The sequence below is a fragment of the Bradyrhizobium sp. STM 3561 genome, assembly GCF_045571455.1.
Lineage (GTDB): Bacteria > Pseudomonadota > Alphaproteobacteria > Rhizobiales > Xanthobacteraceae > Bradyrhizobium > Bradyrhizobium vignae.
On the sequence record NZ_CP120696.1, the window covers coordinates 113,523 to 169,338 of the forward strand.

The following is a 55,816-nucleotide window of genomic DNA, read 5'->3' on the forward strand; positions in this document are numbered from 1 at the left end:
GCGTCCACCTCGCGTCCGGCCATGAAGACATTCGAGCAGACGGTCTTCGCCGTACCCGCGGTAACGAGCTGCAAGACGTCTTGGCGGGCGATGACGATCCAGGCGCCTAACCCCACGATCGTCAGCGCCAAAAGGCCGACGACGACACCGAAAATCCTGAGCGCCCGACCCATATCTTCCACCTCAACCACGGCGCTTTCTACTACAACGCGAAGGTGGTTCCAAGGTACTACCCTTGGCGACCAAGCAGAGTCCGCGACGGCAGAATGGGAGCTGAATCTGGCCGGGCCGGCACGCCAGATGGCTCATGCTCGTCGTCGACGCCGCTACAACTGCCCCCATCGAGGGATCGCGCGTGCACCTGCAATCGACCTATCAGGAAAATGAATCGATCACCCTTGTTCGATTCAACAATCCAATTGGACACAGATTCCAGATGACGCGACAATCGCTGCATGCCTCAGCTTCCGCCGGATCCTGTCCATCTTCGTCGTGTCGACGCAGCCCGCAATATGAGGCGGTTCTACCTGCTGTCCTTGCAGCCAACCCTGTTCGGCGGCGTAGCGGTAGTCCGCAACTGGGGCCGCATCGGCACGAGCGGTCAGACGATGATGCAAACCTTCGAAGACAGCGCGAGAGCCGGCGAGGCGTTTGACCGGCTCGAGCGAACAAAGCGACGCCGGGGCTATGCTCCGGCGGTTGAAAACCGCTGATCGGCGGGCGATGCGTCGCCGGACGTGGTTGGCTGGTTGCGTTCCGGATCAGCTTGGCGAGTTGCGCTTCGAGCGTCTTGCGCTCCGCGGGGCTGAACAGGCAGTCGCGCAGCTCGGCGCGCAGTTCCTCGATAACGTCAACTGTCATGAGCTTCTCTCCGTTCGAAGGGAAGAAGGCCCCGCCTCGCGGCGGAGCCCTCCTGGGAGGCTCAGTCCCGGTTCGGACGGGACCAGATCAGTTGGAGGCCTTCCGCACCTTCGACCTCGGTCAGGGTGGCGTAGATCGGAGCGGGGAAGCTCGGATCGTCCAGCTTGACGGAGAGGTAGTCGCGCTCGGTGTCCTTGGCGGTCTTCTGCCAGGCCGCACCCAGCTCGACGTTACCCGAGTAGATGCGGAAGTGCGGTCCCTTGTCGGAAGGATTTTCGACGCGGATCAGCTTGGCCTTGACGTTGAGGTTGAGCGTCTTGATCGCGCCGGAGAAGCCATTGCCCGTGGAGGTGAAGGTGCCGATGGTAGCCATTGTCTCATTCCCTTGGTTTTCTGGGCCGCGCCCATCGCGACCTCGATGGCGGTCGTGAGACCGGAGGCGATCGACCTGCACCTGAAGGGCCGAAACGAAGTGGAGGGCGGCCGGCAGCGACTTTCTTGCCTCGCGAGGAATGGCGCGCAGCGCCAGGGGAAGAAAGTCGAGGACGGCCGTTGCGGGGACAAGATCGAGGGCCCGCGCAGCGGGACCGTCCTTCGGTCAGACCAGCCGTAATCGAGGACGCAGATGGGCTGCCCGTCGTGAAAACTGTTGGAATGAAGACAGCCCTCGGCAACATCACATCGCGCGGTCACGAGCACGGGCGACAAGATCCGATTGCCCTGACGAGGCCGGCTGAAGACCGCATATCCCCGCGCAAAGGGTCCGGGGGAGCAGATGCGAGTCGGAGTCCGCCGCCGCAAGGTCGACAAACACCTGCCGACGAACTTGGTATGGCCGGACATCCTGCGTCTGCTGCATCGATGCTCGGATCTTCGATGAGGCCAACAGGGTCCACGATCCGGCCGGAGCATCGCGGTCGATGGCTCCGGAGGTTTGCGCCGGCGAGGCCAAGCGCGCCTCGAAGCGCCGTGCCGCCGAATGGGGCGATCAAGCCACGCCCGGGGCCAGACGTCACACCGTTTTCGCACTCGTTCGGCCATAGATCGAGCCGGCCACGGTCAGCATCCGTCGAGCGGATCAGCCTCGTCCAGCGGCGCGCAGGAGCGATGCAGAAAGACCTGGCCGCTGACACCGCAGTGCCCTGAGCGAAGCGCACGATCGGCATCGACGGCGTCGGTCCTGGCTTCGGGACGGTGATCGCAGATTTGACGCTGGCGCGCGTTATCGTGAAACGAGCACCTGGACGCCCTCTTCGGCGGGATCGGATAAGGCAACATCGCCTCGCGCAGCGAACGACATCGCTACGCGGCTGGAAGCCAAGCCAGCTGGGTCCACCCATGGCTCACGCCCGTCGCTTTTCGTGGCGCTGGGAGTTGATCTGCGACATCAGGATCGGCCCAAGAGAAAACTCTCCGACCTCCGCTTTCCGCGTCAGCCCGCGCAAGTAGCCGCCGGCTGATCTGATGGTCGTGCCACGCTGCAGGATGCAGGCGACGACGACCGCCGCTTGCGTTTCACCCAGGACGGTTTGCGCCTCCTCCCAGGCGCTCGGGCTGATCCCCAGCATTGATCTCACAACGGCCGCGGTGGCGAGGAAATCGCGCCAGTTCGAAATGCCACCCTTCGCATAGTCGACGATGTCAGGGCATGCACCGAGGACCATTCCCAACGGATACGAACCCTCGGCGACTCGCGACGGTTGAGGTTTAGGCTCAGCTCCCGCCGCCCTGCCTTCTCGGAGGCTAGGTTCAAAATCAATTAAGGGATCGGTATTTGAATTCTGTATGTGGCGCTCAGAATGGGACTCATTGGCGCTCGGATTCTTGGATTTGATGTGCGCTTCCAGAAGATTGAGCACGTCGTCAGCAAGTTGCGACAGCTCGTCGGCGATCGGCTCGAGCTCCTGGCGCGTCGCGGTGCGCGGAATCTGAGCGACCATTGCGCGGAAGGCGGCATGCACCTCCTGCCAATCCGCAGGCCCCTGCCCTGCCCTTCGCGTCGGGACACCTTCCTCGATGCCCGTTGCGATCATCTTCGCAATGTCGCGCCGGCACAGCGTGATCCGCTCACGCACGAGCTTGAGTGCGCGGGCTTCTGCATCGATAGCGGCAGCCAGGCTCTCGAACTCTTCCGCGCGGACAACGAGCGGTGACAGATCGAAGCCGAAGGCGAGCTCGATTTCGCCGGCATCGTCCTTCCGCGCATAGCGCTTGCCATTTGGGCTGTCGCGCCGAACGATCAGTCCCGCGTCGACCAGGACAGCAAGATGACGCCGCAGCGTCGACGCCGGCATGCCATGCGCCCGCCGACTGAGCTGATGGTTCGACGGGAAGACGATCAGATCATCCTCTCCTGTCAGCGCAGTCTCAGGATGGAAGGTCAGGAGCGCGTTTAACACCGAGAGCGAGCGCTCCGATACGCCAAGGCGCGGCCGGGCCGTGCAGATGGCGTGGAAGATCTTCCATTTGTGGACGATCTTTTCGGGAGGGCGTTCGGTTGCGACCATTTGGCTTGCCACATGGGCAAGCGTCAACGATCGCCGCCCGAAGGGCGTCGTTGGAGAGTGTGACTGCATGTCTTTGCCTCAGCTGGGCAAAGGAAACCTGCTCGCCGAAACGACGATAAAATCGCGTAGAAACTCTTGACTGCGATTCGCGAAAGTGATTCTCTGTCAGTCGCCAAACTTGAAGAGAGGGCTTCCGGAACTCCGTTTCGGGGGCCTTTTTCTTTTGCCTTGTCTGCTCCTGGTTCGTGTTTACGGGACGAGGCCGTCAGGCCTCGGTGTTTTCCTGACCGCTGCTCGTCTTAGAAAAGGCGTCGAACAGCGCCGGGAGTTGGTCGACAAGAAATGCCGCGAATGTCGCCGAGACATTCTTGTCGAGGGTAAGCTTCAATTCGCGCTCGGCGTGACGCACGTGCGCGATCTTGTCGCCGGATGCGGAAAAGACTGGCTTCTCTTCCGATGGCTTCGATGTCCCCGCGGAGGATGCACGGCTCGCCGCTGTATATGCTGCAAGAAACCGGGCGTCGGTTTCTCGTTCTGCAAATTTCGGTTCAGCGATCGCCGCTCTGACACGTTTGAGCGCGGCGGCATCCTTAACCAGGTCGGCGAATGACTGCCAGCGGCCGCGGCCAACTTTCGGAGCCTTTCCGATTGCTTGAATAACCTCGGTGGGAACTGACCGGGCCACGGCAAGAAGCTTCGAGGCCTCCGCTCGATCAATCGACAACGCATCCTGCACGACTGATCGGCTATGCCCGGCATCTTCGATATGCATCGCGAAGGTGGCGCGCTCAATGAAACTCAGATCTTCGCGTGGTGCGTTCTCGAGTCCTTGCGCCACGACGAGCGCTTCATCTGACAGCGCTCGCAGGATCGCTTTGACCGAAATGCCTAGTTCGCGCGTGGCGCGGACGCGGCGATGACCATAGGCACTCTGGTAGCGCCCTTTTGCTTCAGGATGCTCCCGAACGAGAATGGGCACCTCTTGACCACGCTGTGCGATCGACTGCTTAAGTGCCTCGAACGAGCTATCATCCTGATCGCGAAACCGATCGGCTAGCGGAGACGGATCGATAAGCGAGGGGTCGATTTCAAGGATCATTGCCCCGGAGGCAATCCTTTCGCGCAGCTCCTCGTTCTCTTTCTCGACTCCGGAAAAAGTGTCTTTCAGCGAGCGGACTGAGCCTGAGGAGACCCGCGGCAAGGCACCGGGCATGTTGTCAGCTGACAACGCAGGTGACTGCGGGGCCGTGAAAAGGCTCTTGATGGTGTCAGTACGTTTGCTCATCGACCCCACACCTTCTTGAGAAGTTGCGCGATTTCAGCATTGACCGCGTCGACCGATTCCAATGCCCGGTCGTAGGCGCCCCGCCCTACGGCGCCGCGCTCCAGCTCATAAAGTGATTGCTTGGTGAGACCCGCATTGGCAATCGCGGTCGATTTCCACACAGTGGCCTGGAGCACATCCGATCCAAAAAGGGTCCGGAGGAGAGCCACGATTTGCGCTTCGGGCACGTCATTGGGATCGTGACGCGTGATGACGTACCGGATGAAATCGTGATCAAGTCGTCCGCCAGCTTCCTCGATGACGGACATGAGATCCGAGGTCATGAGGAGAAATTGGCTCATGGATGCGACATCGACCATCTGAGGGTGGATGGTCACGAGCATCGCGGTCGCCGCGTTTAGCGCGCCCATGGTCAAGTAACCAAGTTGGGGTGGGCAGTCGATGACAACGACGTCATAGTCGTCGGCGACCTGGTCGATGGCGCTGGCGACGCGGCGAAAGAACAAGTCGTGTCCTCGTTCACGCCGCTCGACCATTGCTCGAGGCGTGGTGTGCTCGAACTCCATAAGTTCGAGATTGCCTGGAACGAGACCTATCCCGTCAAAATAGGTCGGCCGAACGATCTCGCGCATTGGCCGCCGGTGCTCATCATACCTTATGGCGCCGTAGAGGGTTTCGTTCGCCCCGATATCAAACTCGGGCTGGTACCCGAACATTGCTGACAGCGAGGCTTGCGGATCGAGGTCGATCGCGAGGACCCTAAAGCCGGCGAGGGCGAGGTATTGCGAGAGATACAATGCCGTCGTCGTCTTGGCGGAGCCGCCCTTGAAGTTCGCGACGGTGATGATTTGAAGCTTGTCGCCTGGGCGCCGACGCGGGAGAAATTCCAATGCTTCGCGCGGCCGCGCGGTGGCTAAATACCCGCGCAACTCGTGAATCTGCGCCAGGGTATAAGATCGCCGTCCCCCGATTCCCGTCGTTGGGGCAGGTCCAAGTCCGTCGAGAGAAAGTTGTCGAAGGTACCCATCGGACACGCCCGCAATTCGGGCGACCTCCCCTGAGGTAAACGAGCGCAGAGATTTGCTCGCTGAAGGCGGGAAAAGCGTCTTCGCGAGCGAGCGAAGCTGGCCGGAAAGAATGCCGGCATGCCGAGAGATCCGCGCAGACGCAGTCTCGCTCATCGTAACCGAATCTTCCGCTAAGCTACCCATTTTGCTTTCTCAAGACGGTTTCTGCGCGTCAGACGCCTAATCTCCGTCTTGACAGATGGCCACGATTCTATGATTTGAGCAAGAAATAAAGGGTTAACGAGTTCTTAACGCTCGATTGGGTGCCGAACTGCGGGAAGCGGCTTCTTGGGCGCATCGCCTTGCTGTTGTCAGCTGACAACAACGGCTCCAGCCGGTGGACTGAGCCTCTATTATAGATTATAGCCTGAGTCGGCTGGGCTGCGCGGGTCCCCAAGCTTTCATTTTGTACCTCGCCACCTGCTGCACCGATCGTTGTTGGTTATTGTACGCCGACGCCTCCGTCCATGTGGAGCAAAACCCCTCGTTTCTGGGGTCCAAGTCAGCGCGCACCGGCGCTTGACGAGCGGTTGATCTATCCCGGGCGAGCGTCCCTATTCCCCGCTTCCCAGCCAGTCGTCCCCCCCCCCCCCGAGAATCACGTTCTCGCAATGTAAGGTGGATCCGCTCAAGCTACCCAACCCCGATGCCGGGACGGGCGGTCCCACGTAAGGCGCCCTCCCCGCCTCGTTTGAAGCGTCCGGGCTGGATGGCGAGTGGCGGGAAGTTTGTGACGTTGGCTCGCCGGGTCCAGCGGTACGCCGGGCTGTCGCGGTGGGTCGACGCGCCAGTCCGGCATTTCGCTGGGCCGCCGCTCGCCCGGGGCCAGAGCGAGCGGCACGCGACAGCAGAGGTCTCTGCCAGCCGGTCGAATGAACAGGCGTCGAGCAAATCAACCGAGTACATTCCGGGTCATCCACGGTTGCTGTTGCGCTGCTTGGCCACACCGGGCGACCGCCAACCGCAAGGCCGACCAACCCCGGCGCTGCGGAGTGCCCTCCTCATCGGGGCACCTGCGATCCGTTGCGGCGAAGGATGACAATGCGCAGTCGGGCTACCACCTTAACCGGCACGGCCGTGCGGCGGATCGACCTCGCGCCGGGCCGGATCCAATCTCAACGCCTGGCGTCCATCGCGGACGACGCACAGATTGTTGTCAGCTGACAACATCCCCTTAAGTCCGAGCGCGCCCCAACGGGATGGCGGCTTCGCAGTCGGGCAGGCGGAGGCGCCGCCGGACCTTGGGTGATCACGGCAGGCATCGGGGTCGAGCCATGACCGTCGACCGTCGGGAAGAACCAGCCGAAGAGCAGGCTGAGCTCACGCCTCGATCCGGCCTGTCAGGAAGTTGATCCGCAGCATCCAGCGTCGGAACGGCACTCCATCGACATGCAGCAAGGTGGATCTACAATCCAATCTCGCGGAGTTGCGTGACGCCGAATGAGGCCGATCGGGAGCGGAGAGTCGCCTCACGCTGCGGTGCTAGGTAGCAATCGGCCGCTGGAGCGTTGTTGTCAGCTGACAACAAGAGGCTAGCCTACCAAGGAAACGGATGTTGTCAGCTGACAACAAACTGTGCCCTTGAGTCGCCGACGCGCGTCCTTCCAGTCCTCGTCGATCCGCGCCCCGATGAGTTCAGGAGCTGGGACGAGGTTGTCTTCGGCCGGAGTTCCGTCGAGGTGATGGGCGTGTGGTCTTGATAGGAAGCAGCGCCTGGAAGGCCAGAGGGTGGCATTCATAGAACGCTAACCATAGAAATCTACGGCCTCCGTGCGCTTTACGACCTTCTCCATCAGATTTGGCGAGAATCCCCAGTCTTCTCGCGGTGTATCCGGAATGTTATATAAGGATACACGATACGCGCTAGAGGAGCGCCCCATGGCCTTCCATATCAAGAATCCGGAGACCGACGCGCTGGCCCGCAGGGTCGCGGCGCTGAAGAAAATCGGACTGACCGAGGCCGTTCACACGGCACTCGCCCATGAACTCGAGCGCGAGCAGGGCAAGCCGTCCTTAGTCGACCTGGGCGTCCAGTTTTGTCGCGATTTGAAGGCAAAGGGCAATCCGCAGAGCGGCAAGCCTGCCGACAAGGCGTTCCGCGACAGTCTGTACGAGGATTCCTGATGTTCATCGACGCTTCGGCGCTAACCGCGATGTTGACCGACGAAGACGAGGCGCGCGAGTTGCTGGCGCGCGTGCAGCAAAGCACAACCCGGCTGACCTCGCCGCTGGCGGTGTGGGAGGCAGCGATTGCCATCGCCCGCGTGCTTGATCTGCCGATCGCCGCGGCGGCCGAAGCGGTCGAGAGCTATCTCGCGCTGATGGAGATCAAATTGGTGAACGTTGCGCCCGAAACAGCCCGCATCGCGCTCGACGCCTTCGACCGCTTCGGCAAGGGCCGACACCCGGCGCGGCTCAATTTCGGGGACTGTTTCGCCTACGCCTGCGCCCGCCATCTCGGTGAACCGCTGATGTTCAAGGGCGCCGATTTTCTGCAGACCGATATCGAGGTGGCCTGACAAGCGCTACTATCGGAGCAGTACGGAGCGTGGCAGAAGTAATGAACGCTGATTCGCGACGAAGCTACCGAACCGACGCGGGGTAGTCAGGCCGATAGCCGTGACCGCGGCAGTGCGGCCAGCCGACCTGACCGACGAGGACTCTCAGCGCAGGCGGCGCCCGAAGGCGTCCGGAAGAGGGCAGGGGACTGACCAGCGCATCTTGTCGGTGGTTTGGCGCCGGCGGCGCGCCCGCCTTGAAGTTGCCAGAGCTCGCTGGGACGGTCCCGAACCGACATCGCTATGACGGAAGCGAAAGCCGTGTTAGCTTCCGTTTCGCTGGTTCCCATTAAGGTTATCAGGACCTTGCTGCCCACCTACAAAATCCCCGATCCGCTGCCCTGGGCCCAGCTCGCCGGGCCGCTTGCCGCCGCCGAGGATGCCGTGGCCCGCTTCGACGAGCGGCTGGCCAAAAGCCCAATCCGCGACGGCGCAATCAGCCGGACACACTTCACCGATGCCTGCGCCAGTTTGTGGCTGGACGGCGAACTTGTCCACCTGGAAGACCTCGTGCTCCACGACGCCGGCATGGACGTCCGCGCTCCCACCCATGAGCTGACCCGCGCCCATGCCGTGCTGCGCGCCCGTCGGCGCATCGCCGAGGCGAAGCCCGATTGGGCGCTGTCGGCTCCGGGACTCTCCAACCTCCGCGGACGGGGCGAGCGAGAGCAGGAGACGAGCAACCGGAAGGAAGGTGAGGGAGTGTTTGAGATCGACGAGGCCCCCGAGCGGGAGGAGGTGGGTCTCGAATTGCCCCTCGGTGTCCTCGAGACCGATTCCCATCTGGCCGCCGCTTTCGACGCGGTCGACGCAGCGAACGCCAGGGCGGAGCGCAGGCTTGCCGACGAGACTCGGTTTCGGCCGGAGCGGGATTCTCTCATCTACGATCCCGACTGGGATGAGGAAGAACGCCTCGATCACTGGCGCGATGTGGTCGACCAGACTCGCGGCTTGCCGCCAACCCTGGCGGGGGCGATTGCCGCCGACGCCTGGGGTGAGATCGAACCGCTCGAGCACACGCCTTGGCTCGGCCGCCTGCTCGCCGCGGCATTGTTGAGGGACCGCGGCAAAACGCGATCGCATCTGCCGTGCCTGCATGCTGGGCTGAAAAGCATTCCGCGTGAGCGCCGGCGGCCACGCGACGCCGCAGCGCGTTTGGTCGTGCAACTCGAGGCCATGACGGCCGCCGCCGAGTCTGGCCGCAAGGATCACGACCGCTGGCTGATGACCAGAAACCTGCTCGCCCGAAAACTCGCCGGCCGTCGCGCCACTTCAAAACTGCCGGCTCTCCTCGACTACGTGCTGACGAGGCCGATCGTCTCGGCGGGCATGATCGCAGCGGAACTCGGGATCACTCCCCGTGCTGCCCAAAACCTGGTCGCCGAGCTCGGCCTGCGCGAGGCGACCGGGCGGGGACGCTACCGGGCGTGGGGCCTCCTGTAGAGACGAAGGTCCGTGCGGCTGTGAACGCTCGGCAGGAAGACCGTCTCGTCCAGATGAAAAAGGCACCAACACAAGTGCCGCGCGGTTGAAATACAGCGCGGCGGCCGTTGTCAGCGACCGAGGGTGTACGAAAACTCCGGTCACGCTCGAGTCGCTGACCAAGGCTTTTATTCGTCCGGCTGCACGCGAGACGAAGGCTTGAAGATTTAGTTTGATCGTACTTATCGTAGCCAACCTACGATATAGGCAATAAATCGAAACTTGCCCGCCCAGCTGGTCGCACGATACAGAGCTGCCTCAATCGTCGTTGGTAAGTTCGTCGGGCCACATCTGCGCGCCATGGAGCACGCGCAAGATGCGAACGGTATCGCCGTCGACCAGGTACGCCGCGAGATAAGATGTACGCGGAATGACCAACTCGCGCGTCCCAGCGACACGCCCCGGCCGACCGCTATCCGGAAAGTCGAGCAGACGCCGCGCGGCATTGGCAATCTGTTCGTCGACATGAACCGCGGCACGAGGATTCTCGGCCTCGATGTAGCTGAAAATACCGTCGCGATCGGACAACGCGAAGCGCGACCAGACTAGTTTCACCGTTCCTGCTCCGGTGCCTTTCGAAGCGCAGCGGCACGACGTTGAGCGAAATGCGTTTCCACCTCGGAATCATCGATATCGGGCCGGGTGTCGGCCAGCGCCTGGCGCACCTTCTCACGAAACCAGGTATCGTAAGCTTGGCTGTTGCTCACGAGCTCCAGCGGAAGCATTCCTTCATTGGCCGTGCGCGTCAGCAGGATCCGCACGGCGTCGGATACCGTGAGACCCATATTTTCCAGAACGGCAGTGGCCTTTTCCTTCACGTCCGCATCGATGCGGGTTTGGACCAAGGCATTCGAAGCCATAGCGACCTCCATATTCGTAGCTAGATGTAATACATTTGAATGACATGCACCAGAGACTATCACGGCTCCGTGAGCCGAGGCTTTGACAGCGGGCAGGGGCCAGGACGGCCTACAGCTCATCTGCACCTCGGTGGCATAGATCGGAGCCGGCCCCAAACCTCGTCGCCGAGCTCGGCTTGCGCGAGGCGACGGGAGAGGTGACGGTGCCGTGAGGGCTCCGCACTCAACGCGCTGTCGCCCTGCGGGGCTCGCCGGCTTACGCGGCCGCGGCGAGTCCGAGGCGGGGAGTGAGGCATCCTTTAGGGCGCAGTCAGTGCGGTTCTCCGCCATGAAGCAGGTGGCGATAGCCGTGCTCGGCCATCCAGCGAGCACGCGCCAGATGGGTTTCCCAGGCGCGGCGCGCCCGGTCAGGCTCACGGTGAGGATCAATGTGCAGCACGATCCGCGATACGTCTTTCCAGTCAGCGCCGTCCGCGGCAGCGTGGAGCAGACGGAGATAAGTGATCAGGTGCTGCTCATCATAGCCGGTCGCGATCGGCGTGGTCGGCGCGTCATCGGCGACATCAGGATCGAGAAGCAGCTTCTGCATCATGTATTCGCCCGAAGGTTTGCCTGCGGAGACTAGGAGCGTTCATGTCGTCGTGAATAGACCCGAATTGCGCACCACGTGGTGCTTGATCGGCGTCACCGATCACAGTGCTGGCCGAACGCGATGGTGCCGACCTCGGTGAATGGGCGCACGACATTGCACGGAGCTCGGAGGGCTAGTCTCGCCCTGATGACGCGCTCACCTCGGCCGTTGTGGGGTGATCCCAGTGAAGTATCGGTCCAACGCTCCCAAGCCTTGGGAGCAAGACGGCAGCAACCACCTGTCGTCGGAATAAGCGGGCTGGCCTGCCGAACCACGAGCCAGTGCGCGGGATGCCCCGTTCCACGTCGCCCCATATCGCCAAGCAGCGCGCTTTTAGCCTCGCAAACAACGCAATTGCCGGAACTCTGCGTCCACGCAGCGGAACCTGGGCCGCGGAATCTGCGGTAAAACTACGGGTGTCACGTTCGATGGTCGTGGAAACCAGATCGCGCTAAACTTCGTGATGGGGGATTTTGTCACGGGTCGAACATGACGACGATGCAACCGAACTTCCGATCACCCAAAGCCCTGATGGCCGGAGCACGAGATGCCTGGCGTCGGCTGTTCGAGCATTCTCCGATCCCGATACTTCTGCTCACGCCGGACCTGAAGATCGTTGATGCCAACGACAGCTATCTTCGAGGCGTCTTCCGCTCACGGAATACGCTTGCCGGTTTGGACATGTTCGAGGCATTTCCCGACAACCCGCATCTCGCACGCGCAGACGGGGTGAGCAACCTGGCTGCCTCGTTCAGGAAGGTGCTTCGCGAAAAACGCGGACAGGTGATGCCCCTGCAGCGGTATGATATCCAGCCTGACGGACGACCTTGGCAGGTGCGTTATTGGCATCCCAAAAACTGGCCAGTCCTTGATGACGCCGGGTCAATCGTTGCGGTGGCCCATCATGTGACCGACGCGACCGCGTCTGTTCTGGCAAGGAAGGCTGTAAGAGCCGGCCCGGCTCCTTGTCCGTCGGACGCTCTGTTGCAATCCGCAGACCAGGCAATTTTCGAAGCGCGGGAGGCGGTCAGGGAAACGCGAGAGGCAATTTTGACGTCCCGCGCCCTGATCGAGGACAGTTTGCCTTTCTGCGCATCACAAAACAGTGGCGGTCGCAGTAGCGGCAGCACCGAGTAGCAGGCGATGCTAGCGTACTCCAAGGAAAGTGCCGAAGCTCGAAGCGTACTCAATTTCGCGCTTGCCGAAGCTCTGCGCCTCAGCGAGGCAGAGCTTGGTAACGTTCAACTGATGGATTGGGATGCGGGATGCCTGGAAATCGCATCTCAACACGGTTTCGGCGATGAGTTTTTGACCTTTTTCAAGAAGGTCACAATTGGTGGCGGGTCGGCATGTGCCCGCGCATTACGAGGTCGGGAGCCGATCATCATCGAGGATGTGATGTCGGACTTTGCATTTACGTCTTGCCGGACGATCGCGTGCAGCGCCGGTTTTCGTGCGGTTCAATCCACGCCGATGGTTTCGAGCAGCGGGGCCTTCATCGGAATCCTGTCGACCCACTTTCCGTCGCCGCACAAGCCGAGTGATGCGACAATGGCAGTCCTGAGAGCGTTGGCAGGGTCAACCGCGAACGCCATTGTCCGCAGCCGGTCTAAGATGAATGACGTCAAGACGACGATTGAGCGAAGTGTTGAGAGACTGGAAGAGTCTTATCGGCTTCTGAGGTTGACGGGTCACTCGACAAGGTAAGGCATCCCACGCCAACTTCGCGGGGCCGTCACTGATTGTCGAGGATGCGCACTAGTTCCAGGTCCAACTATATGCCGGGGATTGCTTTGCGAAGCGGGTGCGAAGCGCCCGTAGCGCTTGGCCTAGACAGTGAGGTCACGACGGGCGTGGAAATTTTTGCGGTGCATCTTAACCTTCGTGAATCCGAGAGCGCGCGGTGCCGGTTATCCTCTGCCTCCACCGACTGAGGGGCAATGTCCGATGTTCGACGCCCAAACTACCGCGCTGCTGCGCGCGGTCCTCGACGATGTCTGTCAAACCGTATCACGCTACGAAACGAGCACCCGGACGCACGTCGCCGCAAAGATCCTCGAAGCGGCCAGGCAGGGTGAAGCGACACCCGATAGTTTGATGCAGGTCGGCCGCAAGGCGCTCAGCGACGCCCCCACGATGTGGCGGTGAGGGGTTTGATCGCCGAGCTTCGCAAGAGAGCCTCCAGCCTGTCGCCATGATGGGGAGAGAGCCGCCGGTTGCTGACGTCAGGAATGGCAAATTCGTCGTGGGCGCACCACCTCGACAATAGGCGTCCAACGGGACGGGGAGGTGTAATGTCGACAATCGCAAAGCTGCTTGCGCGGAAGCAGGCGCTCATGGAGCGGCTGGAGAGCGATCCCGGACCGAACGAGCGCGAGGAAATCGAACGGCTGCTCGCCAAGGTCGAGACCGCGCTCAGCTTGCTTCAACCGGGAGATGCCGCCGCGCCGAGTTAGGGGTGATATCGGCCCTCCGTTCAAAGCGCGCTTAGATCGTCCGGCACCTCGCCGAACTTCCGGATCAGCTTGGCGTCGCTGAAGTCGCCGCTCGACGGGTCTCCCGTCCGAGAAAAAGCGATGGCGCCGACGTGTCCGGGCTTGCGGGCCAGCACTTCGGCCTTCATCACCGCGGAGTTCGGGTTGAAGCATTCCACGGCTTCCCCTGCTGCGAGGCCGTCGTCGGCGAGGACGAACGGCAGCGCGACGTAGTAGGTCACCTCACTCATGTCTCTCATCCTTGCCGATGGCCCGATCGGCGGCGAGATCAAGATCATCCTCGGCGGGTGCTGCAGGTTCGAGGGCTGCGGGCGCGCCACATGTTCTTTGTTTGTTCCTAAGGAGTCAATGGGGTCGTCGGCAGACTCCGTTGGCGCCCGCGGGTCGCGCGTGAAATCTCCGCCCCGGAAGCGTCCGCGTGTCGGAACCCGGTCGCCTCGTTCGTCTTGAATCAGGCCCGCCCCAACGGAGTTCTGCGTACCATGGCCCCGCGCGCCAACTGGAAAGGCTTCCTCAGACTGTCCCTGGTCACCTGTCCGGTGGCGCTCTATCCGGCGACGTCCGAGTCCGAGAAGATCTCCTTCAACCAGCTGAATAGGGCAACCGGCCATCGCATCAAATACCTGAAGGTGGACGCCGACACCGGCGACGAGGTGCCCAACGAGGACATCGTCAAGGGCTACCAGCTCGAAAAGGACCAGTTCATCGAGGTGACGAAGGACGAGCTCGAGGAGATCGCGCTGGAGTCCACGCGCACGATCGAGATCGACGAGTTCGTCGACAGGTCCGACATCGATCCGCGCTACCTGATCCGCCCCTACTACCTGCGTCCGGACGGCAAGGTCGGGCACGACGCCTTCGCGGTGATCCGCGAGACCATCCGGGAGATGGACAAGGTCGCGATCGGCCGAGTCGTGCTGACCAACCGCGAGCACATCATCGCGCTCGAGCCGCTGGACAAGGGCCTCGTCGGCACGCTGCTGCGCTATCCCTACGAAGTGCGCAGCGAGCAGGAGTATTTCGACGAGATCCAGAACGTCAAAGTCACGAAAGACATGCTCGATCTCGCCAAGCATATCGTCAATCAGAAGGCCGGCTCATTCGACCCCGAGAAGTTCGAGGATCACTATGAGACCGCGCTGATCGACCTCATCAACCAGAAGCGCTCCGGCAAGCCCATCGTGCCGAAGGAGCGGCCCGCATCGACCAACGTCGTCGACCTGATGGAGGCGCTGCGCCGATCGGTCGGCAAGGAGGCGGCGCCGGCGAAGGCGAGCAAGCCAGCCAAGAAGCCGCGCAAGGCATCCAGCGGTCAGAAGGAGATGCTGATGCCGCTCGAGGGCAAGAAGCCCAAGGAAGCCGCCGCCAAGAAACCGGCAGCGCGGCAGCACCGGAAGTCCGCGTGATCCAGCGTCCGCCACGCCAGATCTTGCGCTTCAGTAGGTGGCCTCGCGCAGCAGCGCTGTCGGATAGAAGGGCTTCGAGAAGAACGTGACGCCCTCGGGGAGCGCCGATGCGGGAGGTTGGCCGGAAATAACCACGACGCGCATCTGGGAATCGCCCGAACGCGCGACGCGGGCGAGCTCCAGGCCGTCGACCTTGCCGGCCAGGTTGACGTCGGTGACGAGCATAGATGGATGGCGCATCTTGAGGGCCAACAGCGCGGTTTCGGCATCCTCGCATTGGATCACGTCGAAACCGCTTTCCTCGAGAAGCAGAGCGATCATCTCGCGTTGAATTTCGTCGTCTTCGACCACCAGCGCGGTGGCGCGGAAAGGCTGCGACTGACCCATGCTGACCTCCCGGGTTTTAACTTAGGTTAAGTCCGGTGGGGTTGCCGGGTTCGGCCGGGCGCCCGAAAATGTGGAGCGGTTCCGACCCGGAACTCGGATGCAGCCGGAACGCATGCCCAGAAAGCTGAAGACCTACCAAACCTCGCTGGGCTTCTACGATCCCGCGGATCGCGGCGCCCTCAATGAATGCGGCGTTGGAAGCGTGGGGCGCCGGCAACTCCCGAAGGACTGAAGGCACCGGTCCACCATCGACGAGAGTTCTTGAGGCGCTTTGCGCGCTGGATGGGGGACCCCGACGCCCGTCCGGCGGCAAGCGGATGCGGCTCCGGTCGACCGAAGGATGCGCTGCGGCCTGAAAGGAGTACATCGAGGGCACCGCCCACGTCTTGATTTTTCGATCCGGGATCCCTTGTATTTTTCTTACGGACGCTATTGCGCACGGAGTAGCGCCCCATGCCCAACAGAGCACCTCACGATCCCCCGATGTTGCGGATCTACACGGCCACGCAAGAGGATGCCGAAACGCTGGCACGAGCCCGCGAAACCCTGAGGCGATCGATGCAAATCCTTCGCGAAAGTCGAAATACGACGAATCGCTCGGAGTATCGAAGGCAGTCGCCTGCTTTTGACGGGGATCGCGAATCCTGGGAAGCGACCGCGGTTTTAAGTTGAAAGGTCCGATCGATCTGCCGATAGTTCGTTCATCACTGGCCAAGATCCGGCCCTAGGCGCCAGTGGCTGAGAGACGACGCGCGCTCCCGCCTGGTGTAAGGGGACAGCGATGGCTCGGCTCAGCACTCAAACACAGGTACTGCTCGATCGCGTCGACAAGGCAATTGCGGTATCGGAACTTCTTCTGTCGGAAAGAGCGCGTCTGCGATCAGCCAGCCAAAGAATGGCTGCGGTAAGCGATCGCGAGACGATCGGTCTCGGCCCCTCATCGACTACGGCGAGCTGGCGTGATGAGTAGAGCCTGTCGCGTCCTGATCGTCGAGGACGAGTATTTTCTTGCGACTGATCTGGAAGAAGCGCTCCGATCGGAAGGCGCGGAGATCGTCGGTCCGATCTGCGAGTTCTCGCAAGCTCTCGCTCAGGTTAACCAAGACGGTTTCGACGCGGCGGTGATCGACATCAACCTGCGCGGTCAATCGGCTTATCCGATCGCCGACAAGCTCATCGAGCAGCGAATTCCGTTCGTTTTCGCCACAGGCTATAACCGAGAGGTTCTTCCTGATCGGTATTGGGAAGTGAAACGATTTGAAAAGCCCTATGACGCGTCCGCAATCGCAAACCATATCGTGCGATTGTATTGCCAGCGGCAAAGTACATCAGGCAAACAAGCACACCGGTAATCGCGAACCGTCAGCAGCAGCCCGCCGTTGAGCACTTCTGGAGGCGACTCGGTTCGCTGCCCGCGCTCAGACGCTGAGAGCGTCATTTAACCTACGTTGTTGCCGAGAGCCGCGGACACTTGCAGCATTTCGGGCAACCTGGTCAGCCGCCCTGGCCCGGGCCATGCAAGGGCACCAGTTGGGACCTTTGCGCCGCTCAAAACGTGCTCTGGTGAAAAAGAGACGGCGGTTCAAACAGACGACATCACTGCAGACCCGCTTGAACCAGGAAGCCGTTAGGCTGAAGCGGAAGGCGCGCGGCATGCGGCCGGGGAAGGAGCGCAGCATCCTCATTGGCAAGGCGCGGCAGATGGAGGAAGCGGCGCAGATCGCGGACTTCCTTGCTGTGCAGCAGACGAGCGCTGGGGGCTAAGCCCGCTCCGGAGCGCACTCCGGGCAGGTGTCGCCGATCGAATTTAGGACATCGTCCATCTCGGCGGCGGCTTCGCCCGGAGAGATGCCCGGCGGCGGGTCTCGGCGGGCGATGTCGAACGCTCGCTCGCGCGCGTGCGGGTCGGCGCGGTCCTGCATCCAGCCGTGCGCCTCGCATTCTCGGATGGCGCCGGTCTCTTGCAGCACGTCAATCGCCCAGCCGCGCAGCGTGCGGACCCGCGGTCTTTCCTTCGTCATCAGCATCGAGATCGCTCCCGTCGGCGGGCGAATCTTTCAGCCGCCCGCGTCGTTCCAAGCGGTTAGCACAAGGCAGGGATTCGCAATCGGCAGGACTCGCGCTTGTCCACCTGTTCCGTCCTGCCGTTGACCCGACGCGAACGCGCCTAGCCGTCCGCTTCGCGCGGTGCCGGGGGCGCGCGCGGCGCCTGCGGGGGCGCGAGCTCTTCGGCGCGCTCGATGATCTGCTGCCGTAGCCGCGGGTCGTCGATCCGAAAGAAGGCGCGCAACAGCCTCAATGCCTGGACATCCAAGAAGCCGGCCGATCTGAATACCCCGTCGTCCACCACTCACCCGCGCGCTTTGCCCCTTCGGCATAGTAATTCGGTCGCAGGCGGAAAAGGCGGCACGGCGATCAATTTGTTCGTGCGCGACATGTCGCGGCTGTCGGTGGATCGCTATCTTGTGCTTTGCCATCGCGCCCGAATGGGTCGCTACTGGGCGTACCGCATGTGGATCAGCCTCCGGGCGCCTACGGGCGAAGGCCCCGCCTCGCGGCGGGGCCAGCTGCGCGGCGTCTCAGTCGCGACTCGGGCGAGACCAGATGAGCGAGAAGCCTTCCTCGCCTTCGACCTCGACCAGCGTCGCGTAGATCGGGGCCGGGAAGCTCGGGTCGTCCAGCTTGACCGAGTGGTACTCGCGGCCCGTGTCCTGGGACTTCTTCTTCCACATGGCGCCGAACTCGATGTTTGCGCCCGCGAAGATGCGGTAGTCCGGGGCCTTGTCCGAAGTGCGTTCGGCCGGAACGATCTTGGTCTTGACGGTGCCCAGGGCGAGGGTCTTGACGGTGCCGACGAAGCCGTTGCCGTTGACGGTGAAGTTGCCGATGGTAGCCATGTTCGCGTCCTCTTTCGTTCTCGGGCCGCGACCATCGCGACCTCGATGGCTGTCGTTGACCGGAGGCGATCGGGCCGCACCCGAAGGGCCGCCACGCAGTAGAGGGCGGCCAGGGCGAGGCTTTCTTATCTCGCGAGGAATGGGCGCGCAGCGACCAGGGGAAGAAAGCCGAGAACGGCCGTTGCGGTCTTTTGATCGAGGCGGAGCGCAGCGACGACGGCCTTCGGTTAGACATGCCAAATCGAGGACGCATTGGGCGCGACAGGCCGAACGATGAGGATACGACTGAGCGACACGCAAGCCACACCGCACGACGACGGGCGCATTGGTGAAAGACACTCGCGCGCGCCGCGTAAGCTTTCGTCCAGTCCGGCGGACGCGGTAACAACCACGGACTGTCGCATCGTGGATGACATCGCCCTTCTGCGGCTTCGGAAAGACGCTGGCCCTGAAGCAGACGAGCATCTCGGAAGCCAGAAGAATCCGCCAGGCGCATCTCGCCTACGTCTCAGGATGGGGGGGAAGCACCGCCTCTCCAGTCACCAGCACACGCATGACGATGCACATAAGAAAGGCCCCGCCGTGAGGCGAGGCCTTCGTCATTTTCTAGAAAGGTGAACGATGAACGCAAGCAGCCGAGGCGCGGATCGTTGCGCCTCATGCCGCTTGGGCAATCTCGGCGGGCTTGGGTTGAAGATCGTGCAGATAGGTGACTGCCCGCTGAGCGTGGGCGGCCGCGGAGAAGATGAAGCGCTTCTCGTTTGACAGCACCTCCAACCACGACGCAAGATAACTTGCGTGATCGGCGCGCGGCTCGAGTTCGGGCACGATACCGAGATCCGCACTGAGGAAACAGGCGCCAAGTTCGGCGACCAACTCTTCTCGGGCGCGCTCGCTCCGATCTTTGGTGTAGCGGCTGAGATCGCGATTGACGCGATGCGCCGGCGCAGTCCAATGCACGCATTCGTGCGCGAGCGTGGCGGCGTAGCTCTCCGCGTCACGGAAGCTCTCGAATGGTGGCATCTGGATCAGATCGAGCGCCGGCGCGAAAAATGCCTTGTCGCCGCCATGTCGGATGGTTGCGCCCGTATTGGCGAAGAATCCGTCCACATGCGCAATGCGCTGCCCCGGCGCGATGCTTGGCGCCGGGCGCCCGTAATAGTGATCCGGCAAGTCGTCGATCTGATCGACGCAAAACACCGTATAGGCGCGCAGGAACGGAACGGTCCGTTCGACGTCGTCGCCATGCTCATCCGTCTCGGTCTTGGTGAACCTGTTGGCATAGACCACCATCGTTCCGCTCTCACCCTTGCGAACGTGACCGCCGAGTTCGAGCGACTGCTTGAAGGTCATCCAGATCGGTGATGTGAAGCCGCGCGCGACGGCCTCCGACCACAGCAGCACGACGTTGATGCCCTGATAGGGCATGCCGTTGTGGCGCAGCGGCCGCGTGATGCGTCCACCGGCGTTGGCCGCATTCCATGGCTTGACCCACGGACGTACGCCGCGCTCCAGGTCCGCGACGATGCGATCGGTGATCCGCGCATAGATGTCGGGGCGGGGTTTCGTTTCCTTACCTGTCATGATTCCAGTCTCCATTGAAGACCGCGCCCGTCGCGGCCCGTCACGGCGGTCCGCTGCGAAGGCCTGCGGGATCGCGCATCCGGTGGCGCTGGTGGTCTGAGTGACGACAGAGACGCCGGACCGGAACGTCAGTGGAGGACGGCAAAGCCGTTGCGCTGCGCGCGGGCCGCAGCATCGACCGAACGCCGCTACGGGCCGCGAGGGGCAGTCCACCCCGGTGATTTCTCTTTGCTCGTTTGCGCCGTCGCGCCCTGCGACATGAAAAAAGGTCGGCCCGCAGGGGCCGGCCGGCATTGAATGGTGAAAGAGAATGGCGGGGCCGAAGCCCCGCCGGCGGCATCAGTCGAACGCCGACATCTGTGCCTTGGCCGCCTTCCGGCCGACGGTGTCGGTCGTGTTGTCGACAGCACGCTCGAAAGGCTTCCAGGTCTCGCCGACGACTTTTTCGTAGGCGGCGACGGCGCCTTCAGCGGCCATGCGAAGCGCGTGAGACTGGACGCCCATGTCGGCGGCGAACTCACGCTTGCGTTGTGCCTGGCTATCGAAGCCGACCGGACCATCGAGGTCCTCATCGCGGCCGTCGTTGGCGAGCTTAGCGGTCGCATCTCGCGCTTCGGTGACAGCGCGGGTGTAGAACTGGCCGGCGCCATGCGCGGAGCCGACATAAGCGCCGACGATCCGTTGAAGGTGAATCTGCATTGCGCGTTCACTCAGGCCGTCTTTGAGCGCGTCGGCGGTTTCGATGATGAGCCGCTCATGCAGATCGCGGATGCCGTCGCTGTCCAGGATCGCAAGCCCGAAGCTTTCGGAGATGCGCTGTGCCTGCGCCGCGTCGGGGCAGGCGAGCCGGACCATTTCGAGAGTGGTGCCCTTGCGAAGCGGGATGACACGGGCGCTGGCGCGAGAGGAACGAGCAGGTTTGGTCATGGTGAATTCCTTGTCTGGTTTCGCCGTCGGTTCGATCCGGCCCCTGCCGGACCTCCCTTCGGGTGCGCTCGCCCAGCGCCGCCGGGATGAGGGCCGCTTCAAGGTCCGGGGACCGCCAGGCGAGCGAGGCCCGGTTGCGGACAAGCGGGGCTCAGCTTGCTGGAGCCCTGCGCCGGACGCGGCCGGGCCTGCCGAGAACGGAGGTCTCCGGTCGCTTGCGACTTGGCCTTGAAGCGGACCGCCGGGGGCGCAGACCGCAGCAAACCCGAGGGGAGAGCCGACAGGGTCCGGGCCGGGTTGGCGAAACCTTGGAAAGGTTCGAGCCAGCAGATCGCCAGTTTCGCGCCGTGCTCGAGATGTTCGCCTGAGCGAGCCGCAAGGTCGGCTTCGGCCCCACTAGGCCGCAGCGTCATGGCGCTTGCCCGGACGACAGTTCGCCGGACTGCGACCTTCATCCATGCGACGTGCACCCTCCGGGTCGTCACGAGCGGGTCGAGACTCCGGCGCGCATCGGGCTCGCAGCGTCTCGATCGCGACGTCCTGCCGGGCGAGCTTGCGCGACAGCGCGTCGATCTCCGGCTGGCGCTCTGCGGTGATCGCCGCAAGATTCGAACGATAGCGTTCGAGGAAAGCGCTCGGATCAGACGGCTTGCCGCGACGGTATCCGGAGCGCTTGCGGCCAAGCTGCGGGATCAGCGTGGTCATGCGGCGGATGATCTGCCGGTCGATCATGTCGAGCTGGCGCTGCGTCTGGCGACGCGCCTCCTCCATGCGCGAAAGCTGGGCAAGGCGTTCTGAGGAAGCCTTCATGGCGACGTCCTTCCCTGCCAACCGATGAAGCTCGATGGTCCGGAATAAACCGGGTGGCGGGTCTCATCGACGACAAAGCCGAAGCGGCCAATCCCGTACTCGTCGGACGGGACGAGAAAACGTCGCTCCTCGGTGCCCGCGCCGCGTCTGCCGCCCGGCGTGGCGACGACTTCGACAAAGCCCGGCTGCTGATCCGACGTGATCGCCGAGACCACGATCCAGTTGTTGGCGTGCTCCTTCTCGAAGGCGCGCCGATCCTTCTCACGGGATTCGCCGGGTCGTAGCACGATCCCGAAAATCGCCTCCCAAGCATCGGGCCAGCTATCCTTGATCGTACGCTCGGCGCAGCGCCGCTCGTAGCCGGTGAACAGATGCGGGAAGGTGATCGCCACGATCGCCCAGGCCTCATCTTCCTCGTACCAGCCGTCCGGCGCGCGCAGTACAGGATTGACCTTGCGGTTGGGCTCGGCCGAGAGATGGAAGCCGCCGTGGCCCGCAGTCGAATGGCAGATGACGCCTTCCGCATAGATGGTTGCACCCTGTGACGGACCCCATGGCGTGTTCGCATTGGAGCCGGTGTCGCGATGGCCGAGCGCACGCTTCTCGCGCTGATGCTCGGCGTTTTCCACGACCTTTGTCCGGAAGGCCGCCTCCTCGGCGAGCCCGCCGGAATGACCGTAGAAGTCAGAGCGCTTCCATTCGGCCATCGGCCGGTTGATACGCCAGCCGGTCGCGAGATAATGTCGGGCGTCGCGTCCCGGCAACATGGCGAAGGCCGTGTCGCCGACGCGAGCGACGAGATGGCCGTCGCCGCTGCGGCCGAACTCGACCTCGGGAAATCCAGAATTCGAGTCCGTCACTGTGGTGAGGGGTGAGGGCGTAGTCATGCGGCCGTCCTCCCCCCCGTGACGTCGGCTGCCGGCGCGCCGGCGGTCACCTCTTCGAGAACCGCATCCGGATAGCCGTGGCTCTGCAGCCAACATTCGGCGTCGGCGCGGCAGCTCGCGAGACAGACGAGTTCGGCGTCCTCGCCGGGTCGGTTGAGCACGCGGACCGCACCGACCCTCGGGCGTTCGGTCACGACGAACCTCAGGTCGCTCTCGACCGAGAAGGTCCGGTGGACGCGAAGCACCACAACACCGCCGCCGCCATAGTCGCCGGCGTGCAGTGTGATGGTGGCGCGGATGAGGGTGTTGCCGACGCGGCGTTCTGCCTGCTTGCGGATCAGCCGGCCGCCGCTGTTGCGGTGTTCCCAGGCGGCGAGCTTCTTGCGGTGCCGTTCCGGTGGCCGCAGCGTGCCGTCGGAAAACCGGATGATCGCGCCGAGCGGAGCGAGGTCGTAAATTAGCTGGGCGGACATGGACGTCCTCCTGTTCATGAGTGGTAGAAACGAAGCCGCCGCCCGCTGGGCCGGCGGCGGGGCGTCATCATTCGAATTATCGATGGCGGGCGGGCTATTCAGCCGCCTCACGGAACGCCTCGTCGGCTAAGGCTTCGCCGCTGTCCGCGTCGCCAGCAGCCGGGTCCTCGACCTGGTCGTCGGCCCCATCGGCGGCGGTGACGGCGTTCTTCGCCAGCCAGGCCAACAAGTTGACCTTATCCGGAGCGAACAGCGCTGCCGGATGGACGAAGCGGCCTTCCTTGAAGTGCTCGACCAAAGCGGCGCGGGTGTCCTTCACCTTTTGGCGCGGGAGAACCGAAGCGTCCTTGCACGAGCCTTCGAGCGCGGTGCGCGACAGGCACGACAGGAAGTCGTCGGTGCCCATGTTCGGCAGGAAGCTGTCCGCGCCGACCACCTCGCCGGCGACGCGCGCAACGATGCCGCTGTCGGTGCAGTTTTCCCGGCACGAGAGAACCTCAATGAGGATCGAGCGCGCCGCAACGCGCAGTGTGTCCATGTCGAGGACGAGCTTGCCATCCTTATCGAATAGCGTCGCGGAATGGCGCGCAATCCGGCGGTTGCCGTAATAGGTGCCGCTGCTACCGGAATCGACCGAGACGTTCTGACCGGCGAAGGCGAGGATCAACAGCGCCATCAGCGCGTCATCCTCGACGGGCGCGCGCGCCAGCGCCTCGTGGAGGGCGTCCGTCCGGAGGTCGCCTATGATCTCGACGCCCTTGCGCGTCACTTCAGGATGCGGCTTCGAGACCGCTGTGCTCTCATCGGCAGCATCCGCGCCGGCCGCCGTGCCCTTGTCCTTCGACTTCTTCGCCGCAGGCATGCGGTAATGCACGCTCGAGACCCGCCCGTCCCGGTCGAGATACATCGCCGTACAATCCGACTTCGACGGCTTGCCGTAGACGCGCTCCGCCTTTGGCGGCAGCTTGACCTCACCCCAGTTCGTCGTCTCGGCGATGATGCCCTTCTTCGGCAAGTTGTTCGTCATCCACTCCTGCTGCGCGCCGAGGAATGCCTCGACATCTGTGGTGTAGCGGCTGTCCTCGTCTGCTGGTGCGAACAGGTCCTCGACCCACTGAATGCCGTAGGCCTGGGCGAGGTCGTCACCGAAGCTGGCGTGACGAGCGTACATGCGGGCCTTGGTCAGGGCCTGCGCGACGCTTCCCCACGACACCTGCGGATCCGCCTTGGAGGGCTTGTGCTTCTTCCAAACCTCCTTCTGCTCATCGAGCGAGGCCGAGGCGATGGTACGAAGCTGACGTTCGTCTGGCATGTCGCCCCTGGCCATGTGATCGAGCATGATCGGCAGCACGTTCGCGAGCAGGCGGAGCTTCCTGATCTGCCGGACGGGCAGGGTCAATGCGACGCCGATTGCCTCTTCGGTCCACCCGAGCGCGACGAGGCGTTCGATCGCGCGCCACTGGTCGACGGGATTGAGCGCCTCGCGCGCGATGTTCTCGATCATCGAGCGCATGGCGCCGTTGTCGTTCGCCGCCTCGTCGACGAGGACGTCGATCTCCTCGAGGCCGGCGGCGATCGCCTGCTTGACGCGGCGATGACCGGCATTGATGACATAGCCGTTGCCGCCGCCGGTCTCGGGCGTGATGACGGGCGGCTGGACGATGCCGACGGCCTTGATTGTCGCAAGCAGCAGGGCGTCGGCCTGCGGCGTCGACTTCGTCTGGCGCATGCGGTCGGGATTTTCGTTCAGCGCACGCGGATCAATCTTGATGAGATGCATGGAATTTCTCCTGTTCGGGTTCGCGGACCCCGCCTTGCGGTCCTTCCTCGTCTTCTTCCCGAAGACACCCCCCGGCCCCGCGGAGCGGTCGGGCCTGCACAACTGCGGCCGAGCATCCCTGCCAGGCCGGACAAGCAGGGCTAACAGCCCTGCGAAGGACGACGGGCTGGGATCGCGCAGGCGGCGGTTGAGCGTCAGCGCTGCCGGCCTGACCGCTCTGCGAACGGGCCTTCCCTTCCTCCCTCATCACGCCGCGATTGCGCTCTCGCCCGCGCCCTCCACATCCGTCGCAAGAGCTTTCTCGACCTCCGCCAACTGTCGGCGCTTCTCGGCGAGATCGGCTGCGAATACGAATTCGCCGTCCTCGCGCGACCGGTACGAGGTGAGCCGGCGACCTGCGTCGGCGAGACGCTGGCGATAGCGCTCCCGCTCACCCTCGAAATCGTCGAGCGCATGCTCAAGGCGGGAGATTGCGCCCAGCGGCGTCATCGTGACGGGCAAATCGATCTCATGCTCTTCCCCAGTGCGGATCAGCATGGTGCCGTAGCGATAGCCGTCGCGGCCGTAACGCTCGCCGGAGTATTCGAGGTCGAACCCGCCGATCGCGGCGATGATGGTCTCGCCTTCCTGTTGGAGTTGCAGCAGGGTGAGGATTTCCTTCATCAGCGCGCGGCCGGCTTCCTTGCGCTCGACATAGCGCTCGCCGGCCACGGTCGCGGCGAAGGCGTCGCCGGCGGTCGGAACAAGGCGCTCGATATCCTTGCCGACCTCCGCGATCCGCCGCGTGCAGAACTCGATGTCGCGTTCCGCGTCCCGAATCTGCCGACGGACGGCGTGCTGGTCGTCGATATGGGCCGCGCGCAAACGCTCGAGCCGGGCGATGTCGGCTTCGAGCCCGGCCTTTAGCATCAGCCGCTGGTCGCCGCTCGCGATCGCCTTGGCCATCGCGAACTGGCTAGCTTGGCCTTCGCCGAGGTCCTCGAGCCGACGGATCGACGTGTCGCCGGAGAGCGCCGCGGCGATGAAGCGAGCCTTGCGCTCGTTGTTCTGCCACATGCTCGCGTCGAGCGAGCCCTCGGTCGCATAGGCGAAGATGTCGATGACGTCGTGCTGGTTGCCCTGTCGCTCGATCCGTCCCTCGCGCTGCGCGATCTGCGACGGCAGCCACGGCACGTCGAGGTGATGGAGGGCCTTTAGGCGAAGCTGCGCATTGACGCCCGTCCCCATTGTATCCGAGGAGCCGATCAGGAAGCGGACCTTGCCGGCGCGTACGTCGCCGAACAGACGCTGCTTGGCTTCTGACTTCCTAAAGTCCTGCATGAAGGCGATCTCGGACGGGGGCACGCCCATACGGACGAGTTCGTCTTTGATCCAGCGATAGGCCGAGAAGCCGCGCGTCTTCTCGACGCTGATCGTTCCAAGGTCGGAGAAGATCATTTGCGCGGCGCCCGACAGCTCGTACGGCTTGCCGTCGGCGCGCAGGTAACTGTTGCCTGACGTCTCATTCCAAATGCGAAAGGCGTTACCGACGAGAAGATTCAGCTTGTTGTTCGGCTCGTTATCGCAGTCCGGATCGACCAGACGCAGGTCAATCGCCGCATGCCGCCCGTCGGTGATGACAGAGAGCAAGATGTCGTCACCCGGCTCCGGCGGCCGGTCGCGCGTCTCGATCGCCTTGATCCGCGCGTCGAGCAGGGCCTGGTAGCGCTTGAACGCCGGCGTCGGCTTTGCCGTCAGGATCTGGCGCTTGCCCGTCGAGATCGCCGGGACCTTCACATACTGCCGCAAATCCTCCGGCATGACGACGTCGGCGAAGGACCGGAACATGGCGATCAGTTCAGGGACGTTTACGAAGGTGGCGAAGCGTGTGACCGGCTTGTACCTGCCCGAGGGCTGGAGCTCGAGCTCCGTCGAGACGTCGCCGAAGGTCGAGGCCCAGGCGTCGAACTCGTGCAGCTTGCGGTCCAGAAGAGCGCCGTGTCCGAGATAGCGTTGCACCGAGAACATCTCACCGAGCGTGTTGGTGATCGGCGTGCCCGAGGCGAGCACCAGCGCCCGCCCAGGGTTCTTGGTCTCGATGAAGCGCGACTTCACATAGAGATCCCAGGCGCGCTGCGAGCCGTTGGGGTCGACGCCCTTCAACGTCGACATATTGGTCGCAAAGGATAGCTTGCGGAACTCCTGCGCCTCGTCGACGATGATCTGATCGACGCCAATCTCCGAGATGGTCAGGAGATCGTCCTTGCGGGTGGCGAGGGATTCGAGCCGTTCCTTCAATCCCTCCTTCAGCCGCTCGAGCCGCTTGCGCGAGACGCGGTCGTCGCTTTCGACCTTGGTCAGGAGCTGCTCGTAGAGTTCGAGCTCGTCCTGGATCATTTGCTGCTCGAAGGCGGACGGCACGCCGATGAAGCGGAAGGCCGAATGGGTGATGATGATCGCATCCCACGTTGCGGTCGCGGCGCGCGACAGGAAGCGATGCCGCTTGTCCTTGGTGAAGTTGGTCTCATCGGCGACGAGGATGCGCGCGCCGGGATAGAGCGCCAGGAACTCGCGCGCCGCCTGCGCCAGGCAATGGCCGGGAACGACAAGCATGGCCTTGGCGATCAGGCCAAGACGCCGCTGTTCCATGATCGCGGCCGCCATCGTCATCGTCTTGCCGGCGCCGACGGCGTGGGCGAGATAGGTCGCTCCCGAGGCGATGATGCGCCAGATGCCGCGCTTCTGATGGTCGTAGAGAACGAAGGCGCCCGAGGCGCCCGGCAATTTCAGATGCGAGCCGTCGAAGGCGCGCGGCACGATGTTGTTGAAGCGGTCATTGTAGACCCGCGCCAGCCGGTCGGTCCGATCCGGATCGGACCAGATCCAATTCTGAAAGGCGGTCTTGATCTTCGAGAGCTTCTCCTTCGCAGCCTCGGTGTCGACGACGTTGAGGACGCGTCGCTCGCTATCGCCATCCTTGATGGTGTCGAAGATCTGCGGCACCGAGGAATTGAGCGCATCGGAGAGAAGCTGGCCGGCGTGCCGCCGTTCCGTGCCCCATTCGGATGTGCCGGCGGCCGTCCAGCCGAGCTGCCGGGCCTCCACGGTCCACGACGCCAGTTCCGGCATGTGGTGAATCCTGATCTCCGCGCCCATCATTTCCTTGACAAAGGCGACGATGTCGGCAGCGGGAATCCACGGCGCGCCAAGGCGCGCGGTGATGTCCGAGGGCCGGAGGTCGGCAGGCTGCACCTCCTGCAGGGCGGTCACGTTGCGGGCATAGGCGGGATCAAGCGCAGCCGCCGCTTCCGCGACCTTCAGCTTGTCGCGCACAGCACCCGACAGATAGGCGTCGGCGGTCTGCCACGAGCCGCCGCTGGGATCGCGGAAGATGGCGCTGCCGAGCTCGGCGATGACGTCGTCCGCGTCGCGGTGCACGAGCTCCGCGATGTGGTCGGGGTCGACATGGCCGCGCTCGTTGAGAACGACGGCCAGCGCGTCGGCGGCGTTAGTGATCACGGGCGGCGCCGGCGGAGCGATCACCCGCTCGGTGAAGATCGGACCTGGCTTGGCCGTATCCGACTCAAGGTCGTAGTCTTCGATCGAGGCCACCAGCCAGCAGTCCGGATCGTCAAGGAATGGCTGGAGATTCGGCCTGCGGTGCGTTTCGCGGACCTCCCCGGTCTCGTCGTCCTCGGCCGTCGACACAACGGTCGTGTTGATCGGGCCGAAGACGCGGACGAAGTTTGACCAGGCGATGCGCAGCCTGACCTGCGCGTCCTTCCACGGCCGGTCGAGCTCCTGGCACTTCAGCACCTCGCGGACCGCGTCGCGGATCGGGATCAGCTTCTGGATGATCCGAGCGTGCTTCTCCGGAACACCATCGGCACTGCGGCCCTTGCGCACTGTGACGGCAACTGGCCGGGCGTCAAGGATCTGCATCAAGCCATGCCGGTGATCGAGCAGATAGCTGCCCTCGCGCGACGTGAGGCTCGCCGAGCTCTCCGACTTCGCCGGCACGGCCTCGCACTCGCCGTCAGGGTCGATCGCCTCGGGTTCGCCGTCATAGATCGCGACCGGAAGGAAGATGATCGCATCGTCCAGCGCGGTCGCGAGGTCCTCGCCGTCGCTCGGCAGGCAGGTGTAGGTCTCGCCGAACGGGCCGGAGGTCAGCGCATGCGCGCCGAGCACAAGGTGGCGATGGCGCGCGAACCAGCGATTGACGCGAATGGCGCCCTCGTCCTCGGTCGCCGGGCGCACCTCGTCGAGCTCGAGCCAAGAGAGGTCGCCATCGGGCTCGCCGTGCTTGCGCCGCCGGAAGAACAGGATGTCGACCACAACGTCGGTGCCGGCATCGGCGCGGAAGCTACCCTCCGGCAGGCGGATGGCACTGAGGAGATCGGCGTGCTTCGCGATCAGCTCGCGCGCCGAGCCATCCGCTTTGTCCATCGTGCCGTGCGATGTAACAAAGGCGGCGAGCCCGCCCGGCTTCAGCAGCTTGATCGCCTTGATGATGAAATAATCGTGGAGCCGCAGACCGAGGGAGCGCAGCGAACGATCCGAGCGCACGGTGCGATCGGAGAAGGGCGGGTTGCCGATCACGAGGTCGAACCGCGCCGGCAGCTCGGTGCGCGCGAAATCGCCGGTGACGATCCGCGCCCGCGGCTGCAACAGCCGCGCGATGCGCGCCGTGACGGGATCGAGCTCGACGCCGGTGACCTGGGAGACCTCGCGCAGATCCTGCGGCATCAGCGCCGGAAACAGGCCGGTGCCGATGCCGGGCTCGAGCACGCGGCCGCCGCGCCAGCCGAGGCGCAGCAAACCCGCCCACATCGCTTGGACGATGAACTCCGGCGTGAAATGGGCATACTGCGTACAGCGTGCCAGCGAAGCGTAGTCAGCCTCATCGACCGCATCCTGCAGATCGGCCCCGATCTCGTCCCAACCCTTCGCGAATTTGGTTTCGCCCGGTCGGCGGAAGACGCCATTGGCGAGCTCTGAGGCGCCGAAGCCGGTAAAGCGGATCAGTTGCCGCTGCTCCTCGGCCGTCGCGGGGCGCTCCTGGGTCTCGATCTGTGCGGCGAGCCGAACTGCGGCGATGCTGTCGCGGGCGCGCTGCTTCCAGCCCTTTGCGAGGCCGCGCGCGCCGGAAAGATAGAGATTGTCGCCACGCTTGGGGGGACCGTCATAGGAGCGCCGCGCCAATTCGATTGCCGGCCTTACCGAGGCCGGCGTCGACGGCGGTGGATCATGCTCATGGTCGTAGTCACCGCCGAAATCGGCAGCGAAGGCCGTGACGCCGAGGCCGAGGCTGGATGAAAGGGCGGTATTGCCGAAGAGGTCGAGGGTGAAAGGATCGTCATGCGACATCGGAAATGTCCTCCAGTTGGGCGCGCGCCGCCGTCCGCCGGCGCGGGCTGCGACGGACGGCACGGCGTTGCGGGAGTTGATGAGGGGGCCGGCACCGGGCCGGGTGCTGAAATGCGGGCGCCCGGCGCGAGGCCGGGCTGCCGAGGGGCGGGGAGGGAGGTCGGGCTAGGCCGCGACCGTCTCCGGCAGATGGCGGAACTGCACCGGCAGCTTGGCCGCGATCTCTGCCTCGGTGAGGTCGTCGAGCAGCTTCAGGACCGTGCCGCCCTGGCCGGCATAGACGAGTACGGTGCGGCGACCGCGCATGGCCTGCGGCCAGCGCTCGCCAGCATAGCCGCGATAATCGTCATGCGTGCTCGACCAGATGTGCTCAAGCCGCTCCTCGCGGGTCATCGCGCGCACGGGCCGTGACTCGCGCTCGATGATCGCCGTCTTCATCCGATCAGGCGACAGCCGATCGGAAAGATCGCAATAGCCATGGAACCAGCGCCGCCTTCCGTCGATGGCAAGCGCGAAGAAGATGCTGGTGACGCTGCCCGTCATGAATTCGCGCATCGCGAACATGTCGGCGCGCATGAACAGCGGTGGCAGGATCTCGAGCATGTAGTCGTGCTCCCGCTCGTTGACCTCGAACCATTCTCCGGCGAAGAGAGGCTGGCCTTCACCTTCGGCCATCGCGGGGTCACCACGATGGCGGTTGAATAAGCGGTGCATGTCGTGGCGCGTCGCAACGCCCTCGAAGACTTTGCGGATGCTGGGGGAGGTGTGCATGGGCGGCTCCTCTTGGCCTGGCCGGACTGACAGCGCGAGCGATCCGCCTGATCTATTCGTCACTTCAGTCCTTCATCACACCTCCTCGCCGGCCGCATCGAAGGTCCGGCGGGTCAAGGGCCGCGGAACGCGGGCGAAGCTTCACCCTTGACGCGCCGGTCGCGCATGCGGCAGCGCTCCTCCCCACTTCATTTCCTCTACCTGATTGTTCGATCTCCTTTTTCCTTTCCTCAATACCAAGGCGTCAGAGACCCACTCATGCGGAGGCCTTGGCGCGGCGCCGCCACGCAGCCTGCGCGTCGCTCTCACGCGCTACATCAAGAGTTAGCCGTCAGGCCCCTAAATCCTCATTCCAGTCGCCCGCGCACGGCCGCAATCGGTCATACCGCGCACTTGCATCCGCCGCGATGACGCGAACACGGTCGGCGTAGATGTCACCTTGCCGATTGTTGTCGGTTGCTGCCACGAGCCAAGCGTTGGGGCGCTTGGCCAAGCCGCGGATCGCCCCGTCGGTCGCGGGCGACCAACCGCCGCCGGTGCTGACATAAAGGGTGTCAGAGCGCGTGATCTCGATCGCGGCGAGGCTCATCGCATCGATCGCCGCCTCGGTGATGCAGATCCTCTCGGCGTCCTCCGATCCGAACCGAAATAGCTCCTTGCTGCCGTCCGTGGCGAAGCCCCGCCATTCCGGCCCACGCTCCTCCCAGCCTGTGAGCTCTCCAGCAGAATCGCTGTGCGCCGCCCACATGCTGCCTTGAGGGCCCTCTCGCAACAGATCGCTAACAGCCGCCTGCTTCACGACGTCCACCGGCAGTCGTCGCTCGCAGGTCAGATAGCGCCAGGCTGGCGAGCCAGGGCGCGGCCTCACGCGATGTCTCCACCGCTCTACAATGGACGCAAGGGCCTTGGGCCTTGCCGGGTGCTGCCACGTAGGTGCGCTGGGAACGAAGCCAACCACGTCAGCAACACGGCCACACGCTTCAACAAAACCGTTGGCGCCGAGGTGTTCGGCAAGCGAAAACACGTCTCCTTTTGCCGGCGACAACGGATCGAACCAGCCGCGACCCTGGTGAATGACGATGATGATGTTGCTGTCGCGCCGAAATTTGATCGCGCGCCGCGTGCTTTCCTTGAGGTCGACCTTCCAGCCGTCTTTCTCCAAAAGGGCCGCGCAGCCAACCTTTTCGCGCAGCTCTTCGATTGCTCTCTTGTTCATTGTTTGCACCGGCGTTGCGCAGGCGACGTCCGGCCCTTTCTTCTGTTGGTCTCGCTTGTTCCTGGCCTTGCGGCACATCTCCGACCGGCCGCGAAGCCTGCCGGGCGCAAGGGCGCGCAGGCAAGCTGTCGAATTTGTCAGATGGCTGGGCGCGGCGAAGCTTCCCTTGCAGCCGGCATGGCGCCAGCGGCAGCCGGTCACCCGGCTCAATGAGCCGGGCACCAAGGGTCGCATTCATGGACGATGGCGTCCTGGTCGCCGTCGTATTCGCTGGAGACCATCACACCGAACTCGTTTTCAGCCTGGAAAAGTATCACCGGCACCATCAGCGTGCGGGCCAGATCGAAAGCGTGGTTCTGAGCGAGGGTGAGATTGTGCGACATGAAAGGCTCCCGTCTTGCGGCGGGGACCATCCCCGCTCGACAGGCGCCGACGTGTTCAGGGGCGGCTGCGGTCACCTCGAAGGCGAAGCCGGAGAGGTCGCACGCTTGCGTAGCGAACCCCTTGCGGGTTGATCGTGGAAGGCCGCACCAGAACCAAGGAAAGCCCCATTCGAGAGCGGGTTGGTCCTCTACCGGAAGCACGTGAGCCGAAACGCACATGGTTCGTTCCGTGGATGCAGTGCCGGTCTGATTGACCGCGAGAACTGCCGCCGTCCTTTTTGTCGAGCGAAAGTCGATTTGCCCACCTGGCGGTTGCTCGGCGCAATTTCCGCGTTCGTTCGATGTCCTCGAGGCCATAGGCATCGCTTGCATTTGGGAGTTCGCGTCCGACGCTTATGCGTGGGAGCTTCCGATAGACCAGCAGCTGGCTCGTTCGGGAACTTGGGCCGCTTCGCGTCAGGGATGGCAGCCCGTAAGGGGCGCGCCGTAGAGGCGTGGAGAAGAAGGGAGTGTTCGAAAGAATGGAGCCTGCTGGTTATGGCTCTTACTTGCCCGGCTTACCGGTGTCGGAAACGACTGAAACTCCGAAAGGGGAACGGGACCAGAGCATGCCGGGGAAACGTCTCGAAGTCGGGCGCCGCAGCCCGGTGGAGAGTACAAAGTAAAGGTATGCATGGTGAAAGCTGTATTGCCTGAATCCCAGTTTCCAGTTGCCAAAGGGCTGGCCGTAGCGAACGCGGCTGACACGCTATGCCACGCGGGGCGGATCGCACCTCCCAGTGCGAACTGCCACCAGTCCGCGTGGGACGACCACCGTCAGTGGATTAAGGAGACGAACGGGACACCTAAACATGCCGCAACTCCCCACGCACGTAACTACGGGATCGCCTACAGCAGGTTCTTTCGAGAACCTGTATGGCGACGGAGCCGTCATAGTACCCAAATGCCCGGCGTAATGGCCGGGACAGCCGCCGCGAGGTGGACGATCATGCGTATAAGGCCGGGCGACCGGACCGAAAGCGCCTCCGACCGGGGGAAGGACGATGCCGCTAACAGCGGCATTTGCAGTATGCGTAGAAGAGATTCTTCGACGGAGAGGTTCTGCTGATGCAGGCCGCTACCATCCAAAGAAGAATTGAATCACTGCCGACTTTGTCGCGGTCGGGTAAGCGCGTAAATGGCCTTCACCGCCTGATGAGATCTCCGCATCTCTTCGAGCGGGCCTACGAAAAGGTCTCCCGCAACAAGGGAGCCCTGACGCCCGGTGTAGATGGCAAGACCTTCGACGGCATGTCGCTGGCGAAGCTTGCCGATATTGCCAGGCGCGTAGCAGAGGGTACTTATCGCTTCCGGCCAGTCCGGAGGGTTTATATCCCGAAGGACAACGGCAAAACACGACCGCTGGGTATCCCCACGGTGGAAGACCGGCTCGTCCAGGAGGCGGTCAGGATATTGCTCGAAGCGATCTACGAACCTGTGTTCCTCGATGAGTCGCATGGGTTCCGCCCGGGCCGATCCTGCCATACCGCTCTCAAGACCATCAAGAAGACCTGGACGGGTTGTAAGTGGCTAGTCGAAGTGGATGTGCGTGGGTTCTTCGACAATATCGACCATGACATCCTGCTCGAGCTTCTGAGGAAACGGATCGATGACGATAGGTTCATCGGCCTGATCGAAGGAATGCTCAAAGCAGGTTACATGGAAGATTGGGTCTACGGACGCACGTACAGTGGTACGCCACAGGGCGGCGTTGTCTCGCCCTTGCTCGCCAACATCTATCTATCTGCATGAGCTGGATCAGCGAATGCAGACAATGAAAGCGGACTTCGACAAAGGCCGCGTGCGGCGTCCATTCCCGCGCTATGCCGCGCTGGAACGGCGCGTGCTCCGTCTCCGCCGCAAAATTGAACGGCTCCGTGCCAACGGCGCGGATCAGGCCGAGATCGACGCTGCTTTTGCAGAGATCAAAGCCGTCAACAAGGAGAGACGGAAAGTGCCTTCCGTCGATCCGATGGACCCCAACTTCAAAAGGCTCCGCTACTGCCGCTACGCCGACGACTTCCTCATCGGCGTGATCGGGAGCAAGCGGGAAGCGTGTGAGATCATGGCGGGCGTCGAACAGTTCTTGACGCACGCCTTGAAGCTCGCCGTGTCGCCCGAGAAAAGTGGAGTTCACGCCGCTTCAAAGGGAGTGACCTTCCTCAGCTATCGCATCTCGACATACACATCCTACGGGGCTGGACGGAAAACCAGCCGCACGGGACCGGACGGACGGACATGGCGCGTGCTACGCCGCCCGACCACCGACAATGTCAGCTTGCGAGTGCCTCGGCAAGAAGTCACCAAGTTCTGTAAGCGACACGGCTATGGCGACCTCGCCAGGAAGACTGGCCGTCATCGCGCACAGTTCCTTGTTACCAGCGACGTCGCAACCGTCCTCGCCTATAACTCAGAGTTCCGTGGATTCGCGAACTACCATTCGTTGGCCGACGACATCAAAAGCGCTTTGGGACTGTTGGAGCTTGTCGTGTTCCGCAGTGCCGTGAAGACGCTGGCGATGCGACATCGGACGACGACAGCGAGAACCATGGCACGTCTGTGGAATGGGACGGACTACGAGGTCAGCTCTGTGGTCCGTGGCAAGCTTCGCAGTATCAAGCTATGGAGACTGAAGTATCTCACTCAAACCTACTGGACGAGTCCTGTGGTGGATAATGTCACGGCAGGTGCGTGGTGGGTCAAAAACCCAAATGATCTCATCGATCGGCTTAGCGCTCGCAGATGCGAAGCGTGCGGCGGTATGAGCGGACCATTTGAGATGCATCACCTCCGCCGCGTCGGAGATCTGCGAAGCGTGCTGGCGGTTTGGAAACAGTCCGGTTGGCGGCGCAAGACCATTGTCCTGTGCCCGTCGTGCCGAACAACCGTTTCTGGTCGAAAGTATGCGCGTACGGAAAGCCGTGTGCATTGAAAGGTGCCCGCACGGTTTGGAGGGAGGCGTAGGGATATCCTCTTACGAGGTGTCCCGCGCCTACCCTACGGAAGACCCGCTCGCGGGGCTTCAGCGCAGCCAACAGCCCGACCCGCAGGGTGACGCCCATCTTCTTCGCAGTCTGAGGCGCACGGCAGACCGATGGCTTTCATCGCTGGTATTAAACTTCTGAATCGAGAGCCCTGATCGATTCGATAAGTTAATTGGACGGCGGTTTCGACAGTTGCGATTCTTGCGCATGTCCCAACTCACGGTGCCATGCCTTGTGCTCCAACGGTGCGATCCGGCCTGCAACATGGCCAGGTTCTATGTCCTCACGATCGAACCGACTCTGTTCGGTGATACAGCGTTGGTGCGCGAATGGGGGCGTCGCGGCCAACGCGGCTGGCGGCGGATGGATCTGTTTGCCGGGAGGGTCCAGGCCGTCGAAGCGCTCGAGGCTTGGCTTGTCCGCAAAACACGCCGCGGTTATGTACCAAAGAAATCCCGCGCCTTGAATGCAATCTCCCAACCTGCGAGCCTGATTGAATCGTGGCCAAGACACTTCATACAAGCGGACAGCTGTTTTGCACATTACGGGAGCAATCCCTGCCGAAACGCGAGCGCCACAGCGTGTGGGAGGGTTGATGCAGCAAGATTTTGCCTGGCATTGTCGAGGTGAAACTTTACTCCTCGCGGCTTGATCCCAAGAAGCTCCGCTACATCTTGCATTGTCTTGCCGTCAGAAATCCAACCGAGACACTGTCGCTCGCGCTGAGTCAGCACGCATTCCTGATGCCCGACCGGGATCGGGCGCCCGATTCTGGCGGCGCTTACATGTGCATGGTACGCGTGTCCAACCATCTCCAACATGTCCTGCGAGGTCTCGATGAAACGATCGAGTCCAAGGCTGCGCTCGTCCACCGCAAGCGTAAACGCCGTGAACTGATTTTGGCTCGAGGGAATACGAATCGTCAGGCCTGTTCTGATCTTGAAGCTGAGTGCATCGTCAAACAGACGGCGCTCTTTCGGTGATCTGGCGCTTCGCGCCTCACGTCCATCCCAGAAGAAGACCCGGCTTGTATTTCGCGGCTCCTGAAGAACGGGATCGATGTTGTGATAACCTTCCCGAAAATAATGGCTCGTCCAACTCTTTGGATAGGATGAGATCAGATTGGGTCCATTCCCGCGGTTGCCAAAATAGGCGAACCAACGGAAGCCCAATGCATGCGCGGTCCGTTCCGCCACCCGCCGAAAATCATCTTCCGTATGGGCCGAGTGAAGACAATCGACGAATTCATCGTATGCTCTTTTGACATCTTTCATTGCGCCACTTCAGTCACTTCTTAAGTTCCCGCAACGCGAACAATCTGATGATTCGCGTTCCACGTGCAGGCCGTATTGCGACGTTGCGGCAGCTTTGCGGCACGAACAATTCGATATCGCCCCGTCAGAACTACAGCAGCAACGGCGAACATAAAGACAGAGGAGAAATAGCTTCTGATCCGTCGCTCAAAGCAACAATTTTTCTCAATTTATATAAGTGACGGAATTACATTCCCTGCGCTGTCGGATTCGCGCATCGCGAACTTATAGAGTTTCCAAAGTGCGCGCGGATAGCCGCGCCTTGCGAATACCGTTCGCGGCCCAACAGATCCATAACGCCCTGTCAGAACTGACAGCGCAACGCCGTGACCGTGGCTGCTTTCTTAATCTCGAAGCTGTGATTCGTAAGTTTGAGGTTAAGAATGAAGGTCATTGTGCGTAGCCGTGCGGCACTCCTGCACGACTCCGAACTGACGCTAGGAATGCATCGCCTGCGAGGGCGCGTGTTCAAGGAACGGCTCGATTGGGATGTTTCTGTCTCCGACGGACTGGAGATCGATCAGTTCGACACCTTCGGGCCGACTTATCTCCTGGCTCTTGAACAGGGCGATGTTGTTGGCTGTGTTCGCTTGCTGCCGACCACCGGGCGCAACATGCTCGCCGATACGTTCCCAGTGTTGCTGGATGGCAACCCGGCTCCGAAGGCGACCACGATTTGGGAGAGCTCGCGCTTTTGCGTTGACACAGAGACTGTTGCTGCGACGGCAGAGAATGGTCTGCGCAAGGCGACGTTCCTGCTGTTTGCAGCCATGATCGAATGGGGTCAGCAGCACAATCTACAAGCCATTGCTACCGTCACTGATCTGCGCATGGAACGCATCCTGCGTCGCGCCGGATGGCATCTCGATCGCCTCGGCATGCCGCGCCAAATCGGCTCGACCAAAGCCGTCGCCGGTTTGTTGCCGATCACCGAGGAGGCTCTCGGTACGATCCGAGCGGCCGGGCAGATTTCAGGGTGTGCAATTGACGCGCCGTCGAGCCTGGCAATCGCGGCCTAACATCGAACGTCCTCAGCTCCTGACAAAAGGCTCTCACCATGGATCCCGCTGCATTCGCGGCTCTGGTCGAACGATGCGCCCCGACCGCAATGGCTCGGCACCTGACGGCCATCGTGCGGCAGGCGAGCTCATTCGAGCCCCTGCTCATCACGATTGAAGGGCGCAAACCGATTCCGATTCAAGCGACCGACCGAGACGAAGCCATCCAGCTCGCGACCGAGGCCGTCACCAACGGCCAGCAGGTCCGAACAGGCCTTGCTCAACTTAATGCTGCGGAAACAAAGATGGCCGGGCTGACGGCTACCACCACGTTTGATGCATGCCAGCACATTGCTGGCCTTGGCAGATTGTTCGATGCGCGACTGCAAGCGGCGAGCGTGAAAAACGCGGACCACGACCAGGCGATTGCCAAGGTTGTCGCGAGCTTCGCGTCCACGGCGTCCAGCCAAGCCGCCGAGCCTCGCGCCCAGCCGATGGCGACCACCGGTCACGATCGCCCCACTAGCGATACGACAATCAATCCGCCCGCAGCTTCTGCCGGCGAGCGCCCACGCTGGGACGTCTATCGCTCGGGACTAGGCACATCAGCCTTTGTTTACGAACGATGAGAACGGCCGTCTTTTCCTCTCAACACAATAGGCGGTCCGGGCCAGCGCCCCGGCTGCATCGCCGATCGGAGCCGTACCATGACTTCTCCTCTTAAACACTCCGCTGCCCTGCTTTGCATGGGGGCCGTTCTCAGCATCGCCTTGGTTGAGCCGGCGCTGGCGCAGACCGCGAACATCGAAGGCGTGCTGCAGAACATCGTCAACATGCTGACCGGCAACGTCGCTCGGCTACTGGCGACGCTGGCGGTCATCATTGTCGGCATCGCCTGGATGTTCGGCTATCTCGATCTGCGCAAGGCGGCCTACGTCGTGCTCGGCGTCGCCATCACTTTCGGCGCCTCCGAGGTGGTCTCGACGTTAACCGGAGGTCACTGATGAGCGAGGCCGCGCGTCTCACGGAGGACACCTTGTTCCTCGCCTGCACGCGTCCCGCCATGGTCGCCGGCGTCACCATGGAAGCCATGGCGCTCAACGTGATGTTCTCCTGCATCCTGTTCTTGGCAGCCGGGAGCATCGTCTACGGCCTGGTCGCGATTCCGATCCATGGACTTTGCCGCATCATCTGCCGGCACGATCCCAACATGTTCCGGATTCTGCTCGCCTGGATCGAAACCCGAGGCCGCGCGCGCAACGCCGCATTCTGGGGCGGCTCATCCTGCACGCCGCTCAAACTCCTGCGGCGATATCGAACAAGGGACCTCGGTTATGCGTAACAGGGCGCTGAAAACCCGGGAGATCGAGCCCGACGTCTACCTGCCGTTCGGCCGGCATGTCACCAACACGGTGATCAGTCTCACGACCCGAGCCCTGATGACGGTGATCCGGATTGACGGCACCTCGTTCGAGACCGCCGAGACCTCGGATCTGAACGATCTGCACGGCAAGCTGAACCTCACCCTGCGCAATGTTGCAGATCCGCAACTGGCGCTCTGGAGTCACGTGGTGCGCCGCCGGACGTCGGTCTGTCCCGACGGCACCTTCCGGTCGACTTTCGCAGCCGCGCTTGACGCACAATATCGAGAGCGGCTTTGCAAGGAAGCGCTGTTTCGCAACGATCTCTATCTGACCCTGGTTTGTCACCCCGGCCGTGCGGCAACAGATACGGCGGCTGCGTTCTTTCGGCGGCTCAGCCGAAGCACCTCAGATTCTGCCGAGGCCGACAGCGCCGCCCTGAAGCGGCTTGACGACGCAACGCGAGACATCGTTGCGGCCCTCGACCGTTACGGCGCCCGGGCAGTCGGATTGGTCGAGCGCGAGGGCATCACCTTCTCAGAACCGATGGAGTTGCTCCACGCTCTCACCTCTGGGGAATGGATGCCGATGCCGTTGCCGCAAGGACCGATCGGTCCCACGCTCTATTCCAACCGTGTCATCTTCGGCCGCGAAGCGCTCGAGATCCGCGGCGCCGGCGGATCGCGGTTCGCTGGCATGTTCGGCCTGAAGGAATATCCGGCATCCACCAAACCTGGCCTGTTGAACGCGCTGCTTTCCGCGCCGTTTGAGCTCATCGTCACGCAATCATTCGCGTTTTTGGCGAAGGCGGACGCCAAGACGGTCCTGACGCGGAAGCAGAACCAGCTGGTCTCGGCCCAGGATCCGGCCGCCTCACAGATCGACGAGCTCTCTGACGCGCTCGACGACCTCGAATCCAACCGTTTCGTGCTTGGAGACCATCACCTTTCGCTCCTGGTCTACGCCGATAGGCCGTCCCAGCTGCAGGACCACATGAGCGTGGCGCGGCGCTCGCTCGCCGAAGCGGGTGCGGTGGTCGCCCGGGAAGACCTCGGACTTGAAGCAGCTTATTGGGCGCAGCTTCCTGGGCTCTTCAAATACCGGGCGCGCACTGGCGCGATCAACTCGCGAAATTTCGCGGCATTCTCTCCGTTCCACACCTATCCCACAGGGAAGCCTGCGGGCAACCATTGGGGTCCGGCCGTTGCGATGCTCAAGACCGCGTCCGGCTCGCCCTTCTACTTTTCATTTCATCATGGCGACCTCGGCAACACCTTCATCTGCGGCCCCTCAGGGTCGGGTAAAACCGTCGTGCAGAACTTCCTGCTGTCACAGGCGGAGCGGTTAGGCGCGTCCTACGTCTTCTTCGACAAAGACCGTGGCGCGGAGATCTTCGTGCGCGCCCTCGGTGGCGCATATTTAACTCTCAACAACGGTGCCCCGACCGGATGCGCGCCGCTCAAGGCGCTGGAGCTGACGCCAGCGAACCTGTCTTTCCTGGGTCAACTTGTTCGGAAACTCGTCACGCCGGACGACCGCCCACTGACCGTGGTCGAGGAGGAACGGATCGATTCCGGACTGCGAGCGCTCGGTCAGTTGCAGCAATCGGAGCGTTCATTTGGGACATTGCGGGCTTTTCTTGGACAGCAGGACCGCGAGGGGATTGGCGCGCGGCTGGAGCGATGGTGCCGGGGCGCTCCGTTCGGCTGGGTGCTCGATGGCGATCAGGACGCCATCGGCTTAGAGGCCGCGTTCATCGGTTTCGACATGACCGCTCTCCTGGATCATCCCACGGTGCGCACGCCGCTGATGATGTATCTGTTCCATCGCGTGGAGCGGCTGATCGACGGACGACGCCTGATTATCGACATCGACGAGTTCTGGAAGGCGCTTGGAGACGAGGCGTTTCGTGATCTCGCCAACAACAAGCTCAAGACCATCCGCAAGCAGAACGGTGTCATGGTGTTCGGCACGCAGTCACCACGCGACGCGTTGGCATCGCCAATCGCGCACACCATTGTCGAACAGTGCCCGACCCAGATCTTCCTGCCGAATGCGCGGGGCACGCGCTCGGACTATGTCGACGGCTTCCATCTGACCGACACGGAATTCCGCCTGATCAAGGAGGAGCTCGCGCCCGAAAGCCGGCGCTTTCTGGTCAAACAGGGGCACAACTCGGTGGTGGCGGAACTTGATCTCCGCGGTTTCGACGACGCGCTCGCCGTCTTGTCGGGACGCACCAAAACCGTCGAGCTGCTCGACCGCGTCCGCAAGCAGGTCGGCGACGACCCTGCACAATGGCTGCCGGTGTTTCACGCGGAGCGGAGGAAAATCCCATGACAATCCAGCGTGGGCCGGCGGCGCTCGCCTGCCTGTCAGTCATCGCCCTACTGACGGCCTCACCCGCCGGGGCGGAGATCGTGTTCGACCCAAGCGTCTATGCGCGGCAGTTTGAGCAGCTGACGGAGCTGAAGAAACAGGTCGACACCCTGACATCACAGCTCAAGGTCGCACAGGATCAATTAAGCCAGGCCAAGCAGCTCTACGACAGTTTCAATAAGCGGACAAACGTCAACGACATCGGCGCGCTCCTGAACACGCCACAGTTCCGGAAAGTCCTGCCCCAACAGTTCTCGGACATCGAACGTCTTGTTGCAGGGCAGGGCGGCGGCAACTTCGCCGATGCTATCAATCACTATCTTTCGCAGAACCGCGCGTATTCCGGCAACAGCGGCAACTCCTACTACCAGAGCGAACTCGACCGGATCGCCCGACAGACTGGTGCGAAGCATTCCCTCGGCCAAGCCGTATACGACACCGCCTCGCAGCGGATTGATGCGCTCGAGGAGCTCCGGGCTCGCATAAGCTCAGCGACCGACGCCAAGGAGGTGCTCGATCTCTCGGCCCGGCTGCAGGCCGAACAGGCGCTGCTGCAGAACGATGTGCTCCGAATGCACGGGCTGGCGATGATCCAGCAGGCCCGCATGGACATGGATGGGCAGCGGGAGCGGGAGAGACGGCGACAACTGGTCGACGAAATGAAGGCGGCCCTACAATGAAGACCAGACTTGCCATTGTTCTCCTCACCGTCGCCACGGCTCTTGCGGGCTGCAACAACGCCGACAAGGACCAACAAGCCAAAACTGTCGGCTGGTTTCTGGATCATCGGGATGAGCTTGCGATGGCCCTCAAGGCGTGCCGCGACGATCCCGGAGCGCTCGGGACGACGCCGAATTGCATGAACGCGAATGAGGCCCGCAACAAGATCACCATACAAGAGATGAAAGACGCCCTGAAGTAAGGAATCTCCGCGTGGCCATAAACGTCTTCGACAGCTTCCTGAAGGAATTCGAGCAACCGATCACGGCATTCGTGTCGACCTCGGTCTCGAATCTCGCGTCCTATATCGACGGTCCACTTCGCACCGCCGTCACGCTCTATGTCATCCTCTACGGTTTTGCCGTGATGCGCGGCGCGATCTCCGAGCCGATCATGGAATTCGCCTGGCGGGCGATGCGGATCGTGGTGGTCGTGCTGCTCGCGACGAATTCCAGCGCGTTTCAGCAATACGTCACGAGTCTGTTCTTCGACTCGTTGCCGAAAGAAATCGGAAATGCGTTAGCGGGCTCAGGACTGAATACCAGTTCCGGAGCTCCATTCGATCAGCTCCTCTCCAAAGGAATTGACGTCGCAAATAAGATCTATGAGCAGGCTGGGCTAACCAATGTCGCACCCGCTCTCATTGCAGCCATCCTTCTGGTCTTTGTGGCCATCGGTGCGTTTCTGCAATTTGCCATCCTGCTCTACGCCAAGGTGGGTCTTGGGGTCGTCATCGCACTCGGCCCGCTCTTCATCGCACTGGGCCTATTTGAGGCAACCCGCCCGTTTACAGAAGCCTGGCTGCGGCAGCTCGCGAACTTCGTGATCCTTCTGGTCCTGGTGGTCGCCTTGGTCGGGTTAATGCTGACCACTGTCAGCGGCTTCATCGACAGATTCGCGGCAAATGCGGGGACGGCGGGCGAGATGCTGGTGGCCGCGGTCGCTATCAGCGCGGTGCTGGGTCTGTCGGGATACATCTCGCTCCAATTGCCTATCATTGCAGGCGGTCTCGCCGGCGGAGGGGCGTCGCTGGCAAGCCGACTGGTCACGAGCCCAATGATAGCCAATGCCACGGCCGCCGCCGGAGGTGCCTATGCCGGTGCCCGGTGGTCGGCCGGCCGCGGCCTCGCTGCACTCAGAGCCAGCCGTCAAGGCGGCAGCATACGGCGCGCGCAATCGCCGGGGACCTCGACAAGGTAAGCAAAGGTCGCCGGCATCAGGCGACAAGCAAGACAGGGGCATCAGAACGATGTGGCGTCGGCTATTCATTATTTGTGTCATCGCATGGCAGCTCGGGGGCTGCGCGAACTGGTCAAAAGGGCCGCCCTCATGTGATGGCTTGGCTCGGCGGCCACTCAATCGCTCGCTGTGGGATTGGGAGTCCGGCGCACCACCGGCGACACCGGAACCGCAAGCTTCGCCGTCCGCACCTATCATTCGGAAGGGCGAAGGCAGTCCGTCAGCGCCTTCGACCCATCTCGCTGCGTCCAGCCATTCAGCCGATATAGCGGCCTCTTACCGCGCCTGTGGCAAGGAGGCGTGAGATGGTCGGGCATGATGACCTGAAAAGCTATTTCGAGAATGCGCGGCGATGGGAACAGGATCTGCTTCTTTCGGCCCACCGCTCGCGGCGAACAGCGTGGGTGGTTGCTGCTGGGGCCTGCGTCTTGGCGGTGGCCTCAGTCGGGGCGGTCGCAGCCCTGGCGCCGCTGAAGACCGTCGAGCCGTTCGTGATCCGGGTCGATAACGCCACTGGCATTGTCGACACCGTCTCGGCCCTTAATTCGACGCCAGCACGCTATGACGAAGCCGTCACCAAGTATTTCCTTGGACGCTACGTCCGGGCGCGTGAAGGTTACAGCTATTCGGAGGCGGAAACCAATTTTCGGACGATTTCGTTGCTTTCCGGGCAGGGTGAACAAGCCCGCTTCGCAGCCTGGTACCGCGGCTCCAATCCCGAAAGCCCGCAAGTCGTTCAGGGCCGTTTCGGGGTAGCGACCGTACGGATCAAGGCGATCTCGCTGCTGGCCGATAACGTCGCATCTGTGCGGTTCCTGAAAGAGAGCCGCAAGGGCGAGGAAACCCATGTGACCCATTGGGTGTCGACCCTGACGTTCTCTTATGCCAGCGCACCGATGTCCTCCGCAGACCGCCTGATCAATCCGCTCGGCTTTCTGGTTTCGGAGTATCGCGCCGATCCGGAGGTCGTGCCATGAAACGTTTCGCCCTTTTGATGACTTTAGCTCTTGGATTTGCGGCACCCGTGCTGGCTTTGCAGCAGCCGGTACCCGGTCAGCACGATGCGCGTGTGCGTACCGTGACCTACGACCCAGCCAATGTGGTCCGCCTCAACGGCGTCATTCGCGCCTCGACCCAGGTCGTGTTTGCCGATGACGAGGAGATCGCGCATGTCGCTATCGGCGACGCGATCGCATGGGAGGTCGCGCCTGCGGGTTCGATTCTCTTCCTCAAGCCGCGCGAAAAACATCCACCGACCAATCTGCAGGTCGTCACCACCCGGCCCGACGGACGCAAGCGCTCCTATCAATTTGAATTGTCGATCGCCGAGACCACGCTAGCGGACAGCTACTTCGTCGTGCGTTTTGCCTACCCCGGCGACGAGATCGAGCGACGCCGCATCGAGGCGGCCGCCCGGGGCGCCGAGCGGGAAGGCGCGCTGATCGATCAGACGTTTGACTTGCATCATGCCTACGGCGCCCGCAACTGGCGCTTTTCCGCCCAAGGCTCGGTCGACCTCGAACCCGAAGCCGTCTTCGATGATGGCAAGGAAACCACCTTCCGCTTCGCTGGCAATCGCGAGATCCCGGCGATCTATCTGATCAACTCGGACGGCTCTGAAAGTCTGGTGCCCAAGGATGTCCGTGGCGAGCTCGTGGTGGTCCACGCCACGGCCCGCGAGTTTCGGCTGCGCAAGGGCCACATCGTGCTCTGCATCTTCAACGAAGCGTTCGATGCTGTCGGGATCAACCCCGGTACCAACACCACGAGCCCCTCGGTCGAGCGGCGGGCGAAGAGGTCATCTCCAACCCTTAAGGCACGATGAGGCGGGTGCAACATGACCGAGCTTGAACATGAGACGCTTGCCGGCGAGCGCGGAATTACCCCAGTGGGAGGAGGGGACAGCGGTCGAACGGCGATGCTCAAGCGCGGCTTCGGCGCGCTCGCGCTCACAGCATTCGCCTTTCTGATCATCTGGGGAACCTGGAAAAGCGATAAACCGGTCACGGATTCGGCCCGAAAGCTCATGATCCGCCAGGCGGCGGCCTTCGAGCCCGCCTCAGAGCCACCCACCGCACCGGTCACCACGGCATCCATTCCGATCGCGCCCATCTCAGCCACGCCGACGGCCGCCGCGCCGGCTCCCGACCAGATGCTCGAAAGCGCGCGGCGCGCGCCGGTACTGGCCTATAATCGGCCGGTCGCGTCGGGACGACCGGCCCGCAACGTCCCGACCGGAGGTGTCCCCGTTGATCCCTATGATTTCGGGCGGGCCGAGCCACGCAACGAACTTGCCGACAAGCTCAAACCCACGCCGATCGAGGGCGTGCGGGCGGCGCGGCTGCCCAATCGCAATCTTCTGGTTACCCAGGGCACTTCAATCCCTTGCGTGCTCGAGACCGCAATGTCGTCGGATGTGGCCGGCTTCGTCTCCTGCGTCGTGCTGCGCGACGTGATGTCGGATTCCGGCAACGTGGTTCTCATGGAAAAGGGCACGCAAGTCGTTGGCGAATACCGCGGCAATGTCCGGCGCGGCTCCAAAAGGATGTTCGTGCTATGGGCTCGCGCCAAGACACCGACAGGTGTCATCGTGGCGCTGGCCTCGCCCGCCACGGATGCGCTCGGCCGCGCCGGGTTCGACGGCGACATCGACACGCACTTCTGGGAGCGCTTCGGCTCGGCGCTGTTGTTGTCAATCGTCGGCGATGCCTCTTCGATCGGGCGCCAGCAATTGCAAGACGGCTCGATCCAGATCAACAACACGGCTGGTGCGACCAACACCGCCGCCGGCATTGCCGTCGAGCAGTCCATCAACATCCCGCCGACGCTGAGCAAGAATCAAGGCGAGCTGGTCAATATCTTTGTCGCGCGCGACCTCGATTTCTCGTCGGTCTACCAGCTCAGACGGATCGAAAGCCGCACCCAGATTCTCGACCGCACCCTCCCCGGAGGCCTCGTCGCGCCCGCCGAGGTGACGAAATGAGCCAAGTCGCATCCATCGGGCAGGACGGTGGTCGCCTGGTACTGGCGCGCTACCTCGAGCCGTTGGCTCCATACCTGGCCGACGTCACCCTCACTGAAATCGTCGTCAACCGCCCCGGCGAGATCTTCGTGGAGGGGCCGAACGGTTGGGCCCGGCATGAAGTCGCAGCCCTCACGCACACCTATCTCTCGCACCTTGCGACCGCCGCCGCCAGTCACACTCGTCAGGATATCGGGCCGGAATACCCGGTCGTATCGACCAGCCTGATCGGCGAGGAGCGCTGCCAGATCGTCGTTCCGCCAGCCGTGCCGGCTGGCGCGATCAGCCTCACGATCCGCAAACCCTCGACACTGAGCATGAACCTGGACGCTCTTGAGCAGGTAAAGCTGTTCGATGAGGTCCGCTCCGCGAGCGACGAGCTAGACGCCGACGAGCATCGATTGCTCGCGCTGAAAGAGACCGGCCAATGGCGCGAGTTCCTTGAGCTTGCGGTGCGAACCCGCCGCAATATTCTGATCTCGGGAGCGACGGGCTCCGGCAAGACGACCCTGTCCAAGGCGCTGATCGCGGCGATCCCGGCGCAAGAGCGGCTGCTCACCATTGAAGACACCGCTGAGCTCGTCATCCCGCATGAGAATTGTGTCCGACTCCTCTATGCCAAGGACGGGCACGGCGTGGCCAAAATCGGCCCCCGCGAACTGCTCGAGTCGTCCCTGCGCATGCGGCCAGATCGCATCCTGCTGCAGGAGCTCCGCGACGGCACCGCCTTCTTTTATCTCAGGAACGTCAATTCGGGGCACCCGGGATCGATTACGACAGTTCACGCGGACAGCGCTCGCCTCGCCTTCGAACAGATGACGTTGCTGGTCAAGGAGAGTGCGGAGGGACGGGACCTCCACCGCGACGATATCCGTTCGCTTTTGCTGCATCTGGTCGACGTGGTGGTCCAGATGCAGAAGCGTAACGGCCGCTACCGCATCTCGGAAATCTACTATGACCCCGTTCGCAAGCGCGACCACGCCCGTTAAGGCGGCCCGGGGCACGGCGCTTGCGCTCTTGGCCGGTGCAGTCTTCCTGCTCGTCGCCTCGAATGTTCTGCTGCTTGGGCTAAGGCTTCACGATGGCGGCTTTCACTGGTCAGAGATCGCCACAGGTTGGCCGCGTTATGGCGCTGACCCGCGTTTCGACCGCTGGCTGACGCTGTCAACTCTAGCCGGCTTGATTGTAGTCTTTGGCCTACTCGGCACCATCCTCCGGCAACGGCCGCTTCCCCTTCACGGCAAGGCCCGATTCGCTTCCGAGCGGGAGATCAAGGCCGCAGGCCTGCGATCCAGGGACGGTCTGCTGCTCGGCCGCAAAGATGGAAAAATGCTCTGCTTCGGCGGATCGGAGCACGTCCTCCTCTACGCCCCAACTCGCGCCGGGAAGGGGGTCGGCTATGTCATTCCGAATTTGCTCAATTGGCCCGATTCAGTTGTTGCGCTGGATGTGAAGAAGGAGAACTGGGATCGCTCGGCCGGCTTTCGCGCAGAACACGGGCAGGAGGTCCATCTGTTCGACCCGCTCGACGAGAACGGTCGCACCGCACGTTACAATCCCCTGGGTTATGTGCGCAGCGACCCCGCCGACCTCTATGACGATCTGCAGCGCATTGCAGTGATGCTGTTTCCGGCCGAGAGCCGCGGCGATCCATTCTGGTTCGAGGCCGCACGTTCGTCCTTTGTGGCGATCGGCGGCTATGTCGCGGAAACGCCGGGCTTGCCACTGACGATCGGCGAGATCCTGCGCCAGTTGTCAGCGACGCAGGACCTCAAAGCTCACTTCGACAAGATCATCGCCGACCGCAAGATCGGTCCTTCCCCGCTGTCCCGGCACTGCATCACGGCGCTGAATGATTTCCTCGCCGCCTCCGAGAACACGTTGAACTCGGTCCGCAAGACTGTAACGGCTCGGCTCGGTCTCTGGCTCAATCCCCGGATCGATTCTGCTACGTCCAGCAACGATTTCGACCTGCGGCAGCTGAGGCAGCAGCCCATGTCGATCTACCTTGGGGTAACACCTGACAATCTCGACCGCATGGCGCCGCTCTTGAACCTGTTCTTCCAGCAGGTGGTTGATCTCAATACCCGGGAGCTGCCGGAACAAAACCCCAAACTCAACCGCAAGGTACTGCTGCTGCTCGACGAGTTTCCTGCGCTCGGCAATGTCAATGTGCTGGCAAAATCAGTCGCCTTCGTCGCTGGCTACGGCATCCGCCTTCTCACCGTCGTCCAGAGCCCGGCGCAGCTGCGCGCCATCTACGGGATCGACGCAGCCCGCAACTTCATGACCAACCACGCCATTGAGGTCGTGTTTGCCCCAAAGGAGCAGGACGTGGCGAATGAGCTCTCGGAGCGCATCGGCTACGAGACTGTCAACGCCCGCAGCCGCAGCGGACCAAAAGGGCTCGCGATGCGTGCGATCAGCGAGACGGTGTCCGAGCATCGTCGCGCCCTGATGCTGCCGCAAGAGCTCAAGCTTCTTCCGAAATCCAAGGCCTTCATTCTCGGCACCGGCATTCCGCCAATCATCGCCGATAAGATCATCTACTACGAGGACAAGTCTTTCCTGAAGCGATTGCTGCCGGCGCCTGTCCCCCAGATGCCCAAAGGGCGTTCAAATGCACTGCTCGACGCCGAAATCAAGGAACTGCGGTCAGAGATTGCCGAGCTGCGCGTGGTGTTGCGAGCGCGGCCCATGACAGACGAGGAGGTGGCCGATCCCTCCACGATTCCTGCCAGCGCAAGTTTCGATTTCGGTAACGTGGATGTCGACCTCGAAGGCCTCTCCGAAGACGAGCTGAAAGCCTGGACCCTGAACTACATCGACGCTCAGGTCATTCCGCAGACGCAGCGGACCGGCCGCAAGCAGAAGCGTGAGCAGCATGAACGACAGGCATAACGTGAGCGAGGAATTCAGCCTAGAGCGGCAACGTCGCGCGGGGCGTGCTTCCGCTCGAGAAATGGAGGAAGACGGGTCCGTAGCAACAACCCCCAACAAGCCTTCGTCCGCGGAGGTCACCGATAGTGCGTTTCCGGACCGTATCCGTCGGAAATATTACGTGGTGGCCAGTGAGTCCGAAAAGGATGGATCTGGCCGCGAAGCGCGGCTGTATGCCGATGAGCGAAAAGAGTATCTTGCGTTCAAGTCTACTGACGATCGCCTCGTCACTCGCATAGCTACCGCCGAGGTAATCCGGGACATGGTCAGCGTGGCACAGCATCGCCAGTGGGAGGCACTTCACGTCCGTGGTTCCGTCGAGTTCCGGCGCGAGGCGTGGCTCGAGGCTGGCGCGCGCGGAATAGAGGTGCAGGGCTATCAGGCAAACGAGCTTGATCGCCAGGCGCTCACTGACCGACGAGCCGCATGGGATCGAGCCCAGGCCCGGACCAACGGTTTAGAGGCTCGCTCGGCCTCCGACAGGTCACTGCAGGCGGATAGGCTCGACAACGACAAGGGCGTTTCCGGACGTCTGATGGAAGTCGGTTTCGGCCCGTATCGCAACCGGGCCGACGCGGAACCGTCCACCTATGTAGCCATCGAACTGGATGATGGCCGGCGACATCAGGTCTGGGGCGCCGGCGTTGTAAACGACGTCGCAGACAGTGGCGCCAGGCCTGGCGACCGCATCTCTCTGCGAAAGGATGGCGTCGAACCCGTCATCAGGGCGATCAAAGTCATAGACGCCGCCACAGGAATCGCAGGCACTGAACGGCGGAAGATGTGGCGCAACATGTGGAGTGTGACAGTGGAGGAACGCCGTGCGGACCGACCGGCGGCCGCGCATGATTCCGACCTGCTGGCGGCCCAATCCCAGATGGTCGTCATCAACAAACTTGTCGAACGCGCTCTGCCGAACGATGAGCATGCCCGCCAGAGCATTATGGCCTTCGCCAAGGAGCGGATCGCGCACCATGTCGAAAACGGTCGTTCGTTTGCACGCGCAAGTGTCCTAGACTCTGTTCAGGAGCGCCAACGAGCGACAACCGACAAAGACCAGGTGCATTACGAGGGGGCAAGAATGAAGGAGCGAGAGCGCTGATATCCGCCATCCTATGCTGGCGGCAGCCCCAGCCGACCCAGCGTCGTTACGCATCTCCTTGAAAGGCTGTAGGCGCTGCTGCGCGGGTCCCAATAACCTTACAAGGGCAGCACGGCCACGTACGCAACTGCGTCGCTGAGTCTCCGTCTCAAAGGAAGCAACTCACTCGTTACGACCGGATACGTTTCACTCCGTCGAGCAATATCTCAAGTGATCGCGGACAGACCGTGCTTGATTGAAGTTCAGAACAACGTCGTTGAGGAGGCGACGATGACCGCAAAGCACCTTTTTGCTCTTGGCGCATCGATGCACGCCGCGACCCTCACCGGTGGTGCCGTCGCCCAGGAGGCCGACGAACAGTACGTACAGATTGCGCAGATCGAGGTCGATCCCGTCCAATTGGACGCCTACAGGGCCGCGGTGCAGGAGCAGATCGATGCGGCAATTCGCAAAGAGCCCGGCATCCTGGTCCTGTACGCCGTGTCCGAAAGAGACAACCCCACGAAGGTCAAGGTCTTCGAGATCTATCGGAACAGGGCCGCCTACGAATCTCACCTCGCAACGGATCATTTCAAGACGTACAAGGCTACCGTCGAAAAGATGGTGAGATCGCTCAAGCTAATCCAGACGACGCCGATCATGCTGGGCGCGCAAACGAAATGAGACGAGCCGACCGGGTCCTGAACCCGATGACGTTGCCGGAGATCACGCGCTATCTCCGCCAGAACGCTCGCTCGCCCGGGCCACCTGACGGTAAAGCCGCAGAGATCAAAGCAGCTATTCATCCCGAGCGGTATGCTCAAACATCCGATTCCAGTATTTGGGAGCGGCGAGCCAGTAATTCGTGACAGCACGCCGACATCGCGTGCTGCGCGTGCAAACTGATTGTGGTGTGGTCGACTGCGCAGTGATGCCGACCCGTCGTCGCCAGGGCGAACAGGTCCGCGGCAGGCAAGTCGCGATGGCCTAGCCGGCCATAAGAATTCGCTATGGCGGCAGACCGCAGTCGTGCTTCCCCTGTCATCGAACGTAAATCTATTTTTACCGTCGACCGCAGCAAAAAATTCCCAGGGCAAGACCACTGAAGTGGCAGAGTTCGCGGACGCATCATTTTGTAGCAGCAACGGAGCGGGGAAATGACGATCGAGTTGAGCCGTCGGGGATTTTGTATCGGAACCGCTCTGATTGGGCTTCAGACCATGTCGTCCGGTGCCTTCGCCCGGGGCGAGGATGGCACCGTCAAGCTCGGCTTGGTCGCGCCAATGAGCGGTCCGAATGCCCGCTACGGCGCTTTCTCGCTGCGCGGCGCCGAGATGGCCGCGAAGGAGATCAACGCAGGTGGCGGCGTCGGCGGCCGCAAGATCAATGTCATGCCTGCGGATAGCCAGGGCACGCCGGTCGAAGGCGTTTCGGCGACCCGGCGCCTGATCGACCAGAGCCAGGTCGACTACATCATCGGCGACGTCTCGAGCTCGGTGACGCTCGCAATGCAGCCAGTAGCCGAGGACGCCGGCGTGCTGCTGCTCAATGCCGCCTCCTCGAACCCGAAGATTACTTACAAGGCGGGCGTCGGCGGCTTCAAATGGACCTACCGCAACTATCCCACCGATGAGAACCGCGCCCTGATCGTGCTGCAATACGCTGCCGAGAAGAAAGGCTTCACCAAATACGCCGTGCTCTCCGTCGATACCGACTATGGGCGCGCGGCCATCGAGTTCACCAAGAAGTACCTGCCTCGCTTCAAGAGCCAGATCCTGACGGAAGACTATTATAAGGAAGGCGAGGTCGATTTCCGCAGCGTGCTCTCCAAGATCCGCGATTCCGGTGCTCAGGCGATCATCATGTACGGCAACGCGGATAGCACGCCCATTGTCGGGCGCCAGATGATCGAAGTCGGCATCGCCGGCAAGATTCCGCTGATCGGCAATGCCGAATTCAATACGGCGAGCTCGATCAAGGCAGCGCCGAAGGCGCTCGAAGGAGCCATCGAGGCGGCGGCCTGGCTTCCGGCGTATGATTCTCCGAAGAGCAAGGCCTTCGTCGAGAAGTTCGTTGCCGAGTACGGCGAGGCGCCGAACAATCACGCCTATGTGCATTGGGAGACGGTTCATCTGCTCGCAAAGGCGATCGAGCAGGCTCAGAGCATCGATCGCGAGAAGGTTCGCGCCGCGCTCTCCGCCATCCACTACGAAAGCGCAGTTGGCGAGGTGACCTTCGACGATCACAATCAGGCCCGCTTGCCGATGATCCTGCTGGAGATTGAGCACGGCAAGCCCGCGATCAAGGGAGCCTACTCGGCCGAGATCGACTATCCGAAGTAAGACGGCGCAACGGAACGCACATGTTCTACACGATCATCGAGCAAGTCGTTAACGGCATCGTGTCCGGATCGGTCTATGCGATCGTTGCCGTCGGCATGACGATGATCTTCGGCGTGCTGCGCGCCATCAACTTCGCCCATGGCGAATACTATATGCTGGGGACCTTCGGGGCCTGGTTCGCGATCGACTATTTCGATCTGCCCTATCCGGTGGCGATCGTGATCGGCGTGGTGGCGACGGCGATGATCGCCGTTGTGGTCGGCAATTTCGTGATGCAACGCATCGTGGGGGCGCCAGCCGAGGCTGGCGTGCTCGCAACTCTCGGTGTCGCGTTGATCCTGCAGAACACGGTTATCCTGGTGTTCGGTGGCAGCTACAAGTTCTTCTCCGGCGGCTACATCGAGCCGGTGAGTATATTCGGCTTCACGCTGGCCGAGCAGCGCATCCTGATCATCATCGTCGGCCTGATCGTGTTCGTTGGCCTCGAATTGATGGTCACCTACAGCAGGATGGGCAAGGCTATGCGCGCGGTGTCGCAGAACATCGAGTGCTGCGCGGTGGTCGGCATCGATGTCCGCCATATTGCTCTGTGGACCTTCATCCTCGGCGCCGGCCTTGCGGGGCTGTCCGGCGTGCTGACGGCGCCGGTCAATGTAAGTGTCTATGGCGGCATGGGAGAGCTCATCACCTTCAAAACGCTTCCGATCATCATCATGGGCGGGCTCGGCAATGTCCGCGGCACGTTCGTCGCGGCGATGATCCTCGGTATCGCCGAGAGCCTTGTTGCCACCTACGTCGGCCTGCAATTTCGCGACACCGTGGGCTTTGCGACCCTCATGCTGGTGCTGATGTGGCGACCGCACGGGCTGTTCTCCGCGCAGGCGCGCTTCTGATCGCATGGATGTGACATGACCGAGATCGTCCGGGACCAGACCATGACGCAAGCCGGAAGCCCGGTTGCGACGACGGGACGCGATCTTCGCATTCCCTTCGGCCTCGCGCTGATTGGGCTGGCCTGTATCGCACCGCTGTTCCTCGGCAATTATCCGCTGCATGCGATCATCATCGCGTTGATCTTCCTGCTGCCGGCGCATGGTCTCAACCTGCTGCTTGGCTATACCGGGCTGTTGTCGCTGGCGCAGGCAGCGTTCTTCGGCATCGGCGCCTACACGTCGGCGCTGCTGGCGGTGCATTTCGGCACGCCGTTCTATCTGAATTTCCTCGCTGCGGGCCTCGTGACCGGCGCCATCGCGCTGCCGCTTGGCATCCCGGCGCTGCGGTTGCGCTCGACGTCGTTCGTGATGTGCACGCTCGGTTTCGTCATCATCGGCCAGGCGATCGCCAAGAACTGGATCAGCCTGACGCGCGGCGACATGGGCCTGGCGGCAATTCCCAAGCCTCACTTCGCGCTCGGGCCGGCCTCATTCACGGTATCAGGGACCGTCGGTTTCTATTATTTGGTGCTTGCCATCGCGGCGCTGGCGACTCTCGCCGTCTATCTGATCGTGCGATCGCCTGCCGGTCGCAACATGATCGCCATTCGCGAGAACGAGACGCTGGCCGAATCCGTCGGAATCCCGACCTGGCACTACAAGCTCGTCGTCTTCATGATCAGCGCCGCCTTCGCCGGGCTCGGCGGCAGTCTCTATGCGCATTATTTGACCGTCGTCAGCCCATTGACCTTCCAGATGTACTACTCGACGACAATGCTGATCATCGTGCTTGGCGGCGGGGCGGGGACCATCTCGGGGGTGATCTTCGGCAGCCTACTATTCGTCGGCCTCACCGAAGCGCTGCGCGTTGCGCCGGAACTGCGCATGATCGCGTACGGCTTCTTCCTGCTCGCGCTCGTGTTCTGGTTCCCGAACGGGTTCGCCCCGTTGATCGGTCGCTTCTGGTCATTTCTCGAGAGGCGCAAATGAACGGGCTGCCGATCCTCGACATCTCCGGGCTCTGCAAATCCTACGGGGCCGTGCGCGCGGTCGACGGCGTCGATCTGCATGTCAATCGCGGCGAGATCTGCGGGCTGATCGGCCCCAACGGTTCCGGCAAGTCGACCTTCTTCGACTGCGTGACTGGACTTGCGCGGCCAAGCGCAGGTGCGGTGAAGCTCGACGGTCAGGACATCACCGGCTGGTCGCTGAACGATATCGCGCGCGAAGGACGCATGCTGCGCTCGTTCCAGAAGACGGTGGTATTCTCGGCGCTCGATATCGAGGAGAACCTCGTCATCGCCGGTCAGATGTTCACCTTCCCCGGAATCTGGTCGACCTTCGGCATCGGCGCCGCGGCGCGCAACCGCGTCGCGGCGTTGCGGGAGCGGGCGCGTGAGCTGATCAAGATCGCTGGCCTTTGGGACGTGCGCTTCCAGCCCGCGGGCAAGCTCTCGGGCGGGCAGCAGAAGCTGATCCAGTTCGCCTCGATGCTGATGCCCGAGCCAAAACTCATCCTGCTCGACGAGCCCATGGCCGGCATCAATCCAAAACTGATCGAGCGCGTGGTCGAGAGCATTCGTCTTGCTAACACCTCGTTCGGCGTCAGCTTCCTGATCATCGAGCACAATATCGACGTTGTCACGAGCCTGTGCAGGCGCGTGGTCGTGCTCGACCAGGGCCGCAAGCTCGCCGAGGGAACACCGGACGAGATCGTGCAAAACCAGGCAGTGCGGGAGGCCTATCTCGGTGGCTGAACCCTCTCTCTCGATCAAGGGACTGCGCGCGGGCTACGGCTCGCTCGATATTCTCAACGGCGTCGATCTCGACGTTCCGCAAGGGCAGTTCGT

The 55,816-nt window shown here is 62.5% G+C and carries 58 protein-coding genes (2 of these 58 only partly in view); 34 read left to right on the forward strand and 24 right to left on the reverse strand.

What is annotated here, in order from left to right:
* Positions 1-191: the beginning of a serine hydrolase domain-containing protein gene (locus P6U28_RS39925; protein WP_407123452.1), read on the reverse strand. The gene continues 1,183 nt to the left of window position 1, outside the view; the window shows 191 of its 1,374 coding nt (coding positions 1-191); the start codon lies at positions 189-191; its stop codon lies beyond the left edge, outside the window.
* Positions 192-455: 264 nt separating this feature from the next.
* Here P6U28_RS39925 and P6U28_RS39930 point away from each other — a divergent pair, with 264 nt between their 5' ends.
* Positions 456-713 (forward strand): WGR domain-containing protein, encoded by a 258-nt coding sequence (locus tag P6U28_RS39930; RefSeq protein WP_407123453.1) that lies wholly within the window; start codon positions 456-458, stop codon positions 711-713.
* Positions 714-922: 209 nt separating this feature from the next.
* Here the strand turns inward: P6U28_RS39930 and P6U28_RS39935 are convergent, their stop codons facing one another.
* From P6U28_RS39935 to repA, 4 genes are all read right to left on the reverse strand, one after another.
* Positions 923-1,234: a DUF736 domain-containing protein gene (locus P6U28_RS39935; RefSeq protein ID WP_018273795.1), complete on the reverse strand. Its 312-nt coding sequence runs from the start codon at positions 1,232-1,234 to the stop codon at positions 923-925.
* Between the two features lie 970 nt (positions 1,235-2,204).
* A complete protein-coding gene (gene repC, locus P6U28_RS39940; RefSeq protein ID WP_407123454.1) occupies positions 2,205-3,437 on the reverse strand; it encodes a plasmid replication protein RepC in 1,233 nt (410 codons plus the stop codon).
* Positions 3,438-3,633: 196 nt separating this feature from the next.
* Entirely contained in the window at positions 3,634-4,653 is a 1,020-nt protein-coding gene (gene repB / locus P6U28_RS39945; protein WP_407123455.1) for a plasmid partitioning protein RepB, read from the reverse strand.
* Positions 4,650-5,864 carry a plasmid partitioning protein RepA gene (gene repA / locus P6U28_RS39950; protein WP_407123456.1) on the reverse strand — a complete coding sequence of 405 codons (1,215 nt, stop codon included), beginning with the start codon at positions 5,862-5,864 and terminating at the stop codon, positions 4,650-4,652. The genes repB and repA overlap by 4 nt, the downstream gene beginning before the upstream one ends.
* Positions 5,865-7,598: 1,734 nt before the next feature.
* On the opposite strand from repA, the gene P6U28_RS39955 reads away from it, so the two are divergent.
* The 3 genes from P6U28_RS39955 to P6U28_RS39965 all read left to right on the forward strand — a co-directional run bounded on the left by P6U28_RS39955 (position 7,599) and on the right by P6U28_RS39965 (position 9,721).
* Positions 7,599-7,844: a type II toxin-antitoxin system VapB family antitoxin gene (locus tag P6U28_RS39955; protein ID WP_061880551.1), complete on the forward strand. Its 246-nt coding sequence runs from the start codon at positions 7,599-7,601 to the stop codon at positions 7,842-7,844.
* Positions 7,844-8,239: a type II toxin-antitoxin system VapC family toxin gene (locus P6U28_RS39960; RefSeq protein WP_407123457.1), complete on the forward strand. Its 396-nt coding sequence runs from the start codon at positions 7,844-7,846 to the stop codon at positions 8,237-8,239. Before P6U28_RS39955 ends, P6U28_RS39960 begins: the two co-directional genes overlap by 1 nt.
* 282 nt (positions 8,240-8,521) lie before the next feature.
* A complete protein-coding gene (locus P6U28_RS39965) occupies positions 8,522-9,721 on the forward strand; it encodes an RHE_PE00001 family protein (RefSeq protein ID WP_407123458.1) in 1,200 nt (399 codons plus the stop codon).
* Between the two features lie 297 nt (positions 9,722-10,018).
* Here P6U28_RS39965 and P6U28_RS39970 read toward each other — a convergent pair whose 3' ends face one another.
* From P6U28_RS39970 to P6U28_RS39980, 3 genes are all read right to left on the reverse strand, one after another.
* Positions 10,019-10,315 carry a type II toxin-antitoxin system RelE/ParE family toxin gene (locus tag P6U28_RS39970; RefSeq protein ID WP_407123459.1) on the reverse strand — a complete coding sequence of 99 codons (297 nt, stop codon included), beginning with the start codon at positions 10,313-10,315 and terminating at the stop codon, positions 10,019-10,021.
* The gene (locus tag P6U28_RS39975) at positions 10,312-10,620 is read right to left on the reverse strand and encodes a type II toxin-antitoxin system RelB/DinJ family antitoxin (protein WP_375865716.1); all 309 of its coding nucleotides are present in this window, start codon (positions 10,618-10,620) and stop codon (positions 10,312-10,314) included. The genes P6U28_RS39970 and P6U28_RS39975 overlap by 4 nt, the downstream gene beginning before the upstream one ends.
* A gap of 310 nt (positions 10,621-10,930) precedes the next feature.
* Positions 10,931-11,209 carry a DNA -binding domain-containing protein gene (locus P6U28_RS39980; protein WP_407123505.1) on the reverse strand — a complete coding sequence of 93 codons (279 nt, stop codon included), beginning with the start codon at positions 11,207-11,209 and terminating at the stop codon, positions 10,931-10,933.
* A 531-nt stretch (positions 11,210-11,740) separates the two neighbouring features.
* On the opposite strand from P6U28_RS39980, the gene P6U28_RS39985 reads away from it, so the two are divergent.
* The 4 genes from P6U28_RS39985 to P6U28_RS40000 all read left to right on the forward strand — a co-directional run bounded on the left by P6U28_RS39985 (position 11,741) and on the right by P6U28_RS40000 (position 13,707).
* Entirely contained in the window at positions 11,741-12,388 is a 648-nt protein-coding gene (locus P6U28_RS39985; protein WP_407123460.1) for a PAS domain-containing protein, read from the forward strand.
* Positions 12,389-12,394: 6 nt separating this feature from the next.
* A complete protein-coding gene (locus tag P6U28_RS39990) occupies positions 12,395-12,958 on the forward strand; it encodes a GAF domain-containing protein (protein ID WP_407123461.1) in 564 nt (187 codons plus the stop codon).
* 240 nt (positions 12,959-13,198) lie between these two features.
* Positions 13,199-13,399, forward strand: coding sequence for a hypothetical protein (locus P6U28_RS39995; RefSeq protein WP_375865712.1), 201 nt, complete (start codon positions 13,199-13,201; stop codon positions 13,397-13,399).
* Positions 13,400-13,545: 146 nt separating this feature from the next.
* Positions 13,546-13,707: a hypothetical protein gene (locus tag P6U28_RS40000; protein ID WP_407123462.1), complete on the forward strand. Its 162-nt coding sequence runs from the start codon at positions 13,546-13,548 to the stop codon at positions 13,705-13,707.
* 20 nt (positions 13,708-13,727) lie between these two features.
* On the opposite strand, the gene P6U28_RS40005 is transcribed toward P6U28_RS40000, so the two are convergent.
* Positions 13,728-13,976 carry a hypothetical protein gene (locus P6U28_RS40005; RefSeq protein WP_407123463.1) on the reverse strand — a complete coding sequence of 83 codons (249 nt, stop codon included), beginning with the start codon at positions 13,974-13,976 and terminating at the stop codon, positions 13,728-13,730.
* Positions 13,977-14,228: 252 nt separating this feature from the next.
* Between P6U28_RS40005 and P6U28_RS40010 the strand changes: the two genes are divergently transcribed.
* Positions 14,229-15,152, forward strand: a complete 924-nt coding sequence (locus P6U28_RS40010) for a Ku protein (protein ID WP_407123464.1) — start codon at positions 14,229-14,231, stop codon at positions 15,150-15,152.
* A 30-nt stretch (positions 15,153-15,182) separates the two neighbouring features.
* On the opposite strand, the gene P6U28_RS40015 is transcribed toward P6U28_RS40010, so the two are convergent.
* On the reverse strand, positions 15,183-15,539 hold the full coding sequence (locus P6U28_RS40015; protein WP_407123465.1) for a response regulator: 357 nt from the start codon (positions 15,537-15,539) through the stop codon (positions 15,183-15,185).
* A 962-nt stretch (positions 15,540-16,501) separates the two neighbouring features.
* Here P6U28_RS40015 and P6U28_RS40020 point away from each other — a divergent pair.
* Together P6U28_RS40020 and P6U28_RS40025 are read left to right on the forward strand one after the other, a co-directional pair.
* Positions 16,502-16,891 (forward strand): response regulator, encoded by a 390-nt coding sequence (locus P6U28_RS40020; protein WP_407123507.1) that lies wholly within the window; start codon positions 16,502-16,504, stop codon positions 16,889-16,891.
* Positions 16,892-17,150: 259 nt separating this feature from the next.
* Positions 17,151-17,303, forward strand: coding sequence for a hypothetical protein (locus P6U28_RS40025; RefSeq protein WP_407123466.1), 153 nt, complete (start codon positions 17,151-17,153; stop codon positions 17,301-17,303).
* On the opposite strand, the gene P6U28_RS40030 is transcribed toward P6U28_RS40025, so the two are convergent.
* The 13 genes from P6U28_RS40030 to P6U28_RS40090 all read right to left on the reverse strand — a co-directional run bounded on the left by P6U28_RS40030 (position 17,300) and on the right by P6U28_RS40090 (position 32,616).
* On the reverse strand, positions 17,300-17,566 hold the full coding sequence (locus P6U28_RS40030; RefSeq protein WP_407123467.1) for a hypothetical protein: 267 nt from the start codon (positions 17,564-17,566) through the stop codon (positions 17,300-17,302). The genes P6U28_RS40025 and P6U28_RS40030 overlap by 4 nt on opposite strands.
* Before the next feature lie 140 nt (positions 17,567-17,706).
* Positions 17,707-17,886 carry a hypothetical protein gene (locus P6U28_RS40035; protein ID WP_407123468.1) on the reverse strand — a complete coding sequence of 60 codons (180 nt, stop codon included), beginning with the start codon at positions 17,884-17,886 and terminating at the stop codon, positions 17,707-17,709.
* Between the two features lie 232 nt (positions 17,887-18,118).
* The gene (locus P6U28_RS40040) at positions 18,119-18,436 is read right to left on the reverse strand and encodes a DUF736 domain-containing protein (protein ID WP_061880546.1); all 318 of its coding nucleotides are present in this window, start codon (positions 18,434-18,436) and stop codon (positions 18,119-18,121) included.
* Positions 18,437-19,093: 657 nt separating this feature from the next.
* Entirely contained in the window at positions 19,094-20,020 is a 927-nt protein-coding gene (locus P6U28_RS40045) for an ArdC family protein (protein ID WP_407123469.1), read from the reverse strand.
* Between the two features lie 339 nt (positions 20,021-20,359).
* Positions 20,360-20,947, reverse strand: a complete 588-nt coding sequence (locus P6U28_RS40050; protein WP_407123470.1) for a hypothetical protein — start codon at positions 20,945-20,947, stop codon at positions 20,360-20,362.
* A 396-nt stretch (positions 20,948-21,343) separates the two neighbouring features.
* Positions 21,344-21,757 carry a hypothetical protein gene (locus tag P6U28_RS40055; RefSeq protein WP_407123471.1) on the reverse strand — a complete coding sequence of 138 codons (414 nt, stop codon included), beginning with the start codon at positions 21,755-21,757 and terminating at the stop codon, positions 21,344-21,346.
* Positions 21,754-22,644, reverse strand: coding sequence for a DUF7007 domain-containing protein (locus P6U28_RS40060; RefSeq protein ID WP_407123472.1), 891 nt, complete (start codon positions 22,642-22,644; stop codon positions 21,754-21,756). Before P6U28_RS40060 ends, P6U28_RS40055 begins: the two co-directional genes overlap by 4 nt.
* Positions 22,641-23,117: a hypothetical protein gene (locus tag P6U28_RS40065; protein WP_407123473.1), complete on the reverse strand. Its 477-nt coding sequence runs from the start codon at positions 23,115-23,117 to the stop codon at positions 22,641-22,643. The genes P6U28_RS40060 and P6U28_RS40065 overlap by 4 nt, the downstream gene beginning before the upstream one ends.
* 94 nt (positions 23,118-23,211) lie before the next feature.
* Positions 23,212-24,897, reverse strand: coding sequence for a ParB/RepB/Spo0J family partition protein (locus P6U28_RS40070; RefSeq protein WP_407123474.1), 1,686 nt, complete (start codon positions 24,895-24,897; stop codon positions 23,212-23,214).
* A gap of 246 nt (positions 24,898-25,143) precedes the next feature.
* Positions 25,144-30,246 (reverse strand): Eco57I restriction-modification methylase domain-containing protein, encoded by a 5,103-nt coding sequence (locus P6U28_RS40075; protein WP_407123475.1) that lies wholly within the window; start codon positions 30,244-30,246, stop codon positions 25,144-25,146.
* A 165-nt stretch (positions 30,247-30,411) separates the two neighbouring features.
* The gene (locus tag P6U28_RS40080; RefSeq protein ID WP_407123476.1) at positions 30,412-31,017 is read right to left on the reverse strand and encodes a DUF1419 domain-containing protein; all 606 of its coding nucleotides are present in this window, start codon (positions 31,015-31,017) and stop codon (positions 30,412-30,414) included.
* A gap of 331 nt (positions 31,018-31,348) precedes the next feature.
* Complete coding sequence (locus tag P6U28_RS40085; protein WP_407123508.1) at positions 31,349-32,233, reverse strand: DUF3991 and toprim domain-containing protein; 885 nt, start codon at positions 32,231-32,233, stop codon at positions 31,349-31,351.
* Between the two features lie 206 nt (positions 32,234-32,439).
* Complete coding sequence (locus P6U28_RS40090) at positions 32,440-32,616, reverse strand: hypothetical protein (protein ID WP_407123477.1); 177 nt, start codon at positions 32,614-32,616, stop codon at positions 32,440-32,442.
* 1,107 nt (positions 32,617-33,723) lie between these two features.
* On the opposite strand from P6U28_RS40090, the gene P6U28_RS40095 reads away from it, so the two are divergent.
* From P6U28_RS40095 to P6U28_RS40105, 3 genes are all read left to right on the forward strand, one after another.
* Positions 33,724-34,407 carry a reverse transcriptase domain-containing protein gene (locus P6U28_RS40095; protein ID WP_407123478.1) on the forward strand — a complete coding sequence of 228 codons (684 nt, stop codon included), beginning with the start codon at positions 33,724-33,726 and terminating at the stop codon, positions 34,405-34,407.
* Positions 34,408-34,420: 13 nt separating this feature from the next.
* A complete protein-coding gene (locus P6U28_RS40100; protein ID WP_407123479.1) occupies positions 34,421-35,587 on the forward strand; it encodes a group II intron reverse transcriptase/maturase in 1,167 nt (388 codons plus the stop codon).
* 316 nt (positions 35,588-35,903) lie between these two features.
* Positions 35,904-36,269 carry a WGR domain-containing protein gene (locus tag P6U28_RS40105; protein ID WP_407123480.1) on the forward strand — a complete coding sequence of 122 codons (366 nt, stop codon included), beginning with the start codon at positions 35,904-35,906 and terminating at the stop codon, positions 36,267-36,269.
* On the opposite strand, the gene P6U28_RS40110 is transcribed toward P6U28_RS40105, so the two are convergent.
* On the reverse strand, positions 36,182-36,913 hold the full coding sequence (locus P6U28_RS40110; RefSeq protein WP_407123481.1) for an autoinducer binding domain-containing protein: 732 nt from the start codon (positions 36,911-36,913) through the stop codon (positions 36,182-36,184). The genes P6U28_RS40105 and P6U28_RS40110 overlap by 88 nt on opposite strands.
* A 422-nt stretch (positions 36,914-37,335) precedes the next feature.
* On the opposite strand from P6U28_RS40110, the gene P6U28_RS40115 reads away from it, so the two are divergent.
* The 20 genes from P6U28_RS40115 to P6U28_RS40210 all read left to right on the forward strand — a co-directional run.
* Positions 37,336-37,971, forward strand: coding sequence for an acyl-homoserine-lactone synthase (locus P6U28_RS40115; protein WP_407123482.1), 636 nt, complete (start codon positions 37,336-37,338; stop codon positions 37,969-37,971).
* Positions 37,972-38,009: 38 nt separating this feature from the next.
* On the forward strand, positions 38,010-38,579 hold the full coding sequence (locus P6U28_RS40120) for a type IV secretion protein (protein WP_407123483.1): 570 nt from the start codon (positions 38,010-38,012) through the stop codon (positions 38,577-38,579).
* A gap of 78 nt (positions 38,580-38,657) precedes the next feature.
* Complete coding sequence (locus P6U28_RS40125; protein ID WP_036029551.1) at positions 38,658-38,954, forward strand: TrbC/VirB2 family protein; 297 nt, start codon at positions 38,658-38,660, stop codon at positions 38,952-38,954.
* On the forward strand, positions 38,954-39,292 hold the full coding sequence (locus tag P6U28_RS40130; RefSeq protein WP_407123484.1) for a type IV secretion system protein VirB3: 339 nt from the start codon (positions 38,954-38,956) through the stop codon (positions 39,290-39,292). The genes P6U28_RS40125 and P6U28_RS40130 overlap by 1 nt, the downstream gene beginning before the upstream one ends.
* Positions 39,285-41,651 carry a VirB4 family type IV secretion/conjugal transfer ATPase gene (locus P6U28_RS40135; RefSeq protein WP_407123485.1) on the forward strand — a complete coding sequence of 789 codons (2,367 nt, stop codon included), beginning with the start codon at positions 39,285-39,287 and terminating at the stop codon, positions 41,649-41,651. Before P6U28_RS40130 ends, P6U28_RS40135 begins: the two co-directional genes overlap by 8 nt.
* On the forward strand, positions 41,648-42,370 hold the full coding sequence (gene virB5, locus P6U28_RS40140; protein WP_407123486.1) for a P-type DNA transfer protein VirB5: 723 nt from the start codon (positions 41,648-41,650) through the stop codon (positions 42,368-42,370). Before P6U28_RS40135 ends, virB5 begins: the two co-directional genes overlap by 4 nt.
* Positions 42,367-42,612, forward strand: coding sequence for an EexN family lipoprotein (locus P6U28_RS40145; RefSeq protein ID WP_407123487.1), 246 nt, complete (start codon positions 42,367-42,369; stop codon positions 42,610-42,612). The genes virB5 and P6U28_RS40145 overlap by 4 nt, the downstream gene beginning before the upstream one ends.
* 71 nt (positions 42,613-42,683) lie before the next feature.
* Complete coding sequence (locus tag P6U28_RS40150; protein ID WP_407123488.1) at positions 42,684-43,610, forward strand: type IV secretion system protein; 927 nt, start codon at positions 42,684-42,686, stop codon at positions 43,608-43,610.
* 344 nt (positions 43,611-43,954) lie between these two features.
* On the forward strand, positions 43,955-44,626 hold the full coding sequence (locus P6U28_RS40155; protein ID WP_407123489.1) for a virB8 family protein: 672 nt from the start codon (positions 43,955-43,957) through the stop codon (positions 44,624-44,626).
* On the forward strand, positions 44,623-45,474 hold the full coding sequence (gene virB9 / locus P6U28_RS40160; protein WP_407123490.1) for a P-type conjugative transfer protein VirB9: 852 nt from the start codon (positions 44,623-44,625) through the stop codon (positions 45,472-45,474). Before P6U28_RS40155 ends, virB9 begins: the two co-directional genes overlap by 4 nt.
* Positions 45,475-45,486: 12 nt before the next feature.
* Positions 45,487-46,632, forward strand: coding sequence for a type IV secretion system protein VirB10 (virB10, locus tag P6U28_RS40165; protein ID WP_407123491.1), 1,146 nt, complete (start codon positions 45,487-45,489; stop codon positions 46,630-46,632).
* Positions 46,629-47,660 carry a P-type DNA transfer ATPase VirB11 gene (virB11, locus tag P6U28_RS40170; protein ID WP_407123492.1) on the forward strand — a complete coding sequence of 344 codons (1,032 nt, stop codon included), beginning with the start codon at positions 46,629-46,631 and terminating at the stop codon, positions 47,658-47,660. Before virB10 ends, virB11 begins: the two co-directional genes overlap by 4 nt.
* A complete protein-coding gene (locus P6U28_RS40175; RefSeq protein WP_407123493.1) occupies positions 47,626-49,572 on the forward strand; it encodes a type IV secretory system conjugative DNA transfer family protein in 1,947 nt (648 codons plus the stop codon). The genes virB11 and P6U28_RS40175 overlap by 35 nt, the downstream gene beginning before the upstream one ends.
* The gene (locus P6U28_RS40180; protein ID WP_407123494.1) at positions 49,556-50,713 is read left to right on the forward strand and encodes an LPD7 domain-containing protein; all 1,158 of its coding nucleotides are present in this window, start codon (positions 49,556-49,558) and stop codon (positions 50,711-50,713) included. The genes P6U28_RS40175 and P6U28_RS40180 overlap by 17 nt, the downstream gene beginning before the upstream one ends.
* Positions 50,714-50,983: 270 nt before the next feature.
* Entirely contained in the window at positions 50,984-51,376 is a 393-nt protein-coding gene (locus P6U28_RS40185; protein WP_407123224.1) for a putative quinol monooxygenase, read from the forward strand.
* A gap of 473 nt (positions 51,377-51,849) precedes the next feature.
* Positions 51,850-53,034: an ABC transporter substrate-binding protein gene (locus tag P6U28_RS40190; RefSeq protein ID WP_407123225.1), complete on the forward strand. Its 1,185-nt coding sequence runs from the start codon at positions 51,850-51,852 to the stop codon at positions 53,032-53,034.
* Positions 53,035-53,054: 20 nt separating this feature from the next.
* Positions 53,055-53,927, forward strand: coding sequence for a branched-chain amino acid ABC transporter permease (locus P6U28_RS40195; RefSeq protein ID WP_407123226.1), 873 nt, complete (start codon positions 53,055-53,057; stop codon positions 53,925-53,927).
* A gap of 42 nt (positions 53,928-53,969) precedes the next feature.
* Entirely contained in the window at positions 53,970-54,956 is a 987-nt protein-coding gene (locus tag P6U28_RS40200; RefSeq protein ID WP_407123509.1) for a branched-chain amino acid ABC transporter permease, read from the forward strand.
* Positions 54,953-55,723: an ABC transporter ATP-binding protein gene (locus P6U28_RS40205; protein WP_407123227.1), complete on the forward strand. Its 771-nt coding sequence runs from the start codon at positions 54,953-54,955 to the stop codon at positions 55,721-55,723. Before P6U28_RS40200 ends, P6U28_RS40205 begins: the two co-directional genes overlap by 4 nt.
* Positions 55,716-55,816, forward strand: partial view of an ABC transporter ATP-binding protein gene (locus P6U28_RS40210; protein WP_407123228.1) — the 5' end (the start) only. 640 nt of this gene lie beyond the right edge of the window; 101 of the gene's 741 nt are visible here — the first part of the coding sequence; the start codon lies at positions 55,716-55,718; the stop codon falls past the right edge of the window. The genes P6U28_RS40205 and P6U28_RS40210 overlap by 8 nt, the downstream gene beginning before the upstream one ends.

Coding starts and splice junctions, on each gene's coding strand:
- P6U28_RS39995 (WP_375865712.1), top strand. CDS start 13,199: ATGTTCGACGCCCAAACTACCGCGCTGCTGCGCGCGGTCCTCGACGAT.
- P6U28_RS40190 (WP_407123225.1), top strand. CDS start 51,850: ATGACGATCGAGTTGAGCCGTCGGGGATTTTGTATCGGAACCGCTCTG.
- P6U28_RS39960 (WP_407123457.1), top strand. CDS start 7,844: ATGTTCATCGACGCTTCGGCGCTAACCGCGATGTTGACCGACGAAGAC.
- P6U28_RS40065 (WP_407123473.1), bottom strand. CDS start 23,117: ATGTCCGCCCAGCTAATTTACGACCTCGCTCCGCTCGGCGCGATCATC.
- P6U28_RS40045 (WP_407123469.1), bottom strand. CDS start 20,020: ATGACAGGTAAGGAAACGAAACCCCGCCCCGACATCTATGCGCGGATC.
- P6U28_RS40040 (WP_061880546.1), bottom strand. CDS start 18,436: ATGGCTACCATCGGCAACTTCACCGTCAACGGCAACGGCTTCGTCGGC.
- P6U28_RS40005 (WP_407123463.1), bottom strand. CDS start 13,976: ATGAGTGAGGTGACCTACTACGTCGCGCTGCCGTTCGTCCTCGCCGAC.
- P6U28_RS40070 (WP_407123474.1), bottom strand. CDS start 24,897: ATGCATCTCATCAAGATTGATCCGCGTGCGCTGAACGAAAATCCCGAC.
- P6U28_RS40030 (WP_407123467.1), bottom strand. CDS start 17,566: ATGCTGATGACGAAGGAAAGACCGCGGGTCCGCACGCTGCGCGGCTGG.
- P6U28_RS39930 (WP_407123453.1), top strand. CDS start 456: ATGCCTCAGCTTCCGCCGGATCCTGTCCATCTTCGTCGTGTCGACGCA.
- P6U28_RS40055 (WP_407123471.1), bottom strand. CDS start 21,757: ATGAAGGCTTCCTCAGAACGCCTTGCCCAGCTTTCGCGCATGGAGGAG.
- repA (WP_407123456.1), bottom strand. CDS start 5,864: ATGGGTAGCTTAGCGGAAGATTCGGTTACGATGAGCGAGACTGCGTCT.
- P6U28_RS40175 (WP_407123493.1), top strand. CDS start 47,626: ATGACCCCGTTCGCAAGCGCGACCACGCCCGTTAAGGCGGCCCGGGGC.
- P6U28_RS40125 (WP_036029551.1), top strand. CDS start 38,658: ATGACTTCTCCTCTTAAACACTCCGCTGCCCTGCTTTGCATGGGGGCC.
- P6U28_RS39980 (WP_407123505.1), bottom strand. CDS start 11,209: ATGCAGAAGCTGCTTCTCGATCCTGATGTCGCCGATGACGCGCCGACC.
- virB5 (WP_407123486.1), top strand. CDS start 41,648: ATGACAATCCAGCGTGGGCCGGCGGCGCTCGCCTGCCTGTCAGTCATC.
- P6U28_RS40120 (WP_407123483.1), top strand. CDS start 38,010: ATGGATCCCGCTGCATTCGCGGCTCTGGTCGAACGATGCGCCCCGACC.
- P6U28_RS40115 (WP_407123482.1), top strand. CDS start 37,336: ATGAAGGTCATTGTGCGTAGCCGTGCGGCACTCCTGCACGACTCCGAA.
- P6U28_RS39965 (WP_407123458.1), top strand. CDS start 8,522: ATGACGGAAGCGAAAGCCGTGTTAGCTTCCGTTTCGCTGGTTCCCATT.
- P6U28_RS39990 (WP_407123461.1), top strand. CDS start 12,395: ATGCTAGCGTACTCCAAGGAAAGTGCCGAAGCTCGAAGCGTACTCAAT.
- repB (WP_407123455.1), bottom strand. CDS start 4,653: ATGAGCAAACGTACTGACACCATCAAGAGCCTTTTCACGGCCCCGCAG.
- P6U28_RS40015 (WP_407123465.1), bottom strand. CDS start 15,539: ATGGGTCAGTCGCAGCCTTTCCGCGCCACCGCGCTGGTGGTCGAAGAC.
- P6U28_RS39935 (WP_018273795.1), bottom strand. CDS start 1,234: ATGGCTACCATCGGCACCTTCACCTCCACGGGCAATGGCTTCTCCGGC.
- P6U28_RS40155 (WP_407123489.1), top strand. CDS start 43,955: ATGGTCGGGCATGATGACCTGAAAAGCTATTTCGAGAATGCGCGGCGA.
- P6U28_RS40060 (WP_407123472.1), bottom strand. CDS start 22,644: ATGACTACGCCCTCACCCCTCACCACAGTGACGGACTCGAATTCTGGA.
- P6U28_RS39975 (WP_375865716.1), bottom strand. CDS start 10,620: ATGGCTTCGAATGCCTTGGTCCAAACCCGCATCGATGCGGACGTGAAG.
- P6U28_RS40130 (WP_407123484.1), top strand. CDS start 38,954: ATGAGCGAGGCCGCGCGTCTCACGGAGGACACCTTGTTCCTCGCCTGC.
- P6U28_RS40050 (WP_407123470.1), bottom strand. CDS start 20,947: ATGACCAAACCTGCTCGTTCCTCTCGCGCCAGCGCCCGTGTCATCCCG.
- P6U28_RS40010 (WP_407123464.1), top strand. CDS start 14,229: ATGGCCCCGCGCGCCAACTGGAAAGGCTTCCTCAGACTGTCCCTGGTC.
- P6U28_RS40085 (WP_407123508.1), bottom strand. CDS start 32,233: ATGAACAAGAGAGCAATCGAAGAGCTGCGCGAAAAGGTTGGCTGCGCG.
- P6U28_RS40100 (WP_407123479.1), top strand. CDS start 34,421: ATGCAGACAATGAAAGCGGACTTCGACAAAGGCCGCGTGCGGCGTCCA.
- P6U28_RS40105 (WP_407123480.1), top strand. CDS start 35,904: ATGGCCAGGTTCTATGTCCTCACGATCGAACCGACTCTGTTCGGTGAT.
- P6U28_RS40095 (WP_407123478.1), top strand. CDS start 33,724: ATGCAGGCCGCTACCATCCAAAGAAGAATTGAATCACTGCCGACTTTG.
- P6U28_RS40135 (WP_407123485.1), top strand. CDS start 39,285: ATGCGTAACAGGGCGCTGAAAACCCGGGAGATCGAGCCCGACGTCTAC.
- P6U28_RS40075 (WP_407123475.1), bottom strand. CDS start 30,246: ATGTCGCATGACGATCCTTTCACCCTCGACCTCTTCGGCAATACCGCC.
- P6U28_RS40090 (WP_407123477.1), bottom strand. CDS start 32,616: ATGTCGCACAATCTCACCCTCGCTCAGAACCACGCTTTCGATCTGGCC.
- P6U28_RS40205 (WP_407123227.1), top strand. CDS start 54,953: ATGAACGGGCTGCCGATCCTCGACATCTCCGGGCTCTGCAAATCCTAC.
- P6U28_RS40180 (WP_407123494.1), top strand. CDS start 49,556: ATGAACGACAGGCATAACGTGAGCGAGGAATTCAGCCTAGAGCGGCAA.
- virB9 (WP_407123490.1), top strand. CDS start 44,623: ATGAAACGTTTCGCCCTTTTGATGACTTTAGCTCTTGGATTTGCGGCA.
- P6U28_RS40145 (WP_407123487.1), top strand. CDS start 42,367: ATGAAGACCAGACTTGCCATTGTTCTCCTCACCGTCGCCACGGCTCTT.
- P6U28_RS40200 (WP_407123509.1), top strand. CDS start 53,970: ATGACGCAAGCCGGAAGCCCGGTTGCGACGACGGGACGCGATCTTCGC.
- P6U28_RS40000 (WP_407123462.1), top strand. CDS start 13,546: ATGTCGACAATCGCAAAGCTGCTTGCGCGGAAGCAGGCGCTCATGGAG.
- P6U28_RS39985 (WP_407123460.1), top strand. CDS start 11,741: ATGACGACGATGCAACCGAACTTCCGATCACCCAAAGCCCTGATGGCC.
- P6U28_RS40110 (WP_407123481.1), bottom strand. CDS start 36,913: ATGAAAGATGTCAAAAGAGCATACGATGAATTCGTCGATTGTCTTCAC.
- virB11 (WP_407123492.1), top strand. CDS start 46,629: ATGAGCCAAGTCGCATCCATCGGGCAGGACGGTGGTCGCCTGGTACTG.
- virB10 (WP_407123491.1), top strand. CDS start 45,487: ATGACCGAGCTTGAACATGAGACGCTTGCCGGCGAGCGCGGAATTACC.
- repC (WP_407123454.1), bottom strand. CDS start 3,437: ATGCAGTCACACTCTCCAACGACGCCCTTCGGGCGGCGATCGTTGACG.
- P6U28_RS40185 (WP_407123224.1), top strand. CDS start 50,984: ATGACCGCAAAGCACCTTTTTGCTCTTGGCGCATCGATGCACGCCGCG.
- P6U28_RS40080 (WP_407123476.1), bottom strand. CDS start 31,017: ATGCACACCTCCCCCAGCATCCGCAAAGTCTTCGAGGGCGTTGCGACG.
- P6U28_RS40195 (WP_407123226.1), top strand. CDS start 53,055: ATGTTCTACACGATCATCGAGCAAGTCGTTAACGGCATCGTGTCCGGA.
- P6U28_RS40020 (WP_407123507.1), top strand. CDS start 16,502: ATGAGTAGAGCCTGTCGCGTCCTGATCGTCGAGGACGAGTATTTTCTT.
- P6U28_RS39955 (WP_061880551.1), top strand. CDS start 7,599: ATGGCCTTCCATATCAAGAATCCGGAGACCGACGCGCTGGCCCGCAGG.